General features: G+C 55.3%; 54 protein-coding genes and 2 tRNA genes (1 of these 56 cut by a window edge). 17 read left to right on the top strand and 39 right to left on the bottom strand.

Going from position 1 to position 56,701, the window contains the following annotated elements; genetic code table 11:
* The 20 genes from greA to rnr form a co-directional block, all read right to left on the bottom strand.
* Positions 1 to 355, bottom strand: partial view of a transcription elongation factor GreA gene (gene greA, locus AC8GFP_RS00280; RefSeq protein ID WP_506609136.1) — the 5' portion only. It extends 122 nt beyond the left edge of the window; only the first 355 of its 477 coding nucleotides appear in the window; its start codon is at positions 353 to 355; its stop codon lies off the left edge, out of view.
* Between the two features lie 21 nt (positions 356 to 376).
* On the bottom strand, positions 377 to 3,631 hold the full coding sequence (gene carB / locus AC8GFP_RS00275; protein WP_506609134.1) for a carbamoyl-phosphate synthase large subunit: 3,255 nt from the start codon (positions 3,629 to 3,631) through the stop codon (positions 377 to 379).
* Positions 3,624 to 4,796 (bottom strand): glutamine-hydrolyzing carbamoyl-phosphate synthase small subunit, encoded by a 1,173-nt coding sequence (gene carA / locus AC8GFP_RS00270; RefSeq protein WP_506609132.1) that lies wholly within the window; start codon positions 4,794 to 4,796, stop codon positions 3,624 to 3,626. The genes carB and carA overlap by 8 nt, the downstream gene beginning before the upstream one ends.
* Positions 4,797 to 4,946: 150 nt before the next feature.
* Positions 4,947 to 5,729: a TrmH family RNA methyltransferase gene (locus tag AC8GFP_RS00265; RefSeq protein WP_506609130.1), complete on the bottom strand. Its 783-nt coding sequence runs from the start codon at positions 5,727 to 5,729 to the stop codon at positions 4,947 to 4,949.
* Positions 5,726 to 6,364, bottom strand: coding sequence for a ribonuclease HII (gene rnhB / locus AC8GFP_RS00260; protein WP_506609128.1), 639 nt, complete (start codon positions 6,362 to 6,364; stop codon positions 5,726 to 5,728). The genes AC8GFP_RS00265 and rnhB overlap by 4 nt, the downstream gene beginning before the upstream one ends.
* Entirely contained in the window at positions 6,336 to 7,484 is a 1,149-nt protein-coding gene (gene lpxB / locus AC8GFP_RS00255) for a lipid-A-disaccharide synthase (protein ID WP_506609126.1), read from the bottom strand. The genes rnhB and lpxB overlap by 29 nt, the downstream gene beginning before the upstream one ends.
* A gap of 21 nt (positions 7,485 to 7,505) precedes the next feature.
* The gene (lpxA, locus tag AC8GFP_RS00250) at positions 7,506 to 8,300 is read right to left on the bottom strand and encodes an acyl-ACP--UDP-N-acetylglucosamine O-acyltransferase (protein WP_506609124.1); all 795 of its coding nucleotides are present in this window, start codon (positions 8,298 to 8,300) and stop codon (positions 7,506 to 7,508) included.
* Positions 8,301 to 8,308: 8 nt separating this feature from the next.
* Positions 8,309 to 8,746: a 3-hydroxyacyl-ACP dehydratase FabZ gene (fabZ, locus tag AC8GFP_RS00245; protein WP_506609122.1), complete on the bottom strand. Its 438-nt coding sequence runs from the start codon at positions 8,744 to 8,746 to the stop codon at positions 8,309 to 8,311.
* Between the two features lie 2 nt (positions 8,747 to 8,748).
* On the bottom strand, positions 8,749 to 9,735 hold the full coding sequence (lpxD, locus tag AC8GFP_RS00240) for a UDP-3-O-(3-hydroxymyristoyl)glucosamine N-acyltransferase (protein WP_506609120.1): 987 nt from the start codon (positions 9,733 to 9,735) through the stop codon (positions 8,749 to 8,751).
* A gap of 13 nt (positions 9,736 to 9,748) precedes the next feature.
* Positions 9,749 to 10,255, bottom strand: a complete 507-nt coding sequence (locus AC8GFP_RS00235) for an OmpH/Skp family outer membrane protein (RefSeq protein WP_506609118.1) — start codon at positions 10,253 to 10,255, stop codon at positions 9,749 to 9,751.
* On the bottom strand, positions 10,255 to 12,567 hold the full coding sequence (gene bamA / locus AC8GFP_RS00230) for an outer membrane protein assembly factor BamA (protein ID WP_506609117.1): 2,313 nt from the start codon (positions 12,565 to 12,567) through the stop codon (positions 10,255 to 10,257). The genes AC8GFP_RS00235 and bamA overlap by 1 nt, the downstream gene beginning before the upstream one ends.
* Before the next feature lie 28 nt (positions 12,568 to 12,595).
* Complete coding sequence (gene rseP, locus AC8GFP_RS00225) at positions 12,596 to 13,948, bottom strand: RIP metalloprotease RseP (RefSeq protein ID WP_506609116.1); 1,353 nt, start codon at positions 13,946 to 13,948, stop codon at positions 12,596 to 12,598.
* Entirely contained in the window at positions 13,948 to 15,147 is a 1,200-nt protein-coding gene (gene ispC / locus AC8GFP_RS00220; RefSeq protein ID WP_506609114.1) for a 1-deoxy-D-xylulose-5-phosphate reductoisomerase, read from the bottom strand. Before ispC ends, rseP begins: the two co-directional genes overlap by 1 nt.
* Positions 15,144 to 16,010 carry a phosphatidate cytidylyltransferase gene (locus tag AC8GFP_RS00215; RefSeq protein WP_506609112.1) on the bottom strand — a complete coding sequence of 289 codons (867 nt, stop codon included), beginning with the start codon at positions 16,008 to 16,010 and terminating at the stop codon, positions 15,144 to 15,146. Before AC8GFP_RS00215 ends, ispC begins: the two co-directional genes overlap by 4 nt.
* A 7-nt stretch (positions 16,011 to 16,017) precedes the next feature.
* Positions 16,018 to 16,578 carry a ribosome recycling factor gene (gene frr / locus AC8GFP_RS00210; RefSeq protein ID WP_506609111.1) on the bottom strand — a complete coding sequence of 187 codons (561 nt, stop codon included), beginning with the start codon at positions 16,576 to 16,578 and terminating at the stop codon, positions 16,018 to 16,020.
* A 31-nt stretch (positions 16,579 to 16,609) separates the two neighbouring features.
* Positions 16,610 to 17,332, bottom strand: coding sequence for a UMP kinase (gene pyrH / locus AC8GFP_RS00205; protein ID WP_506609108.1), 723 nt, complete (start codon positions 17,330 to 17,332; stop codon positions 16,610 to 16,612).
* A gap of 78 nt (positions 17,333 to 17,410) precedes the next feature.
* A complete protein-coding gene (gene tsf / locus AC8GFP_RS00200; RefSeq protein ID WP_506609106.1) occupies positions 17,411 to 18,304 on the bottom strand; it encodes a translation elongation factor Ts in 894 nt (297 codons plus the stop codon).
* Between the two features lie 94 nt (positions 18,305 to 18,398).
* Entirely contained in the window at positions 18,399 to 19,145 is a 747-nt protein-coding gene (gene rpsB, locus AC8GFP_RS00195; protein ID WP_506609104.1) for a 30S ribosomal protein S2, read from the bottom strand.
* 172 nt (positions 19,146 to 19,317) lie between these two features.
* Positions 19,318 to 20,070 carry an SDR family oxidoreductase gene (locus tag AC8GFP_RS00190; RefSeq protein WP_506609102.1) on the bottom strand — a complete coding sequence of 251 codons (753 nt, stop codon included), beginning with the start codon at positions 20,068 to 20,070 and terminating at the stop codon, positions 19,318 to 19,320.
* A 13-nt stretch (positions 20,071 to 20,083) separates the two neighbouring features.
* Positions 20,084 to 22,336, bottom strand: coding sequence for a ribonuclease R (gene rnr / locus AC8GFP_RS00185; RefSeq protein ID WP_506610502.1), 2,253 nt, complete (start codon positions 22,334 to 22,336; stop codon positions 20,084 to 20,086).
* Positions 22,337 to 22,358: 22 nt separating this feature from the next.
* Between rnr and AC8GFP_RS00180 the strand changes: the two genes are divergently transcribed.
* A tRNA-Leu gene (locus tag AC8GFP_RS00180) sits at positions 22,359 to 22,443 on the top strand.
* 14 nt (positions 22,444 to 22,457) lie between these two features.
* Here AC8GFP_RS00180 and rimO read toward each other — a convergent pair.
* The 4 genes from rimO to AC8GFP_RS00160 form a co-directional block, all read right to left on the bottom strand.
* Positions 22,458 to 23,816 carry a 30S ribosomal protein S12 methylthiotransferase RimO gene (rimO, locus tag AC8GFP_RS00175; RefSeq protein WP_506609100.1) on the bottom strand — a complete coding sequence of 453 codons (1,359 nt, stop codon included), beginning with the start codon at positions 23,814 to 23,816 and terminating at the stop codon, positions 22,458 to 22,460.
* Complete coding sequence (gene phaR, locus AC8GFP_RS00170; protein ID WP_506609098.1) at positions 23,816 to 24,355, bottom strand: polyhydroxyalkanoate synthesis repressor PhaR; 540 nt, start codon at positions 24,353 to 24,355, stop codon at positions 23,816 to 23,818. The genes rimO and phaR overlap by 1 nt, the downstream gene beginning before the upstream one ends.
* Positions 24,356 to 24,436: 81 nt before the next feature.
* A tRNA-Val gene (locus tag AC8GFP_RS00165) sits at positions 24,437 to 24,513 on the bottom strand.
* A gap of 45 nt (positions 24,514 to 24,558) precedes the next feature.
* On the bottom strand, positions 24,559 to 26,760 hold the full coding sequence (locus AC8GFP_RS00160; protein ID WP_506609096.1) for a RelA/SpoT family protein: 2,202 nt from the start codon (positions 26,758 to 26,760) through the stop codon (positions 24,559 to 24,561).
* 70 nt (positions 26,761 to 26,830) lie between these two features.
* Here AC8GFP_RS00160 and AC8GFP_RS00155 point away from each other — a divergent pair, with 70 nt between their 5' ends.
* Positions 26,831 to 27,613, top strand: coding sequence for a 3-hydroxybutyrate dehydrogenase (locus tag AC8GFP_RS00155; RefSeq protein ID WP_506609094.1), 783 nt, complete (start codon positions 26,831 to 26,833; stop codon positions 27,611 to 27,613).
* Between the two features lie 117 nt (positions 27,614 to 27,730).
* Positions 27,731 to 28,183, top strand: a complete 453-nt coding sequence (locus tag AC8GFP_RS00150) for a helix-turn-helix domain-containing protein (RefSeq protein WP_506609092.1) — start codon at positions 27,731 to 27,733, stop codon at positions 28,181 to 28,183.
* Between the two features lie 27 nt (positions 28,184 to 28,210).
* Here AC8GFP_RS00150 and ispF read toward each other — a convergent pair whose 3' ends face one another.
* Positions 28,211 to 28,693 carry a 2-C-methyl-D-erythritol 2,4-cyclodiphosphate synthase gene (gene ispF / locus AC8GFP_RS00145; RefSeq protein WP_506609090.1) on the bottom strand — a complete coding sequence of 161 codons (483 nt, stop codon included), beginning with the start codon at positions 28,691 to 28,693 and terminating at the stop codon, positions 28,211 to 28,213.
* Positions 28,690 to 29,400 (bottom strand): 2-C-methyl-D-erythritol 4-phosphate cytidylyltransferase, encoded by a 711-nt coding sequence (gene ispD, locus AC8GFP_RS00140; protein WP_506609088.1) that lies wholly within the window; start codon positions 29,398 to 29,400, stop codon positions 28,690 to 28,692. The genes ispF and ispD overlap by 4 nt, the downstream gene beginning before the upstream one ends.
* A gap of 120 nt (positions 29,401 to 29,520) precedes the next feature.
* Here ispD and mfd point away from each other — a divergent pair, with 120 nt between their 5' ends.
* The gene (gene mfd / locus AC8GFP_RS00135; protein ID WP_506609085.1) at positions 29,521 to 33,000 is read left to right on the top strand and encodes a transcription-repair coupling factor; all 3,480 of its coding nucleotides are present in this window, start codon (positions 29,521 to 29,523) and stop codon (positions 32,998 to 33,000) included.
* A complete protein-coding gene (gene serB / locus AC8GFP_RS00130) occupies positions 32,997 to 33,719 on the top strand; it encodes a phosphoserine phosphatase SerB (protein WP_506609083.1) in 723 nt (240 codons plus the stop codon). The genes mfd and serB overlap by 4 nt, the downstream gene beginning before the upstream one ends.
* Before the next feature lie 14 nt (positions 33,720 to 33,733).
* Here the strand turns inward: serB and uvrC are convergent, their stop codons facing one another.
* Positions 33,734 to 35,641, bottom strand: a complete 1,908-nt coding sequence (gene uvrC, locus AC8GFP_RS00125) for an excinuclease ABC subunit UvrC (RefSeq protein WP_506609081.1) — start codon at positions 35,639 to 35,641, stop codon at positions 33,734 to 33,736.
* A gap of 6 nt (positions 35,642 to 35,647) precedes the next feature.
* Positions 35,648 to 36,067, bottom strand: coding sequence for a VOC family protein (locus AC8GFP_RS00120; protein ID WP_506609079.1), 420 nt, complete (start codon positions 36,065 to 36,067; stop codon positions 35,648 to 35,650).
* A gap of 119 nt (positions 36,068 to 36,186) precedes the next feature.
* On the opposite strand from AC8GFP_RS00120, the gene AC8GFP_RS00115 reads away from it, so the two are divergent.
* Entirely contained in the window at positions 36,187 to 36,606 is a 420-nt protein-coding gene (locus tag AC8GFP_RS00115) for an HIT family protein (protein ID WP_506609077.1), read from the top strand.
* A 58-nt stretch (positions 36,607 to 36,664) separates the two neighbouring features.
* The gene (locus AC8GFP_RS00110; protein ID WP_506609075.1) at positions 36,665 to 37,015 is read left to right on the top strand and encodes a hypothetical protein; all 351 of its coding nucleotides are present in this window, start codon (positions 36,665 to 36,667) and stop codon (positions 37,013 to 37,015) included.
* A 113-nt stretch (positions 37,016 to 37,128) separates the two neighbouring features.
* On the opposite strand, the gene AC8GFP_RS00105 is transcribed toward AC8GFP_RS00110, so the two are convergent.
* The gene (locus tag AC8GFP_RS00105) at positions 37,129 to 37,917 is read right to left on the bottom strand and encodes an enoyl-CoA hydratase (protein WP_506609073.1); all 789 of its coding nucleotides are present in this window, start codon (positions 37,915 to 37,917) and stop codon (positions 37,129 to 37,131) included.
* 52 nt (positions 37,918 to 37,969) lie between these two features.
* Here AC8GFP_RS00105 and aat point away from each other — a divergent pair, with 52 nt between their 5' ends.
* From aat to AC8GFP_RS00090, 3 genes are read left to right on the top strand one after another with little or no spacing between them, the layout of a single operon-like run.
* Positions 37,970 to 38,731, top strand: a complete 762-nt coding sequence (aat, locus tag AC8GFP_RS00100) for a leucyl/phenylalanyl-tRNA--protein transferase (RefSeq protein WP_506609071.1) — start codon at positions 37,970 to 37,972, stop codon at positions 38,729 to 38,731.
* A complete protein-coding gene (locus AC8GFP_RS00095; protein ID WP_506609069.1) occupies positions 38,728 to 39,483 on the top strand; it encodes an arginyltransferase in 756 nt (251 codons plus the stop codon). Before aat ends, AC8GFP_RS00095 begins: the two co-directional genes overlap by 4 nt.
* Before the next feature lie 9 nt (positions 39,484 to 39,492).
* Complete coding sequence (locus AC8GFP_RS00090; protein ID WP_506609067.1) at positions 39,493 to 40,275, top strand: IclR family transcriptional regulator; 783 nt, start codon at positions 39,493 to 39,495, stop codon at positions 40,273 to 40,275.
* 37 nt (positions 40,276 to 40,312) lie between these two features.
* Here the strand turns inward: AC8GFP_RS00090 and AC8GFP_RS00085 are convergent, their stop codons facing one another.
* From AC8GFP_RS00085 to AC8GFP_RS00060, 6 genes are all read right to left on the bottom strand, one after another.
* Positions 40,313 to 41,281, bottom strand: a complete 969-nt coding sequence (locus tag AC8GFP_RS00085; RefSeq protein WP_506609065.1) for a serine hydrolase — start codon at positions 41,279 to 41,281, stop codon at positions 40,313 to 40,315.
* Positions 41,282 to 41,405: 124 nt separating this feature from the next.
* Entirely contained in the window at positions 41,406 to 42,944 is a 1,539-nt protein-coding gene (locus AC8GFP_RS00080) for a 2-isopropylmalate synthase (protein ID WP_506609063.1), read from the bottom strand.
* A 203-nt stretch (positions 42,945 to 43,147) separates the two neighbouring features.
* Positions 43,148 to 43,948: a CDP-diacylglycerol--serine O-phosphatidyltransferase gene (gene pssA / locus AC8GFP_RS00075; protein WP_506609061.1), complete on the bottom strand. Its 801-nt coding sequence runs from the start codon at positions 43,946 to 43,948 to the stop codon at positions 43,148 to 43,150.
* Between the two features lie 11 nt (positions 43,949 to 43,959).
* A complete protein-coding gene (gene ilvC / locus AC8GFP_RS00070; RefSeq protein ID WP_506609060.1) occupies positions 43,960 to 44,976 on the bottom strand; it encodes a ketol-acid reductoisomerase in 1,017 nt (338 codons plus the stop codon).
* Positions 44,977 to 45,005: 29 nt separating this feature from the next.
* Positions 45,006 to 45,497, bottom strand: a complete 492-nt coding sequence (gene ilvN, locus AC8GFP_RS00065) for an acetolactate synthase small subunit (protein WP_506609058.1) — start codon at positions 45,495 to 45,497, stop codon at positions 45,006 to 45,008.
* A gap of 16 nt (positions 45,498 to 45,513) precedes the next feature.
* Positions 45,514 to 47,295: an acetolactate synthase 3 catalytic subunit gene (locus AC8GFP_RS00060; RefSeq protein ID WP_506609056.1), complete on the bottom strand. Its 1,782-nt coding sequence runs from the start codon at positions 47,293 to 47,295 to the stop codon at positions 45,514 to 45,516.
* A gap of 272 nt (positions 47,296 to 47,567) precedes the next feature.
* Here AC8GFP_RS00060 and AC8GFP_RS00055 point away from each other — a divergent pair, with 272 nt between their 5' ends.
* The 5 genes from AC8GFP_RS00055 to AC8GFP_RS00035 all read left to right on the top strand — a co-directional run bounded on the left by AC8GFP_RS00055 (position 47,568) and on the right by AC8GFP_RS00035 (position 50,338).
* Complete coding sequence (locus AC8GFP_RS00055) at positions 47,568 to 48,134, top strand: RNA polymerase sigma factor (RefSeq protein ID WP_506609054.1); 567 nt, start codon at positions 47,568 to 47,570, stop codon at positions 48,132 to 48,134.
* Entirely contained in the window at positions 48,131 to 48,562 is a 432-nt protein-coding gene (locus tag AC8GFP_RS00050) for a DUF3619 family protein (RefSeq protein ID WP_506609052.1), read from the top strand. The genes AC8GFP_RS00055 and AC8GFP_RS00050 overlap by 4 nt, the downstream gene beginning before the upstream one ends.
* A gap of 137 nt (positions 48,563 to 48,699) precedes the next feature.
* Positions 48,700 to 49,212: a DUF3106 domain-containing protein gene (locus tag AC8GFP_RS00045; RefSeq protein ID WP_506609050.1), complete on the top strand. Its 513-nt coding sequence runs from the start codon at positions 48,700 to 48,702 to the stop codon at positions 49,210 to 49,212.
* Positions 49,212 to 49,757, top strand: a complete 546-nt coding sequence (locus AC8GFP_RS00040) for an RDD family protein (protein ID WP_506609048.1) — start codon at positions 49,212 to 49,214, stop codon at positions 49,755 to 49,757. Before AC8GFP_RS00045 ends, AC8GFP_RS00040 begins: the two co-directional genes overlap by 1 nt.
* Positions 49,754 to 50,338 carry an LOG family protein gene (locus AC8GFP_RS00035; protein ID WP_506609046.1) on the top strand — a complete coding sequence of 195 codons (585 nt, stop codon included), beginning with the start codon at positions 49,754 to 49,756 and terminating at the stop codon, positions 50,336 to 50,338. The genes AC8GFP_RS00040 and AC8GFP_RS00035 overlap by 4 nt, the downstream gene beginning before the upstream one ends.
* Before the next feature lies 1 nt (position 50,339).
* On the opposite strand, the gene AC8GFP_RS00030 is transcribed toward AC8GFP_RS00035, so the two are convergent.
* Entirely contained in the window at positions 50,340 to 50,678 is a 339-nt protein-coding gene (locus tag AC8GFP_RS00030; RefSeq protein ID WP_506609045.1) for a P-II family nitrogen regulator, read from the bottom strand.
* A 33-nt stretch (positions 50,679 to 50,711) separates the two neighbouring features.
* On the bottom strand, positions 50,712 to 52,376 hold the full coding sequence (locus AC8GFP_RS00025; protein WP_506609043.1) for an NAD+ synthase: 1,665 nt from the start codon (positions 52,374 to 52,376) through the stop codon (positions 50,712 to 50,714).
* A 7-nt stretch (positions 52,377 to 52,383) separates the two neighbouring features.
* Here AC8GFP_RS00025 and AC8GFP_RS00020 point away from each other — a divergent pair, with 7 nt between their 5' ends.
* Positions 52,384 to 53,553: a GNAT family N-acetyltransferase gene (locus AC8GFP_RS00020; protein ID WP_506610500.1), complete on the top strand. Its 1,170-nt coding sequence runs from the start codon at positions 52,384 to 52,386 to the stop codon at positions 53,551 to 53,553.
* Here the strand turns inward: AC8GFP_RS00020 and ppa are convergent, their stop codons facing one another.
* Complete coding sequence (gene ppa, locus AC8GFP_RS00015; RefSeq protein ID WP_506609041.1) at positions 53,554 to 54,090, bottom strand: inorganic diphosphatase; 537 nt, start codon at positions 54,088 to 54,090, stop codon at positions 53,554 to 53,556.
* Between the two features lie 237 nt (positions 54,091 to 54,327).
* On the opposite strand from ppa, the gene AC8GFP_RS00010 reads away from it, so the two are divergent.
* Entirely contained in the window at positions 54,328 to 56,493 is a 2,166-nt protein-coding gene (locus tag AC8GFP_RS00010; RefSeq protein ID WP_506609039.1) for a sodium-translocating pyrophosphatase, read from the top strand.
* A gap of 87 nt (positions 56,494 to 56,580) precedes the next feature.
* Here AC8GFP_RS00010 and AC8GFP_RS00005 read toward each other — a convergent pair.
* On the bottom strand, positions 56,581 to 56,701 hold a 121-nt coding region (locus AC8GFP_RS00005), incomplete at its 5' end, for an IS3 family transposase (protein ID WP_506610498.1).

The raw sequence follows: 56,701 nt of genomic DNA, 5'->3' as shown, positions 1-56,701 counted from the left end.
GTCCCAGTTTCAAATCCGCCTCATCTTCCCCGACAATTTGGTATTTGAAGGCGTCACCTGAAGCTTCATCTTCAAGCTCGACGGTGGCGCCAAACACCACGCGACCACCCGCATCCAAGTTTGCAGGGTCAATGATTTGGGACATCGACAACTTGCTCTCGATTTCTTGAATGCGTCCTTCAATGAAGCCTTGGCGGTCTTTGGCCGCGTCATATTCGGCGTTTTCGCTCAAATCACCTTGTGCCCTGGCCTCTGCAATGGCGTTGATCACCCAAGGGCGATCCACAGTTTTCAAAGTGTGCAGTTCTTGCTTTAATTTTTCTGCACCTTTTTTGGTGATGGGGATGGTCGCCATGAGTGTTGATCCTTGTAAAACTCAAGCCAACAGCTGCAGGTGCAACTCTTGAACCGAGTAAACATCGAGGTTGTCGAGGTATTTCATGCCTTCAACGGCAGCTTCGGCACCGGCGATGGTGGTGAATGTGGTGACACGTGCCATGAGTGAAGAGGTGCGAATTTGGCGTGAATCGGCAATCGCATTGCGACGCTCTTCCACCGTGTTGATGACCAAGGCAATTTCATTGTTCTTGATCATGTCCACCACATGCGGGCGGCCTTCCGTCACTTTGTTCACTGCAGTCACGGGCAAGCCAGCCTCTTTGATGGCTGCCGCAGTGCCTTTGGTCGCAATCAATTCGAATCCGCAAGAAATCAACCCACGTGCGACTTCAATAGCCCGTGGCTTGTCATTGTTTTTGACGGTCAAAAAGACTTTGCGAACTGCATCTGTGGGGCGGGGCAACTTGGTGCCCGCTCCCAATTGACTTTTGACAAATGCTTCGCCGAAAGATTTGCCCACACCCATGACTTCACCGGTGGACTTCATCTCGGGTCCCAAGATGGTGTCAACGCCAGGAAACTTGACGAAGGGAAACACCGCTTCTTTGACACTGAAATAGGGTGGCAACACTTCCTTGGCAATGCCTTGCGATGCCAGGCTTTGACCGACCATGCAACGCGCGGCCACCTTGGCCAATTGAATGCCCGTGGCCTTGCTGACAAATGGCACCGTGCGGCTGGCACGCGGATTGACCTCCAGCACGTAAATCACGTCTTGGCCATTCAGGTTTTGAATGGCAAATTGAACATTCATCAAGCCCACGACGTTCAAACCTTGCGCCATGGCCGTGGTTTGGCGTTTGAGTTCAGCCACGGTGTCTGGGGACAAGGAATAAGGTGGTAAAGAGCAAGCCGAGTCGCCACTGTGCACACCCGCTTGTTCAATGTGTTCCATGACGCCGCCAATGAAAACTTCTTGGCCGTCGCAAATGGCGTCCACATCACACTCGATGGCGTCATTCAAAAAACGGTCCAGCAGCACCGGCGAATCGTGGCTGACCTTCACGGCTTCACGCATATACCGTTCCAAGTCGCGTTGCTCGTGGACGATTTCCATGGCGCGTCCACCCAGCACGTAACTGGGTCGCACCACCAAGGGATAGCCCAATTCAGCGGCCTTGCTCAGGGCTTCAGCTTCGGTGCGTGCCGTGGCATTGGGCGGTTGACGCAGCCCCAATTGGTGGAGCAATTGTTGGAAGCGCTCGCGGTCTTCAGCCGCATCGATCATGTCGGGGCTGGTGCCGATGATGGGCACACCAGCAGCTTCCAAGCCCAGCGCCAGTTTCAAGGGCGTTTGACCGCCGTATTGAACAATGACGCCCATGGGTTTTTCTTTGTCAACGATTTCCAGCACGTCTTCCAAGGTGAGGGGTTCAAAATACAAGCGATCACTGGTGTCGTAGTCGGTGGACACCGTTTCAGGGTTGCAATTGACCATGATGGTTTCATAACCGTCTTCGCGCATCGCCAAGGCGGCGTGCACACAACAGTAATCAAACTCGATGCCTTGGCCAATTCGATTGGGGCCGCCGCCAAGCACCATGATTTTTTTCTTGTTGGTGGGCGCGGCTTCGCACTCTTCTTCGTAGGTGGAGTACATGTAGGCCGTGTGCGTGGCGAATTCAGCAGCACAGGTGTCTACGCGCTTGAAAACCGGGCGCACATTCATGGCGTGGCGAGCATCACGAACGGCTTGCTCGGTGGTTTTCAGTTGTTTGGCCAAACGTCTATCGGAAAAACCTTTTTGCTTCAAGGTGAGCAGCTCGGTGGCAGTCAGGTCTGACAAGCTGTGCTTTTCAAGCTCCAGTTCGATCTTCACGATCTCTTCGATTTGCACCAAGAACCAGGGATCGATGCTGGTCAATGCATAGACTTCATCCACACTCATGCCAAGGGCGAATGCATCGCCCACATACCAAATGCGCTCTGGACCAGGTTCGCCCAGTTCTTTTTCCAGGACCTCGCGGTCTTGCGTTTTTTCATTCATGCCATCGACGCCCACTTCAAGGCCTCGCAAAGCTTTTTGAAAGGATTCTTGGAAGGTGCGGCCAATCGCCATCACCTCGCCCACCGATTTCATTTGGGTGGTGAGGCGGCTGTCAGCGGTAGGGAATTTTTCGAATGCAAAGCGCGGAATTTTGGTGACCACGTAGTCGATGCTGGGCTCGAAACTCGCAGGTGTGGCGCCGCCGGTGATGTCGTTGCGCAATTCATCCAAGGTGAAACCCACCGCCAATTTGGCAGCCACTTTGGCAATTGGAAAACCGGTGGCTTTGGAGGCCAAAGCCGAAGAACGCGATACACGCGGGTTCATCTCGATGACCACCATGCGACCATCTTGTGGGTTGATGGAGAACTGCACGTTCGAGCCGCCGGTGTCCACGCCAATTTCACGCAGCACAGCCAGGCTTGCATCGCGCAAAATTTGGTATTCCTTGTCCGTCAGGGTTTGGGCCGGGGCCACGGTGATCGAGTCGCCGGTGTGCACGCCCATGGGGTCGAGGTTTTCAATCGAGCACACGATGATGCAGTTGTCCGCTTTGTCGCGCACCACTTCCATCTCGTACTCTTTCCAACCCAACAACGATTCTTCAATCAGCAATTCGTTGGTGGGCGAGGCTTCCAAACCGCGCTTGCAAATGGTTTCGAACTCTTCAGAGTTGTAGGCGATGCCCCCACCAGTGCCGCCCAAGGTGAAGCTGGGCCGAATAACGACAGGAAAACCCACTGTTTTCTGAACCGCCCAAGCATCGTCCAAACTGTGCGCGATGCCCGAACGTGCTGAACCCAAACCAATCTTGGTCATGGCGTCTTTGAACTTCAAGCGGTCTTCGGCTTTGTCAATGGCTTCTGGCGTGGCACCAATCAACTCGATGGGTTTACCGGTGTTCTCACCACGGTACTTGTCCAACACGCCGTTGTGCCACAAATCGAGAGCACAGTTCAAGGCGGTTTGACCGCCCATGGTGGGCAAAATGGCATCGGGGCGTTCTTTGGCAATGATTTTTTCAACCGTTTTCCAGGTGATCGGTTCGATGTAAGTCACATCGGCCGTCGCCGGATCGGTCATGATCGTGGCCGGGTTGCTGTTGATCAAAATGACTTTGAAGCCCTCTTCACGCAAGGCTTTACAGGCTTGCACTCCAGAGTAGTCGAATTCACAGGCTTGACCAATGACGATGGGGCCCGCGCCAATCAGGAGAATGCTTTTGATGTCTGTGCGCTTAGGCATGGGAAGTTACCGCCATGGATTGAATGAAACGGTCGAACAAGTAGCCGATATCGTGGGGGCCAGGAGAAGCTTCGGGGTGACCTTGGAAACTGAAGGCCGGTTGGTTGGTGAGTTCCAAACCTTGCAAACTGCCGTCGAACAAGCTGACGTGCGTGGGCCGCACGTTGGCGGGGAGTGTTTTTTCATCCACGGCGAAACCGTGGTTTTGGCTGGTGATGGAAACACGTCCGGTGGTCAAGTCTTTGACCGGATGGTTGGCACCGTGATGGCCAAATTTCATCTTGTAGGTTTGTGCGCCGCAGGCCAAGGCCAAAATTTGATGGCCCAAACAAATGCCAAACAAGGGCAGACCCTCGTTCAAAAAGGCTTGGGTGGCTTCAATCGCATAGGTGCAAGGGCCAGGGTCGCCCGGGCCATTGGACAAAAACACACCATCGGGCTTCAACTTCATCACGTCTTCGGCCGAGGTTTGAGCGGGTACCACGGTGACTTTGCAACCGCGCTCGGCCAGCATGCGCAAGATGTTGCGTTTGACACCGAAATCCAACGCGACCACATGGAACTTGGCGTTGGTTTGTTGGCCATAGCCACGGCCCAATTGCCACTCGGTTTCCAGCCATTCGTAAGCTGCTTTCACCGACACGACTTTCGCCAAATCCAAGCCTGTCATGGCTGGTGCGGCTTGGGCCAAGGCGATGGCTGCTTTGATTTTTTCAGGCGTGGGTGCCTCGCCCTTTGACAACCCCACAATGGCGCCATTTTGAGCACCGTGTTCGCGCAAGTGGCGGGTGAGTTTGCGGGTGTCGATGCTTGAAATGGCCACTGTTTTGTGCGCTTTCAAGTAATCCGACAAATTACTTTGCGCGCGAAAATTGGAATGCATCAGGGGCAGGTTTTTGATGATCAAGCCGGCAGCATGCACATGGCTGGATTCACTGTCTTCATCACACACCCCGTAATTGCCAATGTGGGGATAAGTGAGGGTCACCATCTGTTGGTTGTAACTGGGGTCGGTCAAAATTTCTTGATAACCCGTCATCGAGGTGTTGAAAACAACCTCTCCGACTGACTGGCCTTGATGACCTATGGATTGCCCTGTGAAGACTGTGCCGTCTGCAAGCGCCAAGATAGCGAAAGGGTAATTTCCCTGAAGAGACAAAAGCACTCAGATCTCCGAGATTCGGTGACGCCCCGCGACCAAGAGAGGCCCTCTCTTTGACGACTTGACAAGGGGATTGGCTTTTTATCGAGCGAAGGGCGTGCGGTTGATGAAGAAGTCCGGCATTATAACCCTCAGGGTTAACCCGAAATCTCCTCAGTGATGTGCTTGTGTGGCACTTGCATGCAAGCAAATCGCCGCAGCTGCAGCCACGTTCAAAGACTCTTCGCCACCGGGTTGTGCGATGCGCACCTGCTGTCGCGCCAACGCCGCCCAACGCGGGTCCACGCCCTGCCCTTCATGACCCAAGACCCACATGCAAGGCATGGGCAGTTGTTGGCGCTGCACCAAGTCGTGCAAGAAGTCACCTTGGTGCGAACTGGTGATCAGCACTGGCAAATTCAAAGCGGCCAATTCCTCAACTGACACCGATTCAAACAAGCGCACACCGAAATGCGCCCCCATGGCTGCACGCACCACTTTGGCGGACCACATGGCCACCGTGCCCGGCGTGGTGATGATTTGTGTGAAGCCAAAAGCAGCGGCACTGCGCAAAATAGAACCTGCATTGCCAGGATCTTGCAAGCGATCCAAGACCACGCTGGCTTGGTCGGCTCGCAACTCCACCGAACTCGGCAAGGCCAACACCGCACCCATCCAAGAGGGTGAGGGCAAGCTGCTCAGAGCATGCATCAGCTTGTTCGGCAACAAGGTCAACGCGTCACACTGCGCAGACCATTTGGCAATGACTTGTTCATCTGCCGAATCCGACATCACCACTTCCGCCAGTCGTTGGCCACGGTCTAACGCGGCTTGGCACAAGTGATCGCCTTCCAACCAAACGCGTTGCTGTAACCGGTAAGCCGTGTTGTCGGTGGCGAGTTGGCGCAGTTGCTTGAACCACGGGTTGTCTTTGGAGGTGATGGTCTTGGGTATCACGGTGTGTTCCCTGCTGTTTGCTGCAGCAATGCTGTCACCGGCGCAAAACTGCGTCGATGCCAAATGGTCGGACCGTGGGTTTGCAAGGCAGACAAATGCGCGGCCGTGCCATAGCCTTTGTGCTGGGCAAAGCCGTAGTTGGGAAAGGCTTGGTCGATGCTTTCACACCAGCGATCGCGTTCGACCTTGGCCAAGATAGAAGCAGCAGAAATGCAAGGTACTTTGCTGTCGCCTTTGACAATGGCCTCGGCCAAGATATCCAACACAGGAAGCCGATTGCCATCCACCAACACCTTGCAGGGTTTGAGCCGCAAGCCTTGCACCGCACGTTGCATGGCCAACATCGTGGCTTGCAAAATATTCAAGCGGTCTATTTCTTCCACCGAGGCTTGCGCCACGGAGCAACACAAGGCGCGAGCGCGAATTTCGTCATAGAGTTTGTCGCGCTTCAAAGGGCTGAGTTTTTTCGAGTCTGCCAATCCTTTGATGGGTGTCAAGTCATCCAAGATCACCGCAGCGGCAAATACCGGTCCGGCCAAGGGGCCACGCCCGGCCTCGTCCACACCGGCCAGCAACACCGGGCCATCCCAATTCAGCGGAGTTTGCTTAAGCGGCAATGATTTTTTGGAGCGCATGACGGGCCAGTGAGGACATGTCTTGTTTCAAACTTTGATGCAAGTCTTGAAAAGCTTGCTGCAGGTGGTTGACCTGTTCAGGATGGTCCAGCCAGTGCTGCAGTGCGTTGGCCATGGCTTGCGGTGTGGCAGCGTCTTGCAGCAGCTCGGGCACCACAAAATCTTGGCACAAGATATTGGGCAAACCCACCCAGGCTTGCAATCGTTTTCGGTTGGTGATTTGCCAACTCAGCCAAGGCATTTTGTAAGCGATGACCATGGGGCGTTTGAACAAGGCTGCTTCTAAAGTGGCTGTTCCGCTGGCCACCAACACCAAGTCGGCGGCACCCAAAGCGGCATGGCTTTGACCGTCCAACAAGCGAATGTTTTTCAATCCACTGTACTGAAGATGCGCTTGCACAGCGGCCATCAAGCCCGGGGCGACGGGCAAGAGCACGCGCAGTTTGGGGTGTTGCTGTTGCAGTAATTTGGCAGCTTGCAAAAACACCGGCGCGAGTTGGGCTATTTCAGACTGCCTGCTGCCGGGCATCAGGGTCAAGACCAAGTCGTTTTCATCCAAACCCAGCGCAGCACGAACAGGCCCTTTGTCTACTTGATCAGGGATGGTGTGGGCAATTGGATGCCCCACAAAAGTAGCGGCAATGCCGTGCTGTGCCAGCAGGGCTGGTTCGAAGGGAAACAAGCACAAGACATGATCGACACTGTTTCGGATTTTCTGCAAACGCTCGGCCCGCCACGCCCAAACTGAGGGACAGACAAATTGAACTGTTGGGATGCCCTGCTGCCGCAAGTCTTTGGCCAAATCGAGGTTGAAATCAGGTGCATCCACACCAATGAACAAGTGGGGTCGGTTGTTCAGCAAGCGTTGTTTGAGTTGGCGGCGAATCCCAACAATCTCGCGGTAGTGCTTTAGCACCTCCACATAGCCTCGCACCGCCAATTTGCTGACTGGCCACCAAGACTCAAAGCCCAATGCATTCATGCGGGGGCCACCAATGCCATGCAGTTGCACACCTGGCCACTGTTGTTGCAAGCTGGGGATCAACAACGACGCCAGCAAATCGCCTGAGGCTTCACCGGCCACCATGGCGATTTGTTGGGTTTGTGGGGTTTGGGACATCAACACCTGCGGAGGTGTTACTCAGCGAACAATGCCGCGTTGGGGCGACACGTCTTGCAAGAACGCAGTCATCAAGGACACGACGGGTTGCAAGTCATCCTGCCCCTCACCCAAGCCTTGAATCTGCTGGGCGGCCTGCTCCAAGGTCAGGCCATCGCGGTAGAGCAGTTTGTGCATGGCTTTCACCGATTGAATTTGTACGGGGGTGAAGCCACGGCGTTTCAAACCTTCAAAATTCATGGAACGCGCTTGCGCTGGTTGGCCTTGGCACATCACGAACGGTGGCAGGTCGGCAAACAACAAAGAGTTCATGGCCGTGAAACTGTGGGCTCCCAGTCGACAAAACTGATGCACCACGGTGAAGCCACCCAAGATGGTCCAGTCACCCACATGCACATGACCGGCCAGTTGGGTGCTGTTGGCAAAGATAGTGTGGTTGCCCACCTGGCAGTCATGTGCCAGATGCACATAGGCCATGATCCAGTTGTCGTTGCCCACGCGGGTCACGCCTTGATCACCCACGGTACCGATGTTGAAGGTACAAAACTCGCGAATCACATTGCGGTCGCCAATCACCAACTGGCAGGGTTCGCCAGCGTATTTTTTGTCTTGCGGTACCGCACCCAACGAATTGAATTGGAAAATTTGGTTGTGCTCACCAATGGTGGTGTGACCTTCAATCACGCAATGGGCTGCCACGGTGGTGCCTGCCCCGATGCGCACATGCGGGCCGATGGTGGTGAAGGGTCCCACCGACACGCTGTCATGCAACTGCGCAGCAGGGTCCACCAAGGCTGAGGGGTGAATCAAGGGCATTGGATGGCTCAGGCAATGGTGCGCATTGTGCACATCAATTCAGCCTCTACAGCCAGCTCTTCGCCAACCCAGGCTTTGGCCTTGAATTTGAAAATACCCGCCTTCATGCGATCGAGCTCCACGCACAGCGTGAGTGCATCCCCTGGCTCGACGGGACGCTTGAAACGAGCGCCATCAATGCCCGCGAAGTAATACACGGTGTTGTCGTCTGGCACCACGTCCATGGTGTGAAAGGACAACAAGGCCGCTGTTTGCGCCAAGGCTTCCAGCATCAGCACGCCTGGCATCACTGGGCGGTGCGGAAAATGGCCCGTGAAAAAAGGTTCGTTGATGGTGACGTTTTTCAAGGCTTTGATCGACTTGCCTTTGTCGATCTCCAGCACGCGGTCAACCAGCAGAAAAGGGTAACGGTGGGGAAGCAGTTTCAGAATTTGATGGATGTCCATGCTCATGGCCTTTGTTTAAATTGAACTGCTTCTAACGCTTTGAGACGTTCACGCAACGCATTGAGTTGCTTCAAGCTGGCGGCATTTTTATGCCAAGATTTATTGTCGTCGATGGGAAAGACGCCCGTGTATTGGCCAGATTTCAGCAGTGAATGCGTCACGACGCTGGCCGCTGACACATGCACGCCATCCACCAATGTCAAGTGGCCCAATACCACCGCACCACCACCGATGGTGCAATGCGCACCAATGCGGGTGCTGCCAGCCACACCCACGCAGCCTGCCATGGCCGTGTGTGCACCCACGTGGACGTTGTGACCAATTTGAATCAGGTTGTCCAACTTCACACCGTCTTCAATAACGGTGTCGGCAATCGCACCTCGGTCGATACAGGTGTTGGCACCGATCTCCACATCATTGCCAATGCGCACTGCGCCGAGCTGCTCGATCTTGATCCAGCGTTGGTCTTCAGGGGCAAAACCAAAACCATCAGCCCCAATCACCACCCCTGAATGCAGGATGCAGTTTTGGCCAATATGGCAATGCGCCGAGACGGTAACCCGCGATTTCAAGCTCGTGCCCGCACCAATCACAGCAGCCTCTTCCACCACGCACAAGGGCCCGATTTGAACGCTGGCATGCACTTGGGCGCTGGGGTGGACCACGGCACTGGGGTGGACCAAGGGACCGGTCTGGGGTTGAGCTGCAATTTCTTGGGCTTTCCACAGTTGGGTGGTTCGCGCCCAATAGGCATAAGGATTGGGCGTCAGAATGCAAGCGCCGCGTTGCATTGCTTCATGCGCTTGGGCAGGCGCAAGAATCACACACGATGCCTTGCTGCTGGCCAGTTGGCTGAGGTATTGAGGGTGGCTTAGAAAAGACAAATCCCCTTGGGCGGCTGACGCCAAAGGGGACAATCCTGTGATTTCAAGGTCGGGGGACCCATGCAAGCTGCCCCCCAGTTTGTCAACCAACCAGCCTATGCGCATGGAAACCACGCCATCACTTGCCGCTGTTGATGACTTTGATCACTTTTTCGGTGATGTCGTGTTTGGGGTTGATGTAAACCGCTTCTTGCAGGATCAAGTCGTATTTTTCAGCCTCAGCCACTTGTTTGACGACCTTGTTGGCTTTTTCAAGCACCTGCTGAAGTTCTTCATTTTTCCGCGCGTTCAGGTCTTCTTGGAATTCGCGGCGTTTGCGCTGGAACTCGCGATCTTGATCGGACAATTGACGCTGTCTCGTGGTGCGCTGTGTTTCAGACAAGGTGGGCGCATCGCGTTCGAGTTTTTCCGAATTGGACTTGAGGCTGTTGCCTAGTTCAACCAATTCTTTTTCGCGCTTGGAAAACTCTTGTTCCAATTTTGTTTGAGCAACCTTGGCGGTGTTGGCCTCACGGAAGATGCGGTCGGTGTTGATGAAGCCGACGCGAAATTCTTCAGCATGAGAGGCTACAGCGCCCATGCACAAGAGGCAACTCAACAACAGGCGTGTAGGATTGAATTTCATCAAAAGGCCGTCCCGATTTGGAATTGGAAGGGTTGCATTCTATCCGCATCATTTGCAAATTTCTTCAACGGCTTAGCCCATGCAAAACGCAAGGGACCAACTGGAGAAATCCAGCTCAAGCCCACACCAGCAGAGCTTCGCAGTTGGGCAATATCAATATCCTCGGAGTCCAAGAAGACATTGCCAACGTCCACAAAGGTAAACAGTCGCAAGGTTTTATCTGTCCCCACGCCTGGGAAAGGCACCAAGAATTCGGTGTTTAGTAATATTTTCTTGGCTCCGCCAACGGCAAAAGTATCGTCTGAATAGGCCTTATCAGTTGACAACCGACCTTGTTGGTAACCGCGAACCGAGCCCAAGCCACCTGAATAGAAGTTCTTAAACACCGGATAGGTTTTGTTGTTGTAGGAAGATCCATAGCCAAATTCGGCATTCACAGCCAAGGTGTATTTCTTCGTGAGCGGCCAATATTCTTGAAGTTGTGCGCTGTTTTTATAAAACCGCATATCACCACCCGCGCCAATTTCGGAGTTCAAGCGTATCAAGCGACCCTTGTTGGGCGCCAACATGCTGTCACGACTGTCGCGCGCCCAGCCAATGGTGATCGGCACAGAAGTGATGGTGTTACCGTATTCGTTGATCACGTCGCTGTATGCAGTTGGCATTCTGGTGCCGACCGTGATTTTGTTTTGCTCATAGGACAAACCAACAAACACCGTGTCTTTTTCAGCAAAAGGAATGCCAAAACTCACGCCTGCACCAGAGGTTTCCAAGTTGTAATCACCACTGACCGCCAAATAAGGTTTACTGTCACGCTGGTACAAGCTGAGTGTGCGGGACACCCCATCTTCCGTGAAGTAGGGGTCTGTGGTGTTGATTTGGTAAATCTTGTTGTAAGAACTGGTATTAACTTGGATGCCCAAAGAATTACCAGTGCCAAAAAAATTATCTTGGCTGATACCAAAAGAGAAGAACAATTTTTCTGCCGAGGAATAACCCGCACCCAACTGGAGCGCACCCGTTGGCTTTTCAGTGACCTTCAAGTTGATGTCGACTTGATCGGTGGTTCCCGCAACTTCTTGGGTATCAATCAAGACCTCGGTGAAATAACCCAAGCGGTCTACCCGGTCCCGCGACAGCCGAATTTTGTCGCCGTCATACCAAGAGGATTCCATTTGACGGAATTCACGGCGAATGATTTCATCTTTGGTTCTTTCATTGCCGGCAATGTTGATGCGTCGCACATAAGCACGCCGTGACGGGTCGGCTTGCAAAATGATTTTGACTTGATTTTTTTCTCGATTGATGTCGGTCTGTTGCTCAATCCGAGCAAAGGCAAATCCAAAATTGCCAAAGTATTCTGAAAATGCCTTGGTGGTTTGAACCACATCAGTGATGTTGTAGGCTTGCCCTGGCTTGATGGTCACCATCGACTTGAACTCACTGTCTCTGCCCAAGTAGTAGCCTTCCAAAGCAACCTCTGAAACCACAAAGCGGGCCCCCTCGGTGATGTTGATGGTGATACTGATATCTTGCTTGTTTGGCGAAATAGCTACCTGGGTGGAATCTACTCGGAATTCCAAATAACCTTTGGACAAATAATAGGATTTCAAATTTTCCAAATCAGCATTCAATTTGGCTTGTGAGTAACGATCTGACTTGGTGTACCAAGACATGTAATTGGGTTCAGACAAATCCATTTGGTCTTTCAATGTGGATTGGTCAAAGGCCTTGGCGCCCACAATTCTGAACTCTTTGATCTTGGCAACATCGCCCTCAACCACCGAGAAATTCAAATTCACTTTATTGCGCTCGGCCGGAGCCACTGTGGTGACGACTTCGGCCCCATACAAGCTTTTGTTGATGTACTGTCGCTTGAGTTCTTGCTCGGCACGGTCTGCCAGTGCTTTGTCAAAGGGTCGTCCTTCAGCCAAGCCAATATCTTTGAGCGCTTTTCTCAGTGTTTCCTTGTCAAATTCCTTGATGCCCACAAAATTGACGGCTGAAATAAGGGGGCGCTCTTCCACGACCACGACCACCACTTTGCCATTGACTTCAATTCGGACATCTTTGAACAAGCCGGTAGCGAACAAGTTGCGAATGGCCAGTGTGCCTTTTTCGTCGGAATATATATCGCCAACACGGAATGGCATCGTGGCCAAAACATTGCCAGGTTCTGCTCGCTGCAAACCTTCAATGCGAATATCTTCGACTTGAAATGCTTCGACCGCTTGACTTGACGCCAGGAAACTCAGGCTCAAGATACAAATTTGAATCAACCTGAATAACGCCGAAAGTGATGAAGTGATCATAAATATTGAAGTGAATGAGCGAGAAAAATCAAATGAACCAGCGTAAAAAATCATTCAAAAAGGCGAAGAACATCAAGAGCAAAACACAGCTTAAGCCAATGGCTTGCATGCGCTGCAGCCACAGCGGTGAGGGCTTGATGCCTGTCACACCTTCCCAAAGATAATACATCAGGTGTCCGCCATCCAATAAGGGGATGGGCAGCAAATTCATCAGGCCGATGCTGAGACTGACGAGTGCCAAAAAAGCGATATAGGGGCGCCAACCTGCATCCGCTGTTTGACCGGCCACATTGGCGATGGTGATCGGCCCGCTGAGTTGCTTCCACCCCGATGAAGTGGTCAACATATTGACAAAAGCATCTGCAGTGAGTCGGGTCTGCAACCAAGTCTGCGTCAAAGCATGACTCAACCCATCCAGCGGACCGTCTTGCAACCACACTTTTTCAGCTGTGGCACCCAATGATGCACCAATGGCAGGTACCGACTGTCCATTCACATTCATCACAACAGGGGTCAGTCTCAACAGGCTCTGCTGGCCATCTGAGCGAAGTACTTGCCATTGCTGAGCACCTTGAAGGCCTCGGATCAAACGAATCAAATGGGCCGCGTCTTCGACGCGCTGGTTGTTGACCTGCAGCACCTGGTCACCAGGTCGCAGACCTGCCATGTCGGCAGGGCCGCCTGGGTTGACCGCTCGCACCACTGCTTTCATTTGTGGACCGGCTATACCCAACTTTTCCAAGCCGCCATCTTCATCGCTTTGATCCAATCCCAAAAGTGGAATTTCAAGGGTCCTGACAACTCCTTTGTCTATTGATTGAATTTCAAGTTCGATGACATCCGCGGATTTCGCGTCCAGCAACGCCCAATGCAGTTGGGTCATTGAGGCGACTTCTTGCCAGTCCGCACCCAGTGGCCGCAGCCGCAGCACCTCATCGCCACCCTTCAAACCGGCAACAGACGCCAGCGAGGAAGGCGGTGGCGAGGACAGAATGGGGCGAGGCTGTTCACTGCCAGCCCAATTCAAGCCAGCATAGAGCATGACTGCAAGCAATAAATTAGCCAAAGGGCCTGCAGAAACAATGCAGACCCTGGCCCACAAAGATTGGGCATCAAAGGCATCGGGCGTCAAACTGCCATCCGTTTCTTCGTGGTGTCCATGCATTTTGACGAAGCCACCCAGGGGAATGGCACCAATTGTGAAATCGGTGCTGGTCGACATGCCTGGCTGCTGACGGGTCCATTTGAGCAAGGGACGGCCAAACCCAATCGAAAACTGCAATACCCGGACCTTCCAAAACAAGGCCATGCGGTAATGCCCATATTCATGAATAAAAATGATCAGCACCAATGCCAATACAAACGCGGCCAATGTTTGCATCAAGATGCCCCCCCCTGAAGATTCGCGGCGATGGCAAGCGCGGCATCGCGCGCTTGCGCATCAATGTCCAAAAGATCTTCCAAACACTGAGGCCGCATCGGACGGATTCTTTCAAGGGTGGCCAAGTTCACTTGATGAATATGGTCGAATCGAATCTGCTTCTTCAAAAACAAGTCAACGGCCACTTCATTGGCCGCATTCAAAACAGCAGTGGTACCTTGGGGCGCCGCCAAAGCTTCCCAAGCCAATCTCAAGCCCGGAAATCGTTGCATGTGAGAAGGCTCGTCCATGGCTTCAAAAGTCATGGCTTGCATGTGATTGAAATTCAAAGGATCAGAACCTGAGGTAATGCGGTCTGGCCACGACAAGCCATAGGCAATAGGCATGCGCATATCGGGCGTGCCCAGCTGAGCCACCACCGATCCATCCACAAACTGCACCATGGAATGGATCACGCTTTGCGGATGAATCACAACTTCGATTTGTCGGGGTGTGACACCAAACAAATATTTGGCCTCGATGACTTCCAGCGCTTTGTTCATCATGGTGGCAGAGTCCACGGAGATTTTGCGCCCCATCACCCAGTTGGGATGAGCACAGGCTTCTTCAGGGGTGACTGTGTGCAAACTGTTGGGATCTCGGGTTCTGAATGGGCCGCCAGAAGCGGTAAGAATGATTTTGTCAACCGCAGCAGGCCAAACTTCAGGGTTGTCGGGCAAGGATTGGAAGACAGCCGAATGCTCGCTGTCAATGGGCAGCAGTTTTGCCCCACCAGCAAGAACCGTGTCCAAAAACAATTGCCCACCAACCACCAACGCCTCTTTGTTGGCAAGCAACAAACGTTTGCCCGTTTTGGCTGCTGCCAAGCACGGGGCCAAACCTGCCGCACCCACAATGGCGGCCATCACCACATCAACACGTTCATCGCTTGACACGTCGACCAAGGCTTGAGGTGTGTTGAACACTTGCGTGGATAAACCTGCTGACTTGATTTTCTCGGCGAGCTGTTGAGCAGCTTCGCGCTCCACCATCACCGCAAATTGCGGCTTGAATGCCAAGCATTGAGAGAACATCAACTCCACTTGCCGTGCACCCGTGAGGGCGAAGATTTGGAATTTTTCAGGATGGCGGGCCACCACATCCAAGGTGTTGACACCAATGGAACCGGTGGAGCCGAGAATGGTGAGTTGTTGAGTCATGGACGCTGAAACAACACCAACATCAGGGCCAGCGGCAATGTGGGCAACAAGGCGTCCATGCGGTCTAAGACGCCGCCGTGGCCGGGCAACAACTGGCTGCTGTCTTTGGCCCCAGCACTGCGTTTGATCAATGATTCAATCAAGTCGCCCACCACGCTCATGGCGGTCAGGAACATCAAGCCCAGCACCAGCATGGGCAAGCCATGCTGAAGCAGTGCAGCAAACACACTCCCTTGCAACCATGGCCAGTATGCTTCCAAAGAAATCCAGGCAAAGGCCAAGACTTGCACTGCCACCATGGCGCCAAAGACACCTTCCCAGGTTTTACCGGGGCTGATGTGGGGGGCCAACTTCCGCTGGCCCCACCGGCGGCCCACGAAGTAGGCAGCGATGTCGGCAATCCACACCAAGGTCAGGCATGACAGCAAAAAGGCCGTGCCCATCAGCTTGGCTTGGAACAAGGCCATCCACGTGGTGCTCAATATCAGCACGCCCAACAACAAGCGAAACCATTGAGGCCAAGCTTGCCACATGGACAAACCACCGCGCAGCAAATGCGCTCCCAATAAGACCCAAGAAGCGCCAACCAACAACCAGGTATTTCGACCGAAAAGCCAGTCCCACAAGCCGTGTTCTGTGGACATCCAGAAGGTGGCATAAGCCGATGCACACAGCACGGCACAAGCCGCACTCATCAGCAACGCCCAGCGCACACCCACGCCATTGAGCCGCCCCCATTCCCAAGCAGCAGCCAAGATGAGCACCAAACCGAAACCGCCCAGCCACTGTGGGTTTGAATGGAACAAGGCCGGTAGCGCAATGGCCAACAGCAGCAAGGCAGTGATGATGCGCTGCTTCAGCATGAAGTGCTCAGACCGCCATGATTTCTTGCTCTTTCGACGCAATGAGTTTGTCGATGTCTGCAATGTGTTTATCGGTGACTTTTTGAATGTCGGTTTCAGCGCGTTTTTGATCGTCTTCGGAGGCGAGTTTTTCTTTGACGAGTTTCTTCACCGCTTCGTTGGCATCGCGGCGCAAGTTGCGAACCGCCACTTTGGCGTTTTCACCCTCGCTGCGCACAATTTTGGTCATTTCTTTGCGACGTTCTTCGGTCATGGGCGGCATAGGGACGCGGATCAGGTCGCCCATGGAAGCTGGGTTCAATCCCAGATCGCTTTCCCGAATGGCTTTTTCAATTTTGGGACCAAGGCCCTTTTCCCAAGGCTGAACGCTGATGGTGCGAGCGTCTAACAAAGTGACATTGGCCACCTGTGACAAGGGTGTGGGGTTGCCGTAGTACTCGACCATCACCGAGTCAAGCATGCCGGGATTGGCGCGGCCGGTGCGGATTTTCGACAAGCCATTGGTGAAGGCGGCAATGGACTGGTCCATTTTGGTAGCGCTGTTTTGTTTGATCTGGTTGATGTCCATGATTCAATTCTCCTGCGGTGTCACTTCAAGCTCAAGCAAAGACCAAGGTGCCTTCGTCTTCGCCCATGACGACACGCTTGAGCGCGCCGTTCTTGAAGATGGAAAAAACGGTGATGGGTAATTTTTGATCGCGGCACAGTGCAAAGGCGGTGGCGTCCATGATGCCCAAGTTACCTTTGATGGCATCGTCAAAACTGATGCGGCTGTAGCGAGTGGCTGTGGGGTCTTTGTGAGGGTCGGCGGTGTAGACGCCATCCACTTTGGTGGCCTTCAAGACCATGGCCGCGCCAATTTCCGCGCCCCGCAAAGCGGCAGCTGTGTCGGTTGTGAAGAAAGGGTTGCCAGTTCCGGCGGCAAACACCACCACTTTGCCTTCTTCCAAGTACTGCAAGGCCTTGGGTCGCACATAGGGCTCCACCACTTGCTCAATGCCAATCGCCGACATGACACGTGCCACCAAACCGGCTTTGTTCATGGTGTCGGCCAAAGCCAGTGCGTTCATGACAGTGGCCAACATGCCCATGTAGTCGGCGGTGGCGCGGTCCATGCCGACAGAACCGCCAGCCACGCCACGGAAGATGTTGCCCCCGCCAATCACCACCGCGACTTCGACGCCCATGTGGGTGATTTCTGCAATCTCTTCAACCATGCGAACAATGGTGGCGCGGTTGATACCGAAGGCGTCATCGCCCATCAAAGCTTCACCGGACAACTTGAGCAAAATTCGTTTGTAAGCTGGTTGAATTGCGGCCATTGATTTCTCCATCTGATTCAGAGTTTAACGAGTTGCAGACATAAAAAAGGGGACTGTTGTCCCCTTTGATTGATGCTGTCAGGCTGACTGTTTGGCGGCGGCGACTTGGGCGGCCACCTCGGCCGCGAAATCATCGACTTTGCGCTCGATGCCTTCACCCACCACGTACATGGTGAAAGACTTCACTGTGGTCTTGGTGGCTTGCAACATTTGTTCAACCGTTTGCTTGTCGTTCTTCACAAAAGGCTGGTTGAACAAAGACACTTCTTTCAGGTACTTTTGCACAGCACCTTCAATCATCTTGGCAGCGATGTCAGCAGGCTTGCCAGACTCGGCGGCTTTGGCTGTGGCCACTGAACGTTCCATGTCAATCAGTTGGGCAGGCACATCGGCACTGGTCAGGGCCACGGGCTTCATGGCGGCCACGTGCATGGCGACATCGCGGGCAGCGGTTTCTTCACCGGTGAACTCGACCACCACACCAATGCGGGTGCCGTGCAAATAAGCAGCGAGTTGTTGGTCGCCACCGAAATATTGGAAGCGGCGAAAGCTCATGTTCTCGCCAATCTTGCCAATCAAGCCTTTGCGCACATCTTCCAAGGTGGGGCCAAAGCCGTCTTGGGCATGGGGCAAGGCGCCCAAGGCATCGATGTCAGCAGGATGGTGTTTGGCAATCAGCTCGGCTGCGGCCTGTGCCAAAGCCAAGAAGCTGTCGTTTTTGGTGACGAAGTCGGTTTCGCAGTTGACTTCCAACAAGGCGCCGGTTTTGCCGTGCATGGCGGTGGCCACCACGCCTTCAGCGGTGACACGGGCAGCGGCTTTGCTGGCTTTGCTGCCCAACTTGACGCGCAACAGCTCTTCGGCTTTGACCAAATCGCCTTCGGCTTCGGTCAAGGCTTTCTTGCATTCCATCATGGGGGCATCGGTTTTGGCACGCAACTCGGCGACCATGCTTGCAGTGATAGCTGCCATAAATACTCCTCGTTTTCAGTTCAATGTGTGTTGTTCAAGAGGGGGTGCGAAAAAGGGGCCACGCGAGCCCCTTGTGCTGATAGCCCGGGGGCCATCAAGCTTGTGCATCCACCTCGACGAATTCGTCTTGGCCTTCAGCCACAGCTTTGACAACGTCGTTCACGGCGTTGGCGCGGCCTTCCAGAATGGCGTCAGCGATGCCACGGGCATACAGCGTGACCGCCTTAGATGAGTCATCGTTGCCAGGAATGATGTAGTCGATGCCTTCAGGGGAATGGTTGGAGTCCACCACGCCAATGAGTGGGATTCCCAATTTTTTGGCTTCAGCGATGGCAATTTTGTGGAAGCCCACGTCAATCACGAAAATCGCATCGGGCAAAGTGACCATGTCTTGGATGCCACCAATGTCTTTTTCCAATTTTTCCAACTCGCGCATGAACATGAGTTGTTCTTTTTTGGACATGGCGTCCAGGCCAATTTCTTGTTGCGCTTTCATGTCTTTCAAGCGCTTGATGGATGTTTTGACAGTTTTGAAATTGGTCAGCATGCCGCCCAACCAACGTTGGTCCACGAAGGGAACGCCTGCACGTTTGGCTTCGGTGGCAATGATTTCACGCGCTTGGCGTTTGGTGCCCACCATCAGGATGTTGCCGCGGTTGGACGCCAATTGCTTGGCGAACTTCATCGCGTCCTGGAACATGGGCAATGTTTTTTCCAGGTTGATGATGTGGATTTTGTTGCGATGACCGAAGATGAACGGGGCCATCTTGGGGTTCCAGAAACGGGTTTGGTGGCCAAAATGCACACCGGCTTCCAGCATTTCGCGCATGGATGTAGACATGGATAACTCCTGAAGGTTGTTTCTAAAAGCCAGTTCATCATTGCCCGTGAGAGCAACACCTTTTGGAACTGGTTTGGGATTTACTTCGGTGAGATTTACAAAAAGTAATTCTTTCCACTAAAGCCAAACGATTCTAACACAGCCAGAGTGGCTGAATGCCCTGTTGAAGGCCTCAGCCGCGACCGACAAAGGGCATGTTGGTGGCCATCACCGTGTGGAACAGCACATTGGCCGACAGTGGGAGGTTGGCCATGTACAAAATCGACTCCCCCACATGAGCGACATCCATCAAAGGTTCGGGCTTGACGTCGCCGTTGGCTTGCTTGACACCACGGGCCATGGGGGCAGCCATTTCGGTGCCCGCATTGCCAATGTCAATTTGTCCCACAGCAATCGAGAAAGCACGGCCATCCAATGCTGCGGTTTTGGTCAATCCAGTCACCGCATGTTTGGTGGATGTGTAGGCAATCGAGTTCGGGCGCGGCGCGTAAGCAGAGATGGACCCATTGTTGATGATGCGACCACCCATGGGCTGCTGTTTTTTCATGATGGCAAAGGCTTGCTGCAAGCAATAGAACATGCCGTTCAAATTGATGTCGACCACATTGCGCCATTGCTCGATGGTCAATTCATCCAAGGGCACCGGCGGCGCACCAACGCCAGCGTTGTTGAACAACAAGTCCACCCTGCCCCATGCCTTGGCAGTTTCAGCAAACAACGCTTTGACAGCGTCGGGATTGGCCACATCGGTGGGCAAAACCAAACACTGGCTGGCTCGGCCACTTTCTTGCGCCAGTTCTTTCAGTGGTTGTTCGCGGCGACCGGCCAGGGCCACATGCCAACCATCATTCAACAAGGCCAAGGCTGCAGCTTTGCCGATGCCGGTGCCAGCACCCGTGACGATGGCGATTTTGGGTTGAGTCATGGCTGGCGTCCTTTCAGGGTCTGCGCTTGGGTTTGTGGTTTTTCTTTGGCTTGGCCGCGGCTTTTTTCACCGCCTCGGTCAAGCTTTGGGGCTTGGCCTCTTTGGCAGTCGCTGCTTTTTTCTGCGTGTTGCGTTTACCGCCGTTTTTTTCAGGCGCCGATGGTAGGGGATTTTTCCGCTTGGAACCTTTCTCCAAAATGTCTGCGCCAGGTTCTTGCACCCAACGGAAATCGATTTTGCGGCCATCCAAATCAACGCGACTGACTTGCACCCGCACCCGCGCACCAATGGCATAACGAATGCCGGTGCGTTCGCCACGCAACTCTTGGCGGGCTTCATCAAATCGGAAATAGTCGCCACCCAATTCAGTGATGTGCACCAATCCTTCCACGTACATGGCGTCCAATGTGACAAACACACCGAAGCTTGTGACGGCAGAAACTGTGCCGCTGAAATCTTCCCCCAAATGTTCGCGCATGTACTGGCATTTCAGCCAAGCTTCCACATCTCTGCTGGCCTCATCAGCACGGCGTTCGTTGGCACTGCAGTGCAAGCCCGCGGCCTCCCAGGCTTGTTGTGCAGGTGAGGCTTTGACGGGCGCTGTTTTACGTTGAGCCAGTTTGGATTGCGCAGACAAGCGGCGGGCCAATTTGGCATGGGCTTCGCCAGGCGTGGGCAAGGCAGGCAGTTGGTACTTCGTTCCATTGAGGATGGATTTGATGACGCGGTGCACCAGCAAGTCGGGGTACCGGCGAATCGGGCTGGTGAAGTGGGTGTACGCCGGATAAGCCAAACCAAAGTGACCGCTGTTGATCGGTGTGTAAATCGCTTGTTGCATCGAGCGCAACAGCATGGTGTGGATTTGCTGTGAATCGGGGCGTTCTTTGCTGGCCTGCGCAATGGCTTGGAATTGACCCGGTGTCGGGTCTTCACTCAAGGTGGCCGAGACACCCAAAGCACGCAAGTAGTTGCGCAGAATTTCGCGTTTCTCAGGTGTGGGGCCTTCGTGCACCCGAAACAGCGACGGGTGTTTGCTTTGCAAAATGAAGTCAGCGCTGCACACATTGGCCGCCAGCATAGCTTCTTCAATCAATCGGTGCGCTTCGGTGCGCACACGCGGCACAATTTTCTCAATGCGCCCGTTTTCATCGCAAACAATTTGGGTTTCGGTGGTTTCAAAGTCCACCGCACCACGCTTCAAACGCGACTGCAACAGGCTGCGGTAAACATCATGCAAGTGCATCAAGTCGGGCACACGGTCTTTGTACTTGGAAGCTTGTGGCCCCCGGGTGTTGGACAAAATCGCCGCCACATCGGTGTAGGTGAATCGCGCATGGCTGTGCATCACCGCTTGGTAAAACTGGTAGGCATAGACCTGCCCTTCTGCGTCGACCATCATGTCGCAGACCATGCACAGTCTGTCTACGCTGGGGTTCAGGGAACACAAACCATTCGAGAGTTTTTCCGGCAGCATGGGGATCACACGGCGTGGGAAATACACGCTGGTGGCACGTTCGTAGGCGTCAATGTCGATGGCGCTGCCGGTATCCACATAGTGGCTCACATCGGCAATGGCCACCAACAAACGCCAACCAGGTGTGGGGCCTTTGGTGACGGGTTCGCAATACACCGCATCGTCAAAGTCTCGAGCGTCTTCACCATCAATGGTGACCATAGGAATGTCGCGCAAGTCGATGCGGTTGCGAGCATCTTGAGGGCCGACTTTGTCGGGCAAGGTGGCGGCTTGGGCCAAGCATTCTTCTGAGAAACGATGGGGCACACTGTATTTGCGCACCGCAATTTCAATCTCCATGCCGGGGTCATCCATCTCGCCCAACACTTCTTGCACACGGCCTACTGGCTGGCCAAACAAACTCGGTGGTTCGGTCAACTCGACCACCACCACTTGACCGACCGCTGCATTACCGGTGGCACTTTTGGGAATCAGAATGTCTTGTCCAAAGCGGCGGTCCTCTGGGGCTACCAACCAAACACCGCTTTCTTGCAACAAGCGACCAATGATGGGTTGTGCAGGACGCTCTAGGATTTCAACAATGCGGCCCTCTGGTCGGCCCTTGCGATCAAGGCGCGTGACCTTGGCCAGCACCCTATCGCGGTGCAAAACAGCACGCATTTCGTTTGGGGGCAAATAGACGTCAGCATGCCCATCTTCACGCTGCACAAAACCGTGTCCATCGCGATGACCTTCAACGGTGCCCTGAAATTCTTCAGCAGGGACAGAATGGGTGGTGGTGCTTTTTTTGATATGATCCTCTGCTTTCCTGAAAGCCCAGGTGGCGGAATTGGTAGACGCACTAGTTTCAGGTACTAGCGAGTAACTTCGTGGGGGTTCGAGTCCCTTCCTGGGCACCAATCTTAACGGTCACTCAAACCGGCAGGCCAATCAAATCATGGCCTTGTGCATCAACGATGCGCACCTTTGTAAATTCACCGGTTTTGTATGTCTTACTGACTTTCTCGGGCGGCAACAAATGCACCACGCCATCAATCTCAGGCGCGTCAGCATAGGTTCTGCCCACACCCCCTTGTTTGCCCATGCTCTTGGCACTGTCCACCAGCACTTGCATGGTCGAACCAATGCGTGACTTCAACTTCTGAGTTGACACGGCTTCGGCCACAGCCATGAAACGCGCTTGACGTTCTTCGCGCACGGCTTGCGGCAACATGCCCGGCAAATTGTTGGCAGTCGCGCCTTGAACGGGGCTGTAGGCAAAGCAACCGGCCCGGTCGATTTGCGCTTCTTGAACGAAATTCAGCAGGTGCTCGAACTCGGCCTCGGTTTCGCCAGGAAAGCCTGCAATGAAGGTGCTGCGCACCACCAACTGCGGACACATCTCGCGCCATTTCAGCAGGCGCTCTAGGTTTTTTTCGCCACTGGCAGGTCGCTCCATGCGTTTCAACACATCGGGGTGGCTGTGCTGAAACGGCACATCCAAATACGGCAACACACGGCCCGACGCCATGAGCGGAATCAGGTGATCGACCGTGGGGTAAGGATAGACGTAGTGCAAGCGCACCCATGCATTGTGCTTCTCAGCGATGTCGGCCAAAGCCTCTACCAACTCCAGGGTTCTGGTTTTGACAGGGCGACCGTCATGAAAACCCATTTGATAGCGCATGTCCACGCCATAGGCCGAGGTGTCTTGGCTGATGACCAACAACTCTTTCACGCCCGACTCGAACAAGGCCTGGGCCTCACGCAACACATCGCCGATGGGACGAGACACCAAATCACCGCGCATGGACGGTATGATGCAAAACGTGCAACGGTGGTTGCAGCCTTCGCTGATTTTCAAATAGGCGTAGTGCTTGGGCGTGAGTTTGATGCCCGCAGCAGGGACCAAGTCGATGAAGGGATCGTGAGGTTTGGGCAAGTGCAAATGCACCGCATCCATCACCTCTTGGGTGGCGTGTGGGCCAGTCACGGCCAACACACTGGGGTGCATGGCTTTGACCAGGTTGCTGCCGTCTTCTTTGGCCGTGGCACCCAAACATCCTGTGACGATGACTTTGCCGTTTTCTGCCAGCGCTTCGCCAATCGTGTCCAGACTTTCTTTCACCGCGTCGTCAATGAAGCCACAGGTGTTGACGATCACCAAGTCGGCGCCAGCAAAAGTTTTGGAGGTTTCGTAGCCCTCGGCGCTGAGTTGGGTGAGGATGAGTTCGGAGTCGGTCAGGGCCTTGGGGCACCCCAAGCTGACAAAGCCCACACGAGGCGTGGACATCAGCGCTTCAACCCCATGGCTTGAAACATTTGGTCTTGCATTTGTTTCAACATTTGTTGAGATTGCTCGGTGTAGTTGCCCATGACGTTTTTCAAAAAAGGATTGGGTTGGCTCATCATTTGGGTCCACAGCTCAGGAGTGAGTTGTTTGGACTGCTCGGACATGTGCTGCTGAATATCCAAAAAGGCTTGCACATTTTTTTCCAAATAACTGCCCATGAAGCCTTGCATAGAGTGGCCGTAGAAACGAATGATGTTGGCCAGGGCGGCTTCTGAAAACATCGGAACGCCGCCGGACTCTTCTTCCAAAATGATTTGCAAAAAAATACTGCGGGTCAAATCTTGATTGGTTTTGGCATCCACCACTTGCAAAGCTGTGCCGTCCACAACCATGTTTTTGACCTCGTTCAAGGTGATGTAACTTGAAGTGTAGGTGTCGTACAAACGCCGGTTTGGGTACTTTTTGATGGTCCGTAGGGCAACCTGGGCTGCGTCGTGCGGGGCCTTGGAAGCACTAGGGGACTTGGGTTTGCTTGTCAAAGGGATGTCCTGAATAAGAAGTCGCTCGGAAAAAAGAGGCGTCTTGCGGACGGTGTGGTGGTGAAAAAGTTTCGGTCAAGATGGTAGGCGCGATTGGACTCGAACCAACGACCCCCACCATGTCAAGGTGGTGCTCTAACCAGCTGAGCTACGCGCCTTCGTTGCCGAACGGCGAAATTCTAACAGTATCTATTTCAGAGGCTTCAGGCTGCCCATCTTCGCGCTGATTGAACACCCGCCACTGTTTTCACGACGCTCAGCACTTTGTTCAATCGAGAAGCATCAGGCACCTCGATGGTGAAGGTCATCCAGGCCAGATCTTTGATGGATTGGGTTTGCACACCGATGACGTTCATTTTGTCTTTCGCAAACACTTCCGAAATATCGCGCAACAAGCCTTGACGGTCGTGGGCCAGCACCTGCACGTCCACCGGGTACACCGGGCTGCCTGCCGCAGTTTCATGGCCACCCCAAGCCACATCAATCACCCGGTCGTGGCTGCGTTGCACGAGCTGCAAAAAATTTCGGCATGCCACCCGGTGCACACTGATGCCTTTGCCACGTGTGACAAAGCCTTTGATCTCATCCGGTGGCGCTGGCCGACAGCATCGTGCCAGCTGGGTGAGCAATGAATCCACACCCACTACCAAGACACCGCCTGGCGTGTGCAGTTGTTTGGGGCGTTGCACCTTGCGCAGCAAGCGTTCATCCGCAGGTTCTGGGGCCACGGCCGGGCGCAGCAACAACTCAATGTGTCGCAATGAAAACTCGTCCTTGCCCACCACCTCGAACAAATGTGCTGCGGAGTCAAAGCCCAATTGCTTGGCCAAGTCTTCCAGTTTGAACGCGGTGCGGCCTTCGCGTTGCAACAGTTTTTCCACCAGTTCGCGACCCCGGGCCATGGTTTGAGCGGCTTTTTGGGCATTGAACCAAGCACGCACTTTGGCTTTGGCGCGGCCACTGGCCAAGAAACCCAATTCGGCATTGAGCCAATCACGTGAAGGCCCGCCTTCTTTGATGGCGGTGATCTCCACGGTTTGGCCATTGCGCAGCGGGGTATTCAGGGGCACCAAGACACCATCGAGCTTGGCGCCTCGGCACCGATGGCCCAGCTGGGTATGCAAGGTGTAGGCAAAGTCAATGGGCGTCGCCCCCAGCGGCAACTCGACGATGGCGGCTTCGGGCGTGAGGACGTAAATTTTGTCGTCTTCTTGCTGCGCTGTCGCATCAGGTGCGCCCGATAAGTCGCGTTCCCAGGCCAACAGCTGGCGCAACACGGCCATTTTTTGCGCTTGCTCGGCAGATGCTGTGACGCCTGCATAGCCCTTGACGCCCGCTTCTTTGTAGGCCCAGTGCGCCGCCACACCAAACTCGGCGTGTTCGTGCATGGCTTGGGTGCGGATTTGAATTTCCAGCACCTGGCCAAGATGCCGCACCACGGTGTGCAAGGATTGGTAGCCGTTGGCTTTGGGTTTGGCGATGTAGTCGTCAAACTCGTTGTCCAAGGGGTGCATGTGGCCATGCACCCAAGACAGCGCACGGTAGCAATCATCCACATTCGCCACGATGATGCGCAGGGCTCGCAAGTCGCGCACTTGGTCGAAACCCAATGATTTGCCACGCATCTTTTTCACAATGCTGTAAATGTTTTTGGGCCGTCCCTGCACTTGCGCGGTGATGCCTTGCTGCTTCAACTGCGTTTGCAAATAGCTTTGAACCTGGCCAATTTCTTGTTCGCGTTCTGTGCGTTTGAGTTCCAACAAACCGGCCATTTCTTTGTAGACCGCTGGCTCGAGCATGCGAAATGCCAAGTCTTCCATTTCCCATTTGATCTGCCAGACGCCCAAGCGATTGGCCAAGGGGGCAAAGACCTGTAAGGACTCACGCGCTATGGCTTCAAAACCCGGCACTTTCAAAGACGCGGTGTAGCGCAAAGATTGCAAATGCGAGGCCATGAGCAGCATGACAACGCGCAAGTCGCGAGAAAACGCCAGCAGCATGCGACGCACATTTTCAATTTGCACCTTGGTTTGCAGCGGGTCATCGCGTAGCTGACTTGCTTGACGTTGCAACTGAAACAAGCGTTGTGCTTCCAAGGCCAAATGGGCCAATTCATCGCCGAAGGCGGCAGCCAGCAGTTCTTGTGGTTTGTTCAGTTGGTCGCAGGCACAGGCCAGGTAAACAGCCGCTTGCATGTCTGCGGTGCCGCCAATGTGGGCCACCAAGTCCGCAACACCTTGAGCGTGGTCCGCCAATCGTTCACCCGTGGGCAATTGCTGGCCCGACAGCAATGGTTGAGCAAACGCCCGCGCTTTCTCCACCAAAGCTTGGCTGATGGGCCCTGCTTCGGTCACCGGCAAGGCCTGATGTGCAGGCATTGGAACGGGCGAAGAATCGGTGGTCATGGTGGGTTTTCAAGCGCCAACGGCGCTGGGGGAGAATCGGGACATTGACATCGTAAGGGATAGGACTTTCATGACTGCGCAATTTTTAAAAGGCAAAACCGCTTTGGTAACGGGCTCCACGAGTGGCATTGGTTTGGGTTTGGCCACCGCTTTGGCCCAGCAAGGTGCCCACATCGTGCTCAATGGCTTTGGTGACCACACACAAGCCGAGCAATCGATTCAATCGTTGGGCGTTCAAACCCTCTACCACGGCGCTGACATGCGCAAACCGGCAGAGATTGAAGACATGATGCAAGCTGCTGCCAAGCGTTTTGGGCAAGTGGACATCCTGGTCAACAACGCTGGCATTCAACATGTCTGTGCCATTGAGCACTTTCCCACGTCGAAATGGGACGACATTCTTGCCATCAACCTGAGCAGCGCGTTTCACACCACCCGCTTGGCTCTGCCCGCCATGAAGGCAGCCAACTGGGGCCGCATCATCAATGTGGCGTCAGTTCATGGCTTGGTGGGTTCTGCCGACAAGTCTGCTTATGTGGCGGCCAAGCACGGCATCGTCGGCTTGACCAAGGTCACGGCGCTGGAAACAGCCACCACCGGCGTGACCTGCAATGCGATTTGCCCAGGGTGGGTATTGACGCCTTTGGTGCAGCAACAAGTGGATGCCAAAGCGGCTGCATTGAACATCTCTGATCAGGAAGCCCAGCGTGTGTTGTTGGGTGAAAAAGAACCCTCGATGCAATTCACCACGCCCGAAGAATTGGGTGCTTTGGCGGTGTTCTTTTGCACTCCGGCGGGCAACAACGTGCGCGGTGTTGCCTGGAACATGGACGGTGCTTGGGCTGCGCAGTAAACCTCGGGTTTTTCCCATCATCAAAACCGATGAGGGTGCAAGGCACGATATTCACTTTGGCATTTTGTAAGCGCGAATCCATTGCCTTGGAACAGTGAAAACTTTAAGGTTCGGGGCATGAAAAAACCCAACCCCAACCCCGAATCCGAAGCCTTTGCAGCGCGTTTGCGCCACGCCATGAAAGAAGCAGGATTGAAGTCTTCGGCCACCCAATTGGCCGACGCTTTCAACATGCGCTACTGGGGCGAAGGCATCACACCCCATGCCGCTCGCAACTGGATGATTGGCGTGTCCATGCCCAAACCAGACAAGCTCAAAACCTTGGGCGATGTCTTGCAAATCAGTCCGCAAGACCTGTTGTTTGGCCCTAGCCACCCCAACCTGAGCGTGCGAGAACCCAACCAAGCTGCCCCTTTAGGCATGGGGGACACGGAAATGCTGCGTCAATTCATGAACTTGACAGCAGAGCACAAACGCATGGTGCGACATTGGGTGAAATTGGCACATTTGGCCCAAGCTGCCCATCGACCGCCGCAGAGCCCGGATTCTGCAAGCAGGCCTGCTGCTTAAGCTTGGTGGATCAAGCAGGCCTGCTGCTTAAGCTTGGTGGATCAGCGCAATTGCACGCGCTTCGATGGATTGACCCATGCCCACGGGTCCAAGCTTTTCAGCGGTTTTGGCCTTGATGTTCACTTGGTGGGTCGCGATGCCCAAAGCCTGCGCAATGCGTGTTTGCATGGCAGGTTTGTGCGCTGCCAACTTCGGCGCTTGGGCCACCACTGTGGCGTCGATGTTGCCGATCTGCCAGCCTGCCTCACTGAGCAAACGACCCGTGTCTTGCAACAAGTCCACAGAATTCGCGCCTTTCCATTGGGGGTCGGTGTCGGAGAAATGCTGACCTATGTCCCCCAGACCCGCAGCACCCAACAGGGCATCGGTGATGGCATGCAGCAAAACATCGGCATCTGAATGGCCCAGCAGACCCAAGTGGTAGGGGATGGTGACGCCGCCAATCACCAAGGGGCGACCCGGTACCAAGGCATGCACATCCCAGCCCTCGCCAATGCGAAATGAGGTCATGCGCTCGCCTTTCGATGTTGCAACACGGCTTCTGCCATGGTCATGTCCTCTTGGTAGGTGACTTTGAAATTGAACGAGGCGGATGGCACCAAAAGCGGTGCTTCACCCAAGGCCTCCAGGGCGCTGGCTTCATCGGTCACTTGATCGCCTGCTTGCGCCAAGGCCCCAAACAAGCTGTCCCAACGGAACATTTGAGGGGTTTGCGCCAACCATTTGCCACTGCGCGGCAAGGTGCTGCTGACGCGCCCCTGTGTTTCTGCTTTCAAGGTGTCCGGCAGTGGCAATGCCAGCAAGCCGCCCACCGCATCGCTCTGGCACGCCAACAACAGCTTTTGAATCAAACTTGGGGTCACCAAGCAGCGCGCTGCGTCATGCACCAGCACCCAATCATGGCCGTCCACCCCCAGGTTTTGCAGCGCCAGCAAGCCAGCCAACACACTTTGGGCCCGGGTGGCCCCGCCCGTGTTGGAAATGGCAAATTGGGCTTGAGGGTAGAGGGTGAAAACTTCGGCCATGCTTTGGTCATCGGGGGCGACCACCACCACGCCTTGACCCAAACCCGGCACTTCCGCAAAAGCCCGCAAGGTGTGCACCACCATGGGCTCACCCGCCAGCAACGCATATTGCTTGGGGCCGCCCAAGCCCGAGCGGCTGCCACTGCCTGCACAAGGGATGACCACGTGAAATCGCGGGAGCTGTTGGTTCATGGGTGGCGGGGTTTCGTCAAGCGACGGTGTGCAATCTGAAGCCCCATTCTAGAATCAGCCCTTGCCACCCCCGCTTGCCTGCATTCGGGGGTGTTTGTCATGTCGGTGTCCCCTTGATTCATGCAACTTCCTGCGCTCCACTCTTCTAAGAAATTCACCCTGGCCAAGCCCCCAGGCTCGGCTGATGCGGCCTTGTTGGCCGAGCTCATCACGCGTGAAAAAGCGCAGGGTCGGCGGGTGGCCATCATCACCGCCGACGCTTTTGATGCGCAACGCTTGCTGGACGAACTGGTGTTCTTCGCCCCTGATGCCCGCTGCGTGCTGTTTCCCGACTGGGAAACCCTGCCCTACGACACGTTTTCACCGCACCAAGACCTGATCAGCGAGCGCTTGGCCAGCCTGTGGCGCATTTCCCAAGGCGAAGCCGACGCGGTGCTGGTGCCTGCCGCCACCGCCATGTACCGCTTGGCCCCGCCCTCTTTCTTGGCCGCCTATACCTTCGCCTTCAAGGTCAAGCAAAACCTGGACGAAGCGCGGCTCAAAGCGCAGCTGAGCTTGGCCGGTTACAGCCATGTGTCACAGGTGGTGAGTCCTGGCGAATACACCGTGCGCGGCGGTCTGATTGATTTGTTCCCGATGGGCTCCTTGGTGCCCTACCGGGTGGATTTGTTCGATGAGGAAATCGACTCGATCCGCACCTTCGACCCCGACACCCAGCGCAGCCTCTACCCCGTGCCCGAAGTGCGTTTGTTGCCTGGCCGCGAGTTCCCAATGGACGACACAGCCCGCGCCTTGTTTCGCAGCCGTTGGCGTGAACTTTTGGACGGCGACCCGACCCGCAGCCGCATTTACAAAGACATGGGCAATGGCGTTGCCACGGCGGGTATCGAGTACTACCTGCCGCTGTTTTTCGAGGACACCGCCACCGTGTTTGATTACCTGGGCGAAGCAGCCTTGGTGGTGTTGCACGGCGAGTTGGAACCCGTGCTGCAACGCTTTGGCCAAGATGCCCAAGAGCGCTTCCGATTGGCCCAAGGCGACCCCGAGCGGCCGGTGCTGCCACCGGCCCATTTGTTCCTGAGCACCGAACAGTTTTTTGCCGCCATCCAAAACCATGCGTCCCTGTCGGTGCGAGCCACCACCTCGGTCGAGCCGGTTGCATGGGCTGCCGCCCTGCCCGACCTGACCGTGGACCGTGCCGCCAACCACCCCTTGGCCAAACTCAGCATGCGCCAGCAAAGCAGCCAGCAACGCATGTTGGTGTTGGCCGAGTCCGATGGTCGGCGCGAAAGTCTGTTGGATTTCATCCGTGCGGGCGGCATCAGCCCCGTGGTGTTTGACGATTTGGCTGAATTTGCAAGCAGCGCCGAGCCCTTTGGTTTGGCCACCAGCAGCCTGCACACTGGCTTTGCATGGCTGGAAAAAGGCATCGACCTGGTGACCGAAACCGAGTTGTTCGCTGCCAGCCCCACGGTGCGCCGCCGTCGCAAGCAAGAACAGGTGAGCGACGTCGAGTCGCTCATCAAAGACCTGAGTGAATTGAATGTGGGCGACCCGGTGGTTCACAGTGCCCACGGCATTGGCCGTTACCGAGGTCTTGTCAACATGGACATGGGCCAAGGTCTGGACGACCAAGGTCAGCCCTTGCTGCAAGAGTTTTTGCACCTTGAATACGCTGACGAAGCCACCCTTTATGTGCCGGTCAGCCAGTTGCACCTGATCAGCCGCTACAGCGGCGTCAGCCCCGACCAAGCCCCGCTGCACCGCTTGGGCTCAGGTCAATGGGACAAAGCCCGCCGTCGTGCCGCCGAGCAGGTGCGGGACGCTGCCGCCGAGTTGCTCAACATCTACGCTCGGCGCGCCGCCCGCCAAGGCCATGCTTTCCGCTACACCCCGCAAGACTACGAAACCTTCTCCACCGACTTCGGCTTTGAAGAAACCGCCGACCAACGCGCCGCCATCCATGCGGTGATTCAAGACATGATCAGCCCGCGCCCGATGGACCGCTTGGTCTGCGGCGATGTGGGCTTTGGCAAAACCGAGGTGGCGCTGCGGGCCGCGTTCATCGCCGTCATGGGCGGCAAGCAAGTCGCCATCTTGGCCCCCACCACCTTGCTGGCCGAGCAGCATTTCCAAACCCTGACCGATCGCTTTGCCAAGTGGCCGGTGCGTATCGCCGAGATGAGCCGCTTTCGCACACCCAAAGAGGTGAAAGCCGCGATGGCTGGTTTGGAAGAAGGCAGCGTGGACATCGTGGTGGGCACGCACAAGTTGCTGAGTGAATCGGTGAAATACAAGGATTTGGGCTTGCTGGTGATTGACGAGGAACACCGCTTTGGTGTGCGCCACAAAGAAACCCTGAAAGCGCTTCGGGCGGAAGTGGATGTGCTGACCCTGACCGCCACGCCCATTCCGCGCACCTTGGGCATGGCCTTGGAAGGCCTGCGCGACCTGAGCGTGATTGCCACCGCGCCGCAACGCCGATTGGCCATCAAAACCTTTGTGCGTTCTGAGGACAACGGCGTCATCCGCGAAGCGGTGCTGCGCGAACTCAAGCGCGGCGGCCAGTGCTATTTCCTGCATAACGAGGTGGAAACCATCCAAAACCGCTTGGAACGCTTGAAAGAACTGCTGCCCGAGGCCCGGATTGCCGTGGCCCACGGCCAGATGCCCGAGCGTGACCTGGAGCGTGTGATGCGCGATTTCGTGGCGCAACGCTTCAATATCTTGCTGTGCTCGACCATCATCGAAACCGGTATTGATGTGCCCACTGCCAACACCATCTTGATGAGCCGCGCCGATAAATTTGGCTTGGCGCAGTTGCACCAACTGCGTGGACGCGTCGGCCGCAGCCACCACCAGGCCTATGCCTATTTGCTGGTGCCCGATGTGCAAAGCCTGACCAAACAAGCCAACCAGCGCCTGGAGGCCATCCAGCAAATGGAAGAGCTGGGTTCGGGCTTTTACCTGGCCATGCACGATTTGGAAATTCGGGGCGCGGGCGAAGTGCTGGGCGACAACCAAAGCGGCAACATGCTGGAAGTGGGTTTCCAGCTCTACAACGAGATGCTGTCCGAGGCCGTGCGAGCCCTGAAAAACGGCGAAGAACCCGACTTGCTCAGCCCGGTGAACGTGACCACCGAAATCAATTTGCACGCCCCAGCACTTTTACCCAACGACTACTGCGGCGACGTGCATTTGCGCCTGAGCTTTTATAAAAAACTCGCCACCGCCAAAACCCAAGACCAAGTGGACGCCTTGCTGGAAGAGCTGGTGGACCGTTTTGGCAAACTGCCCTCGCAGGCGCAAACCTTGATCGACACCCACCGTTTGCGGGTGCTGGCGCGGCCTTTTGGGGTGGCCAAGGTGGACGCTGCGCCCAGCGTCATCCTGATCACCTTCAAGCCCCATGCGCCGATCGATGGCATGCGCATCATCCAGCTGGTGCAAAAAAACAAGCACATCAAACTGGCTGGCAACGACAAACTGCGGATTGAACTTGCCCTGCCCGAGGTGAAAGACCGGGCGCAAATGGTGCGCGACATCCTGCGTTCACTTGGGGACCCCTTGGCCCCGGTTCAAAAGGAAAAAGTGGCATGACTGCACCCACTGAATTTGCCCCTGGCCTGTGGATTCAGGGCTTTTCAGCCCCCCTGCAACTCAGCCAGTTCAAGCTGATCGCGTTCGACATGGACTCCACACTCATCAACATCGAGTGCATTGACGAGGTGGCCGACGCCGCCGGGCGCAAAGCCGAGGTGGCCGCCATCACTGAAGCGGCGATGCGCGGGGAGATTGCCGACTACAAAGACAGCCTGCGCCAACGTGTGGCTTTGCTGCGTGGTGTGCCTGCAAGTGCTTTGGCCGAAGTCTATGAAGAACGCTTGCGTTTGAACCCTGGTGCTCCACAACTGGTGCAGGCTTGCCAACGTGCCGGCTTGAAAACCCTGCTGGTAAGCGGCGGTTTCACCTATTTCACCGACCGGGTGCGCGACCAACTCGGCATTGATTTCACCCGCAGCAATGTGTTTGAGATTGACAACGGCGTTCTCACGGGCCGCATGGTGGACCAGCCTTGGGGCGATATTTGCGACGGGGACGAGAAGCGGCGCATGTTGCTGCAAACCTGCCAAGACTTGGGCATTTCCCCCGCACAAAGCATTGCCATGGGCGACGGCGCCAACGACCTGCCAATGATGGGTGTAGCGGGTATGTCGGTGGCCTACCAGGCCAAGCCCAAGGTGCGTGAACAGGCCATGGTGGCCATCCATGCAGGCGGCTTGGACCGCTTGTTGGAAGTGGTGCTGCCCAGCGCTTGATGAGCCGAACTGGGTTAACGCAGCGCCGAGTAAATGGCCTGCGCCAACTCCGGCGAAATGCCTTCCACAGTGCACAAGTCCTGCACACTGGCATCGGCCACGCCGCGCACCCCGCCAAAGCGCTGCAACAGTTTGGCCCGCTTTTTCGGACCCACGCCGGGAATCTCTTCCAAACTGCTGGAGCCCGTGCGCACCTTGGCGCGTTTGGCCCGCATCCCCGTGATGGCAAATCGGTGCGCCTCGTCGCGGATTTGCGCCACCAGCATCAAAGCGGCGGCGTCCTTGCTCAGCGCCAGCTTGGGGCGGCCATCGGCAAACACCAGTTCTTCCAAGCCCACTTTGCGGCCCTCGCCTTTTTCCACGCCCACCAGGCGGGATAAATCCAGGTCGAGCGACTCGAAGACCTCCCGTGCCATGCTGATTTGGCCCTTGCCACCATCAACCAGCACCAAGTCGGGCAACTTCGCCTCGCCCAAGCGCACCGCCTCGGCCAGCTTGGTGTAGCGGCGCAGCAGCACCTGACGCATGGCGGCGTAGTCGTCGCCGCCGGTGATGCCATCGATGTTGTAACGGCGGTATTCGGCGGCCTGCATTTTGTGGTGGTGGAACACCACGCAAGAGGCCTGGGTGGCCTCACCAGCCGTGTGCGAAATGTCAAAGCACTCGATGCGAAAGCTGTCGAGGTCTTCCACCGCCAGGTCCAGCGCATCCACCAAAGAGCGTGTGCGGGCTTGCTGCGAGCCCTCCTCGGCCAGCAAACGACCCAGTTGCAGCGCGGCGTTTTGCTGCGCCATGTCCAGCCAGGCTTTGCGTTGCTCGCGCGGTTGGTGGATGGCACGCAACTTCAATCCCAGTTGCTCGCTGAGCGCCGTCAACAGGTCTTTGTCCACCGCATGGCTGGTGATCAGCGTGGGCGGTGCAGCCACCTCCAGGTAATGCTGGCTGATGAAGGCTTCCAGCACCTCGTGGGGTTCCGCGTTGTCCACATGGATCGGGAAATACGGGCTGTCACCCAAATGCCGTCCGCCGCGCACCATGGCCAAGTTGACGCAGGCCTTGCCGCCGTTCACCAACACCGCCAAGATGTCCACGTCCCGGTCGTCCACCGTGTCCACTGCTTGCTGGTGCAGCACCTTGCTCAGCGCACTGATTTGGTTGCGGATATCGGCGGCTTGCTCAAACTCGAGCTTGTCCGCATGAATCATCATGCGTTTTTCCAAAGACTTCATCACGTCCTTGGTCCGGCCATTCAGCAATTCACAAGCGCTTTGCACATCACGCTGGTAGTCCTCGAGGCTGATCAAGCCGACGCACGGTGCCGAGCAGCGTTTGATTTGGTGCAACAAACAAGGCCGCATCCGGTTCCTGAACACCGTGTCCTCGCAGGTGCGCAACCGAAACACTTTTTGCAGCAGTTGAATGGCTTCGCGCACCGCCCACACACTGGGATAGGGGCCAAAGTAGTCGTGTTGTTTATCCACCGCACCTCGGTAATACACCACCCGTGCCGCGGCTTTGGGTTGCGGATGGCCAGAGTCTTGAACAGCTGACGATTGGGCGCGGGTGATCTTCAAGTAGGGGTAGCTCTTGTCGTCGCGAAACAAAATGTTGTAGCGCGGCTTGAGGGTTTTGATCAGGTTGTTTTCCAGCAGCAAGGCCTCCGCCTCGGAGCGCACCGCCGTGGTTTCCATGCGCACGATCTTGCTGACCATGTGGCCGATGCGGGTGCCGTCATGGGTTTTTTGGAAATAACTGCTGACGCGTTTTTTCAGGTGGTTGGCCTTGCCGACATACAGCACCTGGTTTTGCGCATCGAAATACCGGTAGACGCCTGGCAAGGCAGGCAGCGCTGCCACTTGGGCCAACAAGGCCTCGTCAAACCCGGCGCTGGGCTTGCCTTCGTCTGGCTTGTCAGCGCTCAACGTGGGCTACCACTGGCCCACATTGGGCATGCTGGCCCAGGGCTCGGCCACGGGCAAGGCTTGCCCGGCTTGCAACAACTCCACGGAAATGTTGTCTGGGGACCGCACAAAGGCCATGTAGCCGTCACGTGGTGGGCGCAAGATGGAAACGCCATGGGCCTGCAAGCGCTCACAGGTGGCGTAGATGTTGTCCACGGCGTAGGCCAGGTGGCCAAAGTTGCGGCCACCTGCCAGCTCCTCGGGATCCCAGTTGTAGGTGAGTTCCACCTGGGCTTGGCTGTCGCCCGGTGCCGCCAAGAACACCAAGGTGAAGCGGCCCGAGGGAACCTCTTTGGATCGCAGCACTTCCAGCCCCAAGGCATCACGGTAGAAGGCCAAAGATTTTTCGAGGTCGGCGACCCGAACCATGGTGTGCAAATAGCGCATGTGACAAAAGCTGTGAAAAAGAAGACAAACTTTAACTCAGGGGGCTGGGGGCTGGGGGCTGGGGCCAGAGGACCAAAGACCTTTGCCAGCCTTGTGCAGGTTTTGACGCATAATTTCTCATGGACAAACCAAGCACTTGCACCTACTGCACACTGGCCGAGGCCCGCATCTTTGACGAGACCACCCTGTCAATCGCATTCAAAGATGTGTTCCCCGTCTCGCCAGGCCACACCCTCATCATTCCGCGCCGCCACGTCGAGTCTTACTTTGATTTGACCAACCAAGAACGCGAAGACATGTTGATTTTGATGAACCGGGTGAAGGACAAACTCAAAGAAGAATTGAACCCCAATGGCTTCAACATTGGCATCAATGAAGGGTTTGCCGCTGGCCAAACCGTGGGCCACATCAACATGCACCTGATTCCCCGCTTCAAAGGCGATGTGCCCGAACCCCGTGGCGGTATTCGCTGGATCTTCCCCGACAAAGCGGTTTTTTGGAATGCAACCCCAACGGCTCCGGCTGTTGATGAGAAATGAGTCAGCTGTTGGCATTTCAGTCCGCATCCCTTTCCTCTTTTCACGAAGCCAGAACGCCATGAACCGCTTGAATTTTCCTTGGACCGCCACTGTCTTGCTGTTGAGCGCCGCCACCTTGATTGGATGCACACAAGAGCAGCAAAACAAAATTGGCCGCGAAATCCAAAACTGGACAGGCACAGACGGTGTTTTGGAGATTTACGCCGGCGACAAATTGGTTCGCCGATTCTTGAAAATCGACAAGCTCAGCACCGCGCTGGGCACGGATGACGGCAAACCCCGCGACTACCGCTACGGCTATGGGGTGTTGGATGCGAACTTGAACATGCAGGTTGATCCAACCGAAAAGAGGGTGTATTTTGAAATCAGCAACTACACCAACGCGGTCTTTTTTGAAAATCCAAACTGATTGCCTTGAACCGTGGCCAAGTTGGGCTGGCCTCTAAGTAAGGCTAAGCCGACCATGTCCATCAGATCGAAAGTCCAAGTTTGGCCCTTGAGTTTTCGTTATTGAAACTCAGCTCAAGCCGTCCAAGTGGGTTTGCGCTTTTCAATAAATGCTTGAAACCCCTCTTGGGCCGAGTCGTGCATCATGTTGCAAGCCATGGTTTGTCCCGCCAATTGGTAGGCGGCTTGCACGCCCATTTCCAACTGTTGATAGAACAAGCCCTTGCCCAAGCGCACCGCGGTTTCAGGCTTGGCGCTGATCTTGGCGCACAAAGCCAGCACCGTTTGCACCAGATCATCGGCCGCTACGGCCTGGTTGATCAGGCCCCGCTCGACAGCGGTGTGGGCATCGATGAAGTCCCCTGTCAGCAGCATTTCCATGGCTTGCTTGCGGTGCATGTTGCGGCTCAAGCCCACGCTGGGGGTGGCACAAAACAAACCATAGTTGATGCCCGATACCGCGAACTTGGCGGTATCCGCCGCCACAGCCAAATCACACATGGCCACCAACTGACAGCCCGCCGCAGTGGCAATACCCTGCACTTGGGCGATGACCGGTTGGGGCAGTTGCTGGATGCGCATCATCATGCGGCTGCATTGGGCAAAGAGTTGGGTGTAGAAATCATGATCAGGCTGGCTGCGCATTTCGCGCAAGTCGTGGCCAGCGCAATACGCTTTGCCCAAGGCCGCCAGAACAATCACTCGGCAATCAGGGCTTTCTGAGGCCTGCACCAAGGCCTCTTCCAAGGCGCTCAGCATCTCGGAGGACAAGGCATTGAAGCTGTCGGGACGGTTCATGACCAGTCGAACCACGCCCGTTTGGGGTTGTTCTTGCAGTACAAAGGCGGTGGAGGCATTGCTCATGGTGTATCTTCTCCCGATGCGGTTCAACTTTTGACATCATGCCAGTATTGTGATGCGTTACCCCCACCCACCTTTGTACCAACTGGGCCTCGATGATCCGCTGCCCCCGCCCCACCTGGCCTGGGGACCAGACTCGGCAGCGCCAGGCTTGGTAGCGATCGGTGGCGGACTGTCGGTGGAACGTTTGCTAGAAGCTTACGGGCAAGGCTGTTTCCCTTGGTACAGCGAAGGCCAACCGGTGATGTGGTGGAGCCCAGACCCGCGCATGGTGTTGCCGGTGGGGCCATTTCGGCTGCAACGCTCACTGCGACAGGCATTGAAACAATTTTTACGATCTCCCGGTGCACAAGTGCGCTTTGACACCGTTTTTTCACAGGTCATCCAAGCTTGCGCCAGTGCGCCTCGTCCGGGTCAAAACGGCACTTGGATCGTGCGCGACATCGTCAAGGCCTATGAAGAACTTCATCTTGCAGGCCATGCCCACAGCATCGAAGTCTGGCTTGGCAACGAGCTGGTAGGCGGCTTGTACTGTGTCGCTATAGGACGCGCTGTGTTTGGTGAATCCATGTTTTCTAGACAATCCAATGCTTCCAAAATCGCACTGGCAGCCTTGGTCGGTTTCGCCCGTGCGCAGGGTGTGGCCTTGATCGATTGCCAACAAAAAACCAGCCATCTCGCGAGTCTGGGTGCCTGCGATATGAGCCGGGCAGAATTTTTGATGCACACCACGACAGCCCTGGCCCAGCCAAGCCTGGAGTGGCAGTTTGACCCTTTATACTGGCTTGAACTCCAGATTGAACCAATGGCCCAGTGACGAACCTTCAGGATTTACCTCTTCAATCCCTGCAGTTTTACGCCACTGCGCCCTACCCTTGTAGCTACATCGATGGCCTGCAGGCGCGCTCACAAGTTGCCACGCCCAGCCACTTGATACACAACGACACCTACTCAGAATTGGTCGCCAAGGGGTTTCGCCGCAGTGGCATGTTCACCTACCGCCCGTATTGCGACGGGTGTAAAGCTTGTGTCCCATTGCGCATTGATGTGCAGGCATTTCAACCCAATCGCAGTCAACGTCGTGCACAAAAAGCCCACCAGTCATTGGTGGCTCAGGTTTCTCGACTGGCATATGTGCCCGAGCATTACGACCTCTATTTGAACTACCAGAACAGCCGTCATGCAGGTGGCGGCATGGACCAAGACAGCATTGAGCAATACACCCAATTTTTATTGCAAAGCCGTGTCAATTCACGCTTGGTCGAATTTCGCGATGCCGCACCCGAGGGCGAGGTCGGGGCACTGCGTATGGTGTCCATCTTGGATGTCCTCAACGATGGCTTGTCAGCGGTTTACACGTTCTATGATCCCGACCCCAAGCTGGCCTCGGGTCTGGGCACCTTCGCCGTGCTGTGGCAAATCGCACAAGCCGAATCGCTTGGTCTGGCTTACGTGTATCTGGGCTATTGGATTGCACAAAGCCCAAAGATGACCTACAAAGCGCAATTCAAGCCACACCAGTTGTTGCGCGATGGACAGTGGTCTGCATCTACAGAGTCGAGCCCGTAAAATCCTGCCATGCGAAAAAATGACGATGATCTGCACCATGCAGGCCCCTCGATTCAAGTTTTAGAACGCATGTTTTCCCTGATCGATGTCTTGGCCACCAAGGACAGCTTGTCCTCTCTCAAAGACATCAGCGAGCAAACGGGCCTGCACCCCTCCACTGCGCATCGCATCTTGAACGACTTGGTATGTGGCCGCTACGTTGACCGCCCCGAACCCGGTCAATACCGTTTGGGCATGCGCTTGCTCGAACTGGGCAACTTCGTCAAAGGTCGCTTGAATGTGCGGGATGCTGCTCTCAAGCCCATGCGGGATTTGCATCAACTGACCCAACAGCCCGTGAACCTGAGCGTGCGCCAAGGCGATGAAATCGTCTATATCGAACGCGCCTACAGTGAACGTTCTGGCATGCAAGTCGTGCGTGCGATTGGCGGTCGGGCACCCTTGCACTTGACCTCGGTGGGCAAGTTGTTTTTGGCGGCCGACGACCCCAACCGGGTCAGAGCCTATGCCACCAAAACGGGACTCAGTGGCCACACCAAAAACAGCATCACCCAACTGAATGCGCTAGAGACCGAGTTGGCAAAAGCACGCCAACATGGCTTGGCTCGAGACAACGAAGAGTTGGAGTTGGGGGTCCGTTGCATGGCTGCAGGCATCTATGACGATCAAGCCAAATTGATTGCTGGGTTGTCGATTTCTGCGCCAGCTGACCGGCTTGACGAAGCTTGGCTGCCCAAGTTACAAGCCACAGCTTTGCAAATTTCTGAGACCTTGGGTTTCTCCAGCCGCTGAATGTAAAAAGCCTCCTTGAAGGAGGCTTTTGCATGCATCAGGATTGCGCTGCGGGATGTCGCAACTCAATCCAGCGGCGGACACGTTCGGCATCGGCTGTTCGGCTGAATTTACCTGCTGAATCCAAAAACACCATCACCAATTTGCGTCCGGCGATCTTGGCTTGCATCACCAAGCATTGACCTGCTTCGGCAATGTAGCCCGTTTTTTGCAAATCAATGCTCCAGTTGGGGTTGGTGACCAAGCGGTTGGTCGATTTGTATTTCAAGGTGCGGCTGCCTACATCGACGTCCATGCCCTCGGATGTGCTCAGCTCACGCATGGTTGAATCGTTCGCCGCAACCGCGACCAGTGTGGCCAAATCTTTGGCGCTGGACTGATTGCGACTGGACAAGCCTGTGGGTTCCGCGTACTTGGTGTCGTGCATGCCGAGTTGCTTGGCCTTGGCATTCATTTGGGCAACGAAGGCAGGCAAACCTTGTGGGTAGGTGCGTCCCAAGGCATGGGCAGCACGGTTTTCACTCGACATGAGCGCCAGTTGGAGCAGTTCACCTCGTGTCAAGGTCACGCCAGGGCGCAAACGTGAACTGCTGCCCTTTTCTGTGTCAATGTCTTCAGTGGTGATAGTGATTGATTCATCCATCGACAAATTGGCTTCAAGAATAACCAAGCCCGTCATCAATTTGGTGATGGACGCAATGGGTAAAACGGCGTTGTCGTTTTTACTGAACAGCACTTCTTGGGTGTCTTGGTCAATCACATAGGCCACACTGGATCGCAGAGACAACTCATCGCTGCTTTGGTGCAAACCTGCCATGCGGCCAAAAGATGGTTTTCTGGGGGCTTTGGCCTTCAGACGCGCCTTTTTTTTCTTGATCGCCTTTGACTTAACGCTGGATGTCTTGGCGGTTTTTTGATTGCTTTTGGCGTGCGCGATCGGGGTGAAAGCAAAGGCACACAAGGACAATGCCAAAACAAAAATAGGGGCTGTGAATCTCTTGAACATGTCGTCCTTGTTTGAGGGGTGCGCTATCGATGACAACCAGTTTAAGGTAAATTAAAAAAACAATCAATATCAATGACTTGCATGTTTTTCCTCAAGTATCAAAAAGAATTCATTTTTGACTGGATCATCCTTGTGCTGCAACGCGCTCAGCCTTGCTCTGCAATTTGTTCAATGCACTCAAATACGCTTTAGCAGAGGCCACCACAATGTCGGGATCAGAGCCTACCCCGTTGACGATGCGGCCATTGTTTTGCAACCGCACCGTGACTTCGCCTTGGCTTTCGGTTGATCCACTGATGGCGTTGACGGAATACAACACCATTTCAGCGCCACTTTTCACATGCTTCTCAATGGCTTTGAGCGAGGCATCCACTGGACCGTTGCCATCGGAGTCGCAGGCGATTTCTTTGCCGCTGTGTGTGAAGACTATGGAAGCATGCGGGCGTTCACCAGTTTCGCTGTGCTGAGACAACTTCACAAAGCCAAACACATCACCTTCGTGGGAGACACTTTCCTCGCTGACCAAAGCCAATATATCTTCGTCAAAAATTTCGCTTTTGCGGTCAGCCAATTCTTTGAAGCGGGTGAAAGCGGCATTGGTTTCCGCTTCGCTGTCGAGTTCCACGCCCAAATCTTGCAAGCGTTGTTTGAACGCATTGCGTCCACTGAGCTTGCCCAACACGATTTTGTTGGCACTCCAACCCACGTCTTCAGCACGCATGATTTCATAGGTGTCACGAGCCTTGAGAACACCGTCTTGGTGAATGCCCGAAGCATGGGCAAAGGCATTGGCACCCACCACGGCTTTGTTGGGCTGCACCACAAATCCTGTGGTTTGGCTCACCATGCGACTGGCCGCCAAGATGTGTTGCGTCTCGATGCCCAAGGTCAAGCCGAAATAGTCTTTGCGGGTTTTCACCGCCATGACAATTTCTTCCAAAGAACAGTTACCGGCGCGTTCCCCCAAACCGTTGATGGTGCATTCCACTTGCCGCGCACCGCCAATTTGCACACCAGCCAAAGAGTTGGCGACCGCCATGCCCAAATCGTTGTGGCAATGCACGGACCAAATCGCCTTGTCGGAATTGGGAATGCGTTCGCGCAAGGTTTTGATGAAGTTACCGTACAACTCGGGGACGGCATAACCCACCGTGTCGGGCACGTTGATGGTGGTGGCGCCCTCTTTGATGACGGCTTCCAAGACACGGCACAAATAATCCACATCACTGCGGTAACCGTCTTCTGGACTGAATTCCACATCGGCCACCAAGTTGCGGGCAAACCGCACTGATTGCTTGGCTTGCTCAAACACCTGATCCGGGGTCATACGCAACTTCTTTTCCATGTGCAAGGCAGAGGTGGCGATGAAGGTGTGAATCCGGGCGTTGTTGGCGCCTTTCAAGGCTTCTGCGGCCCTTGAAATATCGCGGTCGTTGGCGCGTGAGAGGGAACAAACCGTGGACTCGGTGATGGCGTCAGCGATGGCCTTGACCGCCAAAAAGTCACCCTCCGAGCTGGCTGCAAAACCCGCCTCAATCACATCCACGCGCAAGCGCTCTAACTGGCGGGCAATGCGCAATTTTTCGTCGCGGGTCATGGACGCGCCAGGAGACTGCTCACCATCACGCAAAGTCGTGTCAAAAATAATCAATTTATCGGTCATTTCTCACTCCTGATGTCTGATCATTCAGAACCTGCTCAACACAAAAACAAAAGGCCCGTTGCTGGTGCAGACGGGCCTGGAAAAAGGATGCGCGAACGCTACCAATGAAGCCCGAAAAAGCCCAGTAGCAGTAGGTTGTGCAAAGAATTCATGTGCGGAATGTAGCACAGGCCGCCGACCTGCCCGGGGCTGCAAGGCTTTGCTCAGTGCAAGCCCATTTCTTCGGGCTCATCGGTGGAGGTGCTGATGACACTGGTGGGAATGCCCTTGATACGCCGCCAGACATAGACGGCATAGCCGCTGGTGCCGTAAATCAGGAACAAGGAAAACAAGACGATGGGCGGATGAATGTTGATGACCGCAATGACCAAGGCGATGGAGACAATGACCGCGAAAGGCACGCTTTTGCGCATTTGGAAATCTTTGAAACTGTAAAACGGCACGTTGCTCACCATGGTGAGTCCGGCATACAAGCACAGTCCAAATCCAACCCAAACAAAGTCTGTTTTATCCAAACCCAAGACGGTGATGAACCAGATAAAACCCATCAGCAGCGCAGCTGCGGCAGGCGAAGGCAAACCTTGAAAAAACCGCTTGTCTACCACCGACGTGTTGACGTTGAAGCGGGCCAGACGAAGCGCGGCACAAGCGCAGTAAACAAAAGCAGCAAACCAACCCCAGCGGCCCAAATCACGAAAGACCCATTCGTAAATGATCAATGCTGGGGCTGCGCCAAATGAGACCATGTCGGCCAAGGAGTCCATTTGGGCACCAAACGCGGTTTGGGTGTTGGTCATGCGAGCCACTCGACCATCCAAGCTGTCAAGCACCATGGCAAAAAATATGCCCAGTGCCGAGGCCTCGAATTGGTTGTTGATGGCCATCACAATGGCATAAAAACCACAAAACAAGGCGGCCAATGTGAACAAATTGGGCAGTACATAAATGCCCTTTCGAAGCCTGCTGGAGGCTTCAACGTGTTCGTCAGGGTCAGGAGTGCTCATGCGCGCGGGTGTCAATTGCGACTTTGGTCAACCAATTTGTTTTTGGCAATCCAAGGCATCATGGCACGCAGTTGACCGCCAACCACTTCGATCTGGTGATCGGCAGTGTTGCGACGTCGTGCTGTCATGCTGGGGTAGTTCAAACGGCCTTCTTGAATGAACATCTTGGCGTAATCACCGTTTTGAATCCGCTTCAAGGCGTGGCGCATGGCAGCACGGCTTTCTTCGTTGATGACTTCGGGGCCTGTGACGTACTCGCCGAACTCGGCATTGTTCGAGATGGAGTAGTTCATGTTAGCGATGCCGCCTTCATAGATCAGGTCGACGATCAACTTCAATTCGTGCAAGCACTCAAAGTACGCCATTTCGGGGGCGTAACCGGCTTCCACCAAAGTTTCGAAGCCCATCTTGACCAGTTCAACCGCACCACCGCACAACACGGCCTGCTCGCCGAACAAATCGGTTTCAGTTTCTTCTTTGAAATTGGTTTCGATGATGCCAGCCTTGCCGCCACCGTTGGCCATGGCGTAGCTCAGGGCCAAGTCGCGGGCTTTGCCGCTCTTGTCTTGGTGCACAGCCACCAAATGGGGCACACCGCCGCCTTGGGTGTAGGTGTTGCGAACCGTGTGGCCAGGAGCCTTGGGGGCCACCATCCAAACATCCAAATCGGCGCGTGGCACGACTTGGTTGTAATGCACATTGAAGCCGTGGGCAAAGGCCAAGGAAGCGCCTTGCTTCATGTTGGGCGCGACGTTGTTGTTGTAAACATCGGCAATTTGCTCATCGGGCAACAACATCATGACCACATCCGCCGATTTGACCGCGTCGTTGACTTCCATCACGTTCAAGCCAGCTTTGCCGACTTTGTCCCAGGAAGCGCCTCCCTTGCGCAAACCCACCACCACTTTGACGCCGCTGTCGTTCAAGTTTTGGGCGTGGGCATGGCCTTGCGAACCATAGCCGATGATGGCCACGGTTTTGCCTTTGATCAGGCTCAGGTCACAGTCTTTGTCGTAATAGACTTTCATGGTTTTCTCCTTCAATGTTGTGTGAATATTCAGACGCGCAATACGCGCTCGCCGCGACCAATGCCACAGGCGCCAGTGCGCACCGTTTCCAAAATCGCAGCGGTTTCAATGGCTTGTAAAAAAGCGTCGTTTTTATCGACGTCACCGGTCAACTCGATGGTGTAGCTTTTGTCCGTGACGTCGATGATGCGGCCACGGAAGATGTCAGCCATGCGCTTCATTTCTTCGCGCTCTTTGCCCACTGCACGCACTTTGACGAGCATCAGTTCGCGCTCGGTGTAAGCACCTTCGGTGAGGTCGACCACTTTGACCACTTCGATCAGACGGTTCAGGTGTTTGGTGATTTGTTCAATCACGTCGTCCGAACCGGAGGTTTGCAAGGTCATGCGCGACAAACTCGGGTCTTCCGTGGGGGCCACGGTGAGCGATTCGATGTTGTAGCCTCGGGCCGAGAAAAGCCCCACCACCCGCGACAGTGCGCCGGGTTCGTTTTCCAACAAGACAGCAATGATGTGTTTCATGATGATAGCCCGCCGATCAAAGGTCTTCGCTGCCGAGCAGCATTTCGGTGATGCCCTTGCCTGCTTGCACCATGGGGAACACGTTCTCGGTTTGGTCGGTTCTGAAATCCATGAACACCGTGCGATCTTTCAGTTTGCGGGCTTCGCGCAAAGCGGGCTCAACATCTTCAGGCCGCTCGATCAACATACCGACATGTCCATAGGCTTCCGCCAACTTGACGAAGTTGGGCAAGGCGTCCATGTAGCTGTGACTGTAGCGACCGGAATATTCAATTTCTTGCCACTGGCGCACCATGCCCAAATATCGGTTGTTCAGGGAAATGACCTTGATCGGGGTGTTGTATTGCAAACAGGTGGACAGCTCTTGAATGCACATTTGCACAGAGCCTTCACCGGTGACGCAATACACCTCGCTGTCGGGCTTGGCCAACTTGATGCCCATGGCATAGGGGATGCCCACGCCCATGGTGCCCAAGCCACCTGAGTTGATCCAACGACGAGGTTCGTCAAACTTGTAGTACTGCGCGGCCCACATTTGATGCTGGCCCACATCTGAGGTGATGTACGCGTCAGCGTCTTTGGTGAGGTTCCACAGGGTTTCAATCACCGCTTGGGGTTTGATCACGCTGGTGTTGCCACGATCGTATTTCATGCAGTCCCGCGCCCGCCAAGCTTCAATCGTCTCCCACCAAGCCGACAAGGTTTTGGGGTCGGGTTTGGCAGGCATTTCTCGCAGCATGCCCAGCATGTCGGTCAACACATCTTTGACGTCACCGACGATGGGGATGTCCACCTTGACACGTTTGGAAATGCTGGAGGGATCGATGTCGATGTGGATGATCTTGCGTTCGTTTTGGGCAAAGTGTTTAGGGTTGCCAATCACGCGGTCGTCGAAACGAGCACCGACGGCCAGCAAGACATCGCAGTTTTGCATGGCGTTGTTGGCTTCGACCGTGCCGTGCATGCCCAACATGCCTAAAAACTTGCGGTCACTGGCCGGGTAAGCACCCAAGCCCATCAAGGTGTTGGTGCAGGGGTAGCCCAGCATGTCCACCAGCGTGCGCAGCTCTTGCGAGGCTTCACTCATCAAGACACCGCCACCGGTGTAAATAAAGGGACGCTTGGCCGCCAATAACAGTTGCAAGGCTTTGCGAATTTGACCACTGTGGCCTTTGCGAACCGGCGTGTAGGAGCGCATTTCCACCGACTCGGGGTAGCCGTGATAAGGGGTCTTTTTGAAGGACACGTCTTTGGGAATGTCCACCACCACGGGGCCGGGGCGACCGCTGCGGGCGATGTGAAAAGCTTTCTTCATCACATCGACCAAGTCGCGCACATCTTTGACCAAGAAATTGTGCTTGACGATGGGGCGGGTGATACCGACGGTGTCGCATTCTTGGAAGGCATCCAAGCCAATCGCGTGCGTGGGCACTTGCCCGGTGATGATGACCATCGGGATGCTGTCCATGTAGGCTGTGGCAATGCCTGTGACGGCATTCGTCACGCCGGGACCAGAGGTGACCAGTGCCACACCCACATCACCCGTGGCACGTGCATAGCCGTCAGCAGCATGAACAGCTGCTTGCTCGTGGCGCACCAAAATGTGTTGAATCGTGTCTTGTTTGTAAAGCGCGTCGTAGATGTGCAGTACGGCGCCACCGGGGTAGCCCCAGAGGTATTTGACGTTTTCGGCTTGCAGGGCTTTGACAAGAATGTCTGAACCGTTGAGTTCAGTACCACCAGCAAGCGAATCGCTGGTGTTTGCGGCTTGGGAAGGCGCCGCCTTGGTAGTTTCCATGGTGTAAACCTTTGTGAATTTCGTAGACGAAAAACCCAGGGTGCCTTTTTGCAACTTTTTTTGGAAGCGCATCAAGACTTTGGATCTCGAGCCATAAGCGTTTCACACCATGCTCGAACCCTTTTTGATTGGGAGCCCAAGATTATGACACTGTTTGATATTGCCCTTGCTTCTTCGCCTTTCAACTGGAGGCGGGTGACATAATCGTTCACGCTTTGAGCTTGCAGACAAGCCAATTCAACTCTTCACCGCTACAGAATGAACCCCTGACCTTGGCTTCCGACAAAGAACTTTCTGATTTTTTGGCCAGCGTTGAGAAACGCGCTTTCAAGCGTTCGCTCTACCATGTCAGAGATGAAGAGGCTGCTTTGGATATCGTGCAAGACAGCATGATGAAATTGGCCGAGCATTACGCAGACAAACCTGCAGCCGAACTGCCTTTGCTCTTTCAACGGATTTTGTCCAACACCACGCTGGACTGGTTTCGCAGACGCAAAACCCGCTCCGCCTTGTTCAGTAATTTCAGCGATTTTGGCAACGGGTCGGATGATGAAAGCTTTGACATCCTCGACATATTGGAAGGCAAAGGCACTGCTAATGAATCCGAAAGTGCTCAAGATCTGTTCTCGCGAACCCAAACTGTGCGGCTCATAGAATCAGAAATTCAGAATTTACCGGGACGTCAACGAGAGGCCTTCTTATTGCGTTATTGGGAAGAACTGGATGTGGCTGAAACAGCTACAGCCATGGGATGCTCAGAGGGTAGTGTGAAGACACATTGCTCGCGGGCCATTCAATCGCTTTGCAAAGCCTTATTGGCCAAGGGAATCAAACCATGAACAACCACCGTTTTGAAGCTCAAGATTTGTTGGGGAAACGTTTGGCTGCGCACTTGAACGAAGCCAACCAATCGCTGGGCTACGACATCACTGAGCGTTTGCGTGCAGCGCGAACGCGTGCACTTGCGGTGCGCAAAATCAGCCAGCTCGAGTGGCAGACCATTGCTGACGTTCAAATGCAAAATGGTTTGCTCAGTCTCAAGCCTGGTCACAAATTTCACGGCTTCTACCAATCCCTGGTCTCTGTGCTCCCCTTGGCGTGCTTGTTGGCTGGCTTGGTGTTTCTTTATGAATTTCACAATGACCAATCGGCCCTAGAGCTCGCAGAAGTGGACGCTGCATTGCTGATCGATGATCTCCCGCCGCAGGCCTATGCTGATCCCGCATTCGCGCATTTCTTGAAAAACAATCCGAACATTTCCGAATAATGCGTTGGCGTTTACTGTCTGGCTCATTGACCCGTCTTTGGTTCTTTAGCGCAACGATCACTCTCACATGGGCCGCCATGGCCCAAACGCCAAGCCTTGATCAACCGACCCCCAAGAGCAAGGTCAAGCCCCCTCAGATGGCAACTGAAACCGGCCCCAAATGGTCTGAACTCTCGCAGACACAACAAGCCATCTTGGCGCCGCTTCAACATTTGTGGTCTGGCATGGAGGAAAACCGCAAACGGAAATGGTTGGCCATTGTCAAAAATTGGCCTGCCCTCACACCTCAAGCGCAAGCGACAGCACAAGAACGAATGAAAGAATGGGCGGCTCTCAGCCCGGCTCAGCGTGCTCAAGCGCGTTTGAATTTCGCCCAATCTCAACAACTCAGTACGGATGAAAAGAAAGCCAAGTGGGAAGCTTTTCAAACCCTGAACGAAGAGCAAAAACTCAAGCTCACGCCTGCAAAACCCGGCGTACCCAAAGGTGCCGCAACAGCTGTCAAACCCATTGCGCCAGAAAAGCTCACTGCCACCCCCAAACCTCGGCAAGGGCAGGTCAAAGCCCCACGAATTGAAACCACGGAAGTTCACCCACAGACGCTGTTACCCGTGCGCAAAACCAGCATGCCTGTTGACGGCGACAAATAATGTTGGTTGACGAAGCTGGCCACTTTGGTCGCACACCCTCCCTTTGGCGGCGTCTGAGTTGCTGGTTTTACGAAGGCATGTTGCTGTTTGGTGTCATCTTCATTGCGGGCTATTTGTTCGGCGCTCTCAGTCAAACCAAGCATGCGCTGGACAACCGACACGGCCTGCAAGCTTTTGTGTTTCTCGTGCTGGCCATCTACTTCACTTGGTTTTGGCACAAAGGCCAAACCTTGGCCATGAAAACCTGGCATTTGCGCTTGGTGGATACCCATGGACAGCCACTCACGCAAAAACGCGCGTTGTGGCGCTATCTGCTGAGCTGGATCTGGTTGCTTCCACCCCTCGTGCTGTCTCAATGGATGGGCTACTCCTCCATGCAAAGTGTGGGTTCAACAACAGCTTGGGTGGTGGTCTGGGCAGCATTGAGCCGCTTTCACCCCGAGCGTCAATATTGGCACGATCAATGGGCTGGCACACGCATGATTGACGTGCGGCCCCAAGCGTCATCAAACAGCCACGAAGAACTGCCAACATCAGCCCCATGAACCCTGCATTCTCTCTTTGCGTTTACTGTGGCTCTCGCCCTGGCAGCCTGCCCGAGTACGCCAAGGCTGCTGTGCAAGTGGGCACTTGGATTGGCCAACACCGAGGACAACTGGTTTATGGTGGCGGCGACAACGGTCTGATGGGCATCGTGGCCCAGGCCACCCAAGCCGCTGGAGGCCGCGTTGTGGGCATCATTCCACAGGCCTTGGCTGAAAAAGAATTTGCCCGCCATGCGTGTGACGAATTGCACGTGGTGGACAACATGCACCAGCGCAAACACATGATGGCCGAACGCGCCGATGCGTTTTTGGCGCTGCCCGGGGGCATTGGCACGTTTGAAGAATTGTTCGAGGTGTGGACTTGGCGGCAACTGGGGTTTCACAACAAACCCATTGGCTTGTTGAATGTTGCGAATTACTACGACGGGCTGTTGCAGTTTTTAGAAAGCACCGTGACACAAGGTTTTTTGTCGGACTGGCAAATGGACTTCGTTCACCAATCGACCGATGCTGACAGCTTGCTGCCCCAGTTGGTCCAGGCTGCTGGCCTGGCCCAAAGTGATGGCTTGGCGAAAATCTAAATCAAACCGCTGATTCGTCGGTTTCACCAGTGCGAATGCGCACCACTTTTTCAACCGCAGTGACGAAGATTTTGCCGTCGCCAATTTTGCCGGTGCGCGCAGCAGTGACGATGGCGTCCACACAACGGTCCACCTCGGCCGAATTCACCACCACTTCGACCTTCACCTTGGGCAAAAAATCCACCACGTATTCCGCGCCACGGTAGAGCTCGGTGTGGCCTTTTTGACGGCCAAAGCCTTTGACCTCGGTGACGGTCAAGCCGGTGACGCCGCATTCAGCCAGTGCTTCGCGTACTTCTTCAAGTTTGAAAGGTTTGATGATGGCGGTGATTTGTTTCATGGTGTACTTCCCTGTCAATCAAATAAAAAAACGTCAGGCACGGAAAAGACTGGTTATAGGATAACGCCAATCTTTGCCAAAGGCGCGGTGCGTGATCCTGACCCCGATGGGCGCTTGGCGGCGTTTGTACTCGTTGATGCGGATGAGCCGAATGACCTGGTCCACGTCGGCGCGGTGGTAGCCCGCCGCTTCAATCTGCTCGGCGCTTTGGTCTTGCTCCATGTACATGGCCAAGATGGCGTCCAAGACCTCGTAAGGCGGCAAGCTGTCTTGATCGGTTTGATCCGGGCGCAACTCGGCGCTGGGGGGCCGCGTGATGATGCGCTCGGGGATGATGTCCAGGCCTTGGCCAAACGGGTCGTTCGCGTTGCGCCAGTGCGCCAACTGGTACACCAAGGTTTTGGCCACGTCTTTGATGACCGCAAAACCACCCGCCATGTCGCCATAGAGGGTGCAATAGCCGGTGGCCATTTCGCTTTTGTTGCCGGTGGTCAGCACCATGCCGCCATGTTTGTTGGACAAGGCCATGAGCAAGGTACCGCGAATACGCGCTTGGATGTTTTCTTCGGTGGCGTCCAACGGTTTGCCGGCAAAGTCGTTTTGCAAGGTTTGCAAAAAATCTTCAAACATCGGCACGATAGACAGTTCGTCATAGCGCACCTGCACCCGCTCGGCCATCTCACGGGCATCGTTCAAGCTGATGTCGGCCGTGTAGGGTGAGGGCATCATCACCGCGCGAACACGCTCGGGGCCCAAGGCATCGACGGCAACGGCCAACACCACGGCTGAATCAATGCCGCCAGACAAGCCCAGCAGCACCGATGGAAATTTGTTTTTACCGATGTAATCCCGCACACCCAACACCAAGGCTTGCCAGACATCGGACAAAGCGTCGGGCAGCGGATGCACCAAGGCTTTCAAACGCACACTGTCTGTTTTGAGTTCGGCCAACACATCAAACGCGTCTTCAGCAAAGCTGAGCGCACGGCCCGCCAAGCTGCCCTGGCTTTGCAGTGCAAACGAGCGCCCCTCAAACACCACCTCGTCTTGGCCACCCACCATGTGGGCATAGACCAGCGGCAAGCCGACCGTCAACACACGCGCTCGCATGGCTTCTTCACGCTCGGTGGCTTTGCCTTGGTGAAACGGCGAGGCGTTCAACACCACCAAAAGTTGTGCGCCGTTGTCGCGGGTGTCCAACGCAGGTTGCTCGAACCAAGCGTCTTCGCAAATGAGCAAACCAATGCGCACACCTTGCACCGTGAACACGCAGGTGTCGTGGCCGGGTTTGAAATAACGGCGTTCATCAAACACCTGGTAGTTGGGCAGCTCGCGCTTGGCATAACTGGCCACCAAATGGCCTTCACAGAACACCGAGGCCATGTTGAAGCGGTGTTGCACCGCCACCGAGCGGGTGCGTTCGTCGTTGCCACTGGGGTGCCCCACCACCACATGCATGCCGTGCAAGTCGGCGAGTTCGTCGCGCACCAAGTCGAGTGCGTCTTCGCAGGCTTGAATGAACGAAGGCCGCAGGTACAAATCTTCAGCGGCATAGCCACAAATGGAGAGTTCGGGCGTGACCAACAAACGCACACCGCGGTCAAAGGCGGCGCGGGCAGCGTCGATGATTTTGTGGGCATTGCCCTGCATGTCACCGACGGTGAAATTGAGCTGGGCTACACTGAGTTGAAGCGTCATGAATGAAATGCAAAAAGAGCTGAACGATTATGGCATTCAGGTGCACACGCACCCCGCAGAGATTGCCGCCGCCGCATGGGACCAGCTGTTGGCGCAACAAGACTGCCCCACCCCCTTCATGCAACACGCTTACCTGCAAGCCATGCACGAGAGTGGCAGCGCCACGCCCGACAGCGGCTGGACACCGCGCTTCATCACCCTGTGGGTGAACGATGCACTGGTGGCCGCATGCCCCATGTATTTGAAAAAACACTCCTATGGCGAGTACGTGTTTGACTGGGCTTGGGCGAATGCCTATCAACAACACGGCTTGCCCTACTACCCCAAGGCCTTGATTGCTGTGCCGTTCACACCCGTGCCGGGTTCGCGTTTGCTGGCCGTGGATGCGCCCACGCGGCAGCGCTTGTTGCAAGCGGTCATTGCTTGGTGCGCCCAAGAAAAACTGTCGTCACTGCATTTGTTGTTTGGCAGCCCCGCCGACATGGCGGCTTGCGAAGCCGAAGAATTGCTGCAGCGCCAAACCGTGCAGTTCCATTGGCACAACCAAGCCTGGCCTGACTTTGAAGCCTTCTTGGCGAGCTTGAACCAAGAGAAGCGCAAAAAAATCCGGCAAGAGCGGCGCAAAGTGGCTGAAGCAGGCGTCACCTTCAGATGGTCTTTGGGTGCAGCTATTTCTTCAAGCGATTGGCGCTTCTTTTACGAATGCTACGAGCGCACCTACCTGGAACATGGCAATGCGCCCTACCTGACACCTGCGTTTTTCCAAAGCATGCAAACCGACATGGCACACAACTGGTTGTTGTTCATCGCTGAGCGCGACGGCGTGCCCATGGCCAGCAGTTTGATTGGCATCCATCACCTGGGCGAAGCCGACGCCGTGGCCTATGGCCGTTATTGGGGGGCCCTCGAGCGCGTCGATTGTTTGCACTTCGAGGCTTGCTATTACCAACCCTTGCAATGGTGCATGCAGCATGGGGTGCAGCGCTTTGAAGGTGGTGCCCAGGGCGAGCACAAGATGGCGCGGGCCTTGATGCCCACCAGCACCCACAGTGGCCACTGGTTGGCCGACCACCGCTTTGCGCAGGCGGTGGCGGAATTTTTAGAACGCGAAGGCCGCGGTGTGGACAACTACATGGCGCACTTGGACGAACGCAATCCGTTCAAGCGCCCTGACTGATCAGCCTTTGATTTTTTGGTAATTGCTCATGCCGTCCTGCACCTCTTGACGTGCGGCCTCGGGGCCTTCCCAGCCCAAAATCTTCACCCATTTGCCGATCTCCAAGTCTTTGTAGTGCTCAAAGAAATGCGCGATGGTTTTCAAACGCATCGGGTTCAAGTCTTCGGGTTTTTGCCATTGGGTGTAGATGGACAAAATTTTGTCGGTGGGCACGGCCAAGACCTTGCCGTCCATGCCCGCTTCGTCTTCCATTTTCAAAATGCCGATGGGGCGGCACGGCACGACGACGCCTGGAATGAGCGGCACGGGCGTGATGACCAAGACGTCCACCGGGTCGCCGTCACCGCTTATGGTTTTGGGCACATAGCCGTAGTTGGTCGGGTAGTGCATGGCCGTGCTCATGAAACGGTCCACGAAGATGGCGCCGGTTTCTTTGTCCACTTCGTACTTGATCGGGTCGGCGTTCATCGGGATTTCAATGATCACGTTGAATTCGTGGGGAGCGTTCTTGCCAGGGGTGACGTTGTCGAGGGACATATTGAAAATCTCTTGAAATGAAAAGGGAAATGAAAAACCGCCCTATTTTGTCAGTAATTACCCTGAGTTTTCTGACACGTTCAGGCTGTTTATGGGAAAGCCGTCATTCGAATCCCTTACATTCGCCGAGTTGGCCAATCAACCTCGGTGTGAGTGTGTGAGGAAGCAACGCAAAGGTGGTGTCAAACAACCGGTTGCGTGGCCCCACCTCAACGCGAAACTATCGAAGGAGATCTTATGACTGGTTCTACAGCGCTTGTATTTGCGCTCATCTGCGGCTTCATCGCCGTGATTTACGGGTTTTGGGCCCGCAGCTGGATTCTTTCCCAAGATGCAGGCAATGCCCGCATGCAGGAAATTGCAGCGGCGATCCAAACCGGTGCAGCAGCTTATTTGGCTCGCCAATACAAAACCATCGCCATGGTCGGCGTGGTCTTGGCCATCCTGATTGCCTGGGTGTTGGACCCCTTGAGTGCCGTGGGCTTTGTATTAGGCGCTGTGTTGTCTGGCGCTTGCGGCTTCATCGGCATGAACGTGTCCGTGAAAGCCAATGTACGTACCGCACAAGCAGCCACCAAAGGCATTGGCCCCGCGCTGGATGTCGCGTTTCGCGGCGGCGCCATCACCGGCATGCTGGTGGTGGGCTTGGGCCTCTTGGGCGTGACCGGTTTTTACTGGTTCCTCACCCGCGCTGGCGTGCCTGCTGACGGCAAAGCGCTGGCCGGTTTGCTCAATCCGCTGATCGGTTTTGCCTTTGGCTCTTCGCTGATCTCCATTTTTGCCCGTCTGGGCGGCGGCATTTTCACCAAAGGCGCTGACGTTGGCGCGGACTTGGTGGGCAAAGTTGAAGCCGGTATCCCCGAAGACGACCCGCGCAACCCAGCCGTGATTGCCGACAACGTCGGTGACAACGTCGGCGATTGCGCTGGCATGGCCGCCGATTTGTTTGAAACCTATGCGGTCACCCTGATTGCCACCATGGTGCTGGGCGCTTTGCTGGCCGGTGCCGGTGGCCCGAACTTGGTGCTGTATCCGCTGGTGTTGGGTGGTGTGTCCATCGTGGCCTCCATCATTGGTTGCTTCTTTGTGAAGGCCAGCCCCGGCATGACCAACGTGATGCCTGCGCTTTACAAAGGCTTGGCGGTCTCGGGCATCTTGTCCTTGATTGCGTTTTACTTTGTCACCCAGTCCATGTTCCCAACCGCCATGGCCTTGCCCGATGGCACGGCCTTGAGCGCCAGCGGACTGTTTGGCGCCTGTGCCATTGGTTTGATCTTGACTGGTGCGCTGGTCTGGATCACCGAGTACTACACCGGCACCCAGTACGCGCCTGTGCAGCACATTGCGCAAGCATCCACCACCGGTCACGGCACCAACATCATTGCGGGTCTGGGCGTGTCCATGCGCTCCACCGCTTGGCCTGTGCTGTTCGTCTGCGCCGCCATCTACAGCGCCTTTGATTTGGCTGGCCTGTACGGCATCGCCATCGCTGCCACAGCCATGCTCAGCATGGCCGGTATCGTGGTCGCCTTGGACGCCTACGGCCCGATCACCGACAACGCCGGTGGCATTGCCGAAATGGCCGAGCTGCCTGCCAGCGTGCGTGACATCACCGACCCGCTGGACGCGGTGGGCAACACCACCAAGGCCGTGACCAAAGGCTATGCCATTGGCTCCGCCGGTCTGGCCGCGTTGGTGCTGTTCGCCGACTACACCCACAAGCTCGAAGCCTTTGGCGCACAAATCAAGTTTGACTTGAGCGACCCCAACGTCATCATTGGCTTGTTCATCGGTGGCCTGATTCCTTATCTCTTTGGCGCGATGGCGATGGAGGCCGTAGGCCGCGCCGCCGGTGCGGTGGTGGTGGAAGTTCGCCGCCAGTTCAAGGAGATCAAGGGCATCATGGACGGTACCGGCAAGCCCGAGTACGACACGGCGGTGGACATGCTGACGACAGCGGCCATCAAAGAAATGATGATCCCCAGCTTGTTGCCTGTGGTGGCACCGATCTTGGTCGGTCTGATCCTCGGCCCAGCGGCTTTGGGCGGTTTGCTGATGGGAACCATCATCACCGGTTTGTTCGTGGCGATTTCCATGTGCACCGGCGGCGGTGCCTGGGACAACGCCAAAAAGTACATCGAAGATGGACACCACGGCGGCAAAGGATCTGAAACCCACAAGGCCGCCGTCACGGGCGACACCGTCGGTGACCCCTACAAGGACACTGCGGGTCCAGCGATCAACCCCTTGATCAAGATCATCAACATCGTGGCGCTGCTGATCGTGCCCGTGATGATGCATTTCCACGGCGGCAGTGTGGCGGCCCCAGCGGTGGTGGACACCCCGCCTGCGGTCAGCGCACCTGCTGAGGCCCCAGCTGCTCCGGCTGCTGAAGGCAAGTAAGCTCGGTTCTTGCCAACTTCGGTTGGCAGGATGTGAAAAGCCCGCTTCTGAACTGACCCCAATTAGTTGGACAGTTGAAACGGGCGGTTAACCCAAAGATGGCTGAGTTCTGTATTGCACAGGACTCAGCCCTTTTAATTTGCTCCTGATGCGCTCGTGGTTGTAGTAATGAATGTACTGTCGCAATCCATCTTCGAGACGCTCCACA

This window comes from Limnohabitans simekii (SeqCode) (assembly GCF_965234735.1).
In the GTDB taxonomy this organism is placed as follows: domain Bacteria; phylum Pseudomonadota; class Gammaproteobacteria; order Burkholderiales; family Burkholderiaceae_C; genus Limnohabitans; species Limnohabitans simekii.
This window is presented reverse-complemented; position numbering and strand designations above follow the sequence as displayed.

What these genes read in the sequence shown, in the direction of transcription:
- carB (WP_506609134.1), bottom strand. Translation starts at nt 3,631, where the DNA reads ATGCCTAAGCGCACAGACATCAAAAGCATTCTCCTGATTGGCGCGGGC.
- rnhB (WP_506609128.1), bottom strand. Translation starts at nt 6,364, where the DNA reads ATGCGCTCCAAAAAATCATTGCCGCTTAAGCAAACTCCGCTGAATTGG.
- lpxB (WP_506609126.1), bottom strand. Translation starts at nt 7,484, where the DNA reads ATGTCCCAAACCCCACAAACCCAACAAATCGCCATGGTGGCCGGTGAA.
- lpxA (WP_506609124.1), bottom strand. Translation starts at nt 8,300, where the DNA reads ATGCCCTTGATTCACCCCTCAGCCTTGGTGGACCCTGCTGCGCAGTTG.
- fabZ (WP_506609122.1), bottom strand. Translation starts at nt 8,746, where the DNA reads ATGGACATCCATCAAATTCTGAAACTGCTTCCCCACCGTTACCCTTTT.
- lpxD (WP_506609120.1), bottom strand. Translation starts at nt 9,735, where the DNA reads ATGCGCATAGGCTGGTTGGTTGACAAACTGGGGGGCAGCTTGCATGGG.
- AC8GFP_RS00235 (WP_506609118.1), bottom strand. Translation starts at nt 10,255, where the DNA reads ATGAAATTCAATCCTACACGCCTGTTGTTGAGTTGCCTCTTGTGCATG.
- bamA (WP_506609117.1), bottom strand. Translation starts at nt 12,567, where the DNA reads ATGATCACTTCATCACTTTCGGCGTTATTCAGGTTGATTCAAATTTGT.
- rseP (WP_506609116.1), bottom strand. Translation starts at nt 13,948, where the DNA reads ATGCAAACATTGGCCGCGTTTGTATTGGCATTGGTGCTGATCATTTTT.
- ispC (WP_506609114.1), bottom strand. Translation starts at nt 15,147, where the DNA reads ATGACTCAACAACTCACCATTCTCGGCTCCACCGGTTCCATTGGTGTC.
- AC8GFP_RS00215 (WP_506609112.1), bottom strand. Translation starts at nt 16,010, where the DNA reads ATGCTGAAGCAGCGCATCATCACTGCCTTGCTGCTGTTGGCCATTGCG.
- frr (WP_506609111.1), bottom strand. Translation starts at nt 16,578, where the DNA reads ATGGACATCAACCAGATCAAACAAAACAGCGCTACCAAAATGGACCAG.
- pyrH (WP_506609108.1), bottom strand. Translation starts at nt 17,332, where the DNA reads ATGGCCGCAATTCAACCAGCTTACAAACGAATTTTGCTCAAGTTGTCC.
- tsf (WP_506609106.1), bottom strand. Translation starts at nt 18,304, where the DNA reads ATGGCAGCTATCACTGCAAGCATGGTCGCCGAGTTGCGTGCCAAAACC.
- rpsB (WP_506609104.1), bottom strand. Translation starts at nt 19,145, where the DNA reads ATGTCTACATCCATGCGCGAAATGCTGGAAGCCGGTGTGCATTTTGGC.
- AC8GFP_RS00190 (WP_506609102.1), bottom strand. Translation starts at nt 20,070, where the DNA reads ATGACTCAACCCAAAATCGCCATCGTCACGGGTGCTGGCACCGGCATC.
- rimO (WP_506609100.1), bottom strand. Translation starts at nt 23,816, where the DNA reads ATGTCCACGCCTCGTGTGGGCTTTGTCAGCTTGGGGTGCCCCAAGGCC.
- AC8GFP_RS00160 (WP_506609096.1), bottom strand. Translation starts at nt 26,760, where the DNA reads ATGACCACCGATTCTTCGCCCGTTCCAATGCCTGCACATCAGGCCTTG.
- AC8GFP_RS00155 (WP_506609094.1), top strand. Translation starts at nt 26,831, where the DNA reads ATGACTGCGCAATTTTTAAAAGGCAAAACCGCTTTGGTAACGGGCTCC.
- AC8GFP_RS00150 (WP_506609092.1), top strand. Translation starts at nt 27,731, where the DNA reads ATGAAAAAACCCAACCCCAACCCCGAATCCGAAGCCTTTGCAGCGCGT.
- ispF (WP_506609090.1), bottom strand. Translation starts at nt 28,693, where the DNA reads ATGACCTCATTTCGCATTGGCGAGGGCTGGGATGTGCATGCCTTGGTA.
- ispD (WP_506609088.1), bottom strand. Translation starts at nt 29,400, where the DNA reads ATGAACCAACAGCTCCCGCGATTTCACGTGGTCATCCCTTGTGCAGGC.
- mfd (WP_506609085.1), top strand. Translation starts at nt 29,521, where the DNA reads ATGCAACTTCCTGCGCTCCACTCTTCTAAGAAATTCACCCTGGCCAAG.
- serB (WP_506609083.1), top strand. Translation starts at nt 32,997, where the DNA reads ATGACTGCACCCACTGAATTTGCCCCTGGCCTGTGGATTCAGGGCTTT.
- AC8GFP_RS00120 (WP_506609079.1), bottom strand. Translation starts at nt 36,067, where the DNA reads ATGCGCTATTTGCACACCATGGTTCGGGTCGCCGACCTCGAAAAATCT.
- AC8GFP_RS00115 (WP_506609077.1), top strand. Translation starts at nt 36,187, where the DNA reads ATGGACAAACCAAGCACTTGCACCTACTGCACACTGGCCGAGGCCCGC.
- AC8GFP_RS00110 (WP_506609075.1), top strand. Translation starts at nt 36,665, where the DNA reads ATGAACCGCTTGAATTTTCCTTGGACCGCCACTGTCTTGCTGTTGAGC.
- AC8GFP_RS00105 (WP_506609073.1), bottom strand. Translation starts at nt 37,917, where the DNA reads ATGAGCAATGCCTCCACCGCCTTTGTACTGCAAGAACAACCCCAAACG.
- aat (WP_506609071.1), top strand. Translation starts at nt 37,970, where the DNA reads ATGCGTTACCCCCACCCACCTTTGTACCAACTGGGCCTCGATGATCCG.
- AC8GFP_RS00090 (WP_506609067.1), top strand. Translation starts at nt 39,493, where the DNA reads ATGCGAAAAAATGACGATGATCTGCACCATGCAGGCCCCTCGATTCAA.
- AC8GFP_RS00085 (WP_506609065.1), bottom strand. Translation starts at nt 41,281, where the DNA reads ATGTTCAAGAGATTCACAGCCCCTATTTTTGTTTTGGCATTGTCCTTG.
- AC8GFP_RS00080 (WP_506609063.1), bottom strand. Translation starts at nt 42,944, where the DNA reads ATGACCGATAAATTGATTATTTTTGACACGACTTTGCGTGATGGTGAG.
- pssA (WP_506609061.1), bottom strand. Translation starts at nt 43,948, where the DNA reads ATGAGCACTCCTGACCCTGACGAACACGTTGAAGCCTCCAGCAGGCTT.
- ilvC (WP_506609060.1), bottom strand. Translation starts at nt 44,976, where the DNA reads ATGAAAGTCTATTACGACAAAGACTGTGACCTGAGCCTGATCAAAGGC.
- ilvN (WP_506609058.1), bottom strand. Translation starts at nt 45,497, where the DNA reads ATGAAACACATCATTGCTGTCTTGTTGGAAAACGAACCCGGCGCACTG.
- AC8GFP_RS00060 (WP_506609056.1), bottom strand. Translation starts at nt 47,295, where the DNA reads ATGGAAACTACCAAGGCGGCGCCTTCCCAAGCCGCAAACACCAGCGAT.
- AC8GFP_RS00050 (WP_506609052.1), top strand. Translation starts at nt 48,131, where the DNA reads ATGAACAACCACCGTTTTGAAGCTCAAGATTTGTTGGGGAAACGTTTG.
- AC8GFP_RS00045 (WP_506609050.1), top strand. Translation starts at nt 48,700, where the DNA reads ATGGCAACTGAAACCGGCCCCAAATGGTCTGAACTCTCGCAGACACAA.
- AC8GFP_RS00040 (WP_506609048.1), top strand. Translation starts at nt 49,212, where the DNA reads ATGTTGGTTGACGAAGCTGGCCACTTTGGTCGCACACCCTCCCTTTGG.
- AC8GFP_RS00035 (WP_506609046.1), top strand. Translation starts at nt 49,754, where the DNA reads ATGAACCCTGCATTCTCTCTTTGCGTTTACTGTGGCTCTCGCCCTGGC.
- AC8GFP_RS00030 (WP_506609045.1), bottom strand. Translation starts at nt 50,678, where the DNA reads ATGAAACAAATCACCGCCATCATCAAACCTTTCAAACTTGAAGAAGTA.
- AC8GFP_RS00025 (WP_506609043.1), bottom strand. Translation starts at nt 52,376, where the DNA reads ATGACGCTTCAACTCAGTGTAGCCCAGCTCAATTTCACCGTCGGTGAC.
- AC8GFP_RS00020 (WP_506610500.1), top strand. Translation starts at nt 52,384, where the DNA reads ATGCAAAAAGAGCTGAACGATTATGGCATTCAGGTGCACACGCACCCC.
- ppa (WP_506609041.1), bottom strand. Translation starts at nt 54,090, where the DNA reads ATGTCCCTCGACAACGTCACCCCTGGCAAGAACGCTCCCCACGAATTC.
- AC8GFP_RS00010 (WP_506609039.1), top strand. Translation starts at nt 54,328, where the DNA reads ATGACTGGTTCTACAGCGCTTGTATTTGCGCTCATCTGCGGCTTCATC.